This is a genomic window from Chryseobacterium sp. 2P (genome assembly GCF_059579425.1).
Window position 1 is genome coordinate 3,171,470 of the sequence record NZ_CM184194.1, and the last position, 57,671, is coordinate 3,229,140.

At 35.9% G+C, this 57,671-nt stretch carries 60 protein-coding genes and 1 riboswitch (2 of these 61 running past the window's edge); of the genes, 30 read left to right on the forward strand and 30 right to left on the reverse strand.

Annotated features, from left to right (window positions below):
* Both AC52CF_RS14340 and AC52CF_RS14345 read left to right on the forward strand, forming a co-directional pair.
* Positions 1–328: the 3' end of a cation:proton antiporter gene (locus AC52CF_RS14340; protein WP_214589086.1), read on the forward strand. The gene continues 1,949 nt to the left of window position 1, outside the view; only the last 328 of its 2,277 coding nucleotides appear in the window; the start codon falls outside the window, past its left edge; its stop codon occupies positions 326–328.
* Between the two features lie 304 nt (positions 329–632).
* Positions 633–1,478 carry a prephenate dehydrogenase gene (locus AC52CF_RS14345; RefSeq protein ID WP_214589085.1) on the forward strand — a complete coding sequence of 282 codons (846 nt, stop codon included), beginning with the start codon at positions 633–635 and terminating at the stop codon, positions 1,476–1,478.
* 59 nt (positions 1,479–1,537) lie between these two features.
* On the opposite strand, the gene AC52CF_RS14350 is transcribed toward AC52CF_RS14345, so the two are convergent.
* The 13 genes from AC52CF_RS14350 to AC52CF_RS14410 form a co-directional block, all read right to left on the reverse strand.
* Positions 1,538–2,593 (reverse strand): diphosphomevalonate decarboxylase, encoded by a 1,056-nt coding sequence (locus AC52CF_RS14350; RefSeq protein ID WP_214589084.1) that lies wholly within the window; start codon positions 2,591–2,593, stop codon positions 1,538–1,540.
* A gap of 73 nt (positions 2,594–2,666) precedes the next feature.
* Entirely contained in the window at positions 2,667–4,436 is a 1,770-nt protein-coding gene (locus tag AC52CF_RS14355; protein ID WP_214589083.1) for an AMP-dependent synthetase/ligase, read from the reverse strand.
* Positions 4,433–5,446: an NAD-dependent epimerase/dehydratase family protein gene (locus AC52CF_RS14360; RefSeq protein WP_214589082.1), complete on the reverse strand. Its 1,014-nt coding sequence runs from the start codon at positions 5,444–5,446 to the stop codon at positions 4,433–4,435. The genes AC52CF_RS14355 and AC52CF_RS14360 overlap by 4 nt, the downstream gene beginning before the upstream one ends.
* Positions 5,447–5,919: 473 nt before the next feature.
* Complete coding sequence (locus AC52CF_RS14365; RefSeq protein WP_214589081.1) at positions 5,920–6,924, reverse strand: MvdD family ATP-grasp ribosomal peptide maturase; 1,005 nt, start codon at positions 6,922–6,924, stop codon at positions 5,920–5,922.
* Positions 6,917–7,873: an MvdC/MvdD family ATP grasp protein gene (locus AC52CF_RS14370; protein ID WP_214589080.1), complete on the reverse strand. Its 957-nt coding sequence runs from the start codon at positions 7,871–7,873 to the stop codon at positions 6,917–6,919. Before AC52CF_RS14370 ends, AC52CF_RS14365 begins: the two co-directional genes overlap by 8 nt.
* 85 nt (positions 7,874–7,958) lie before the next feature.
* Positions 7,959–8,177, reverse strand: a complete 219-nt coding sequence (locus AC52CF_RS14375) for a microviridin/marinostatin family tricyclic proteinase inhibitor (protein WP_076392378.1) — start codon at positions 8,175–8,177, stop codon at positions 7,959–7,961.
* A gap of 28 nt (positions 8,178–8,205) precedes the next feature.
* A complete protein-coding gene (locus AC52CF_RS14380; RefSeq protein ID WP_250902114.1) occupies positions 8,206–8,478 on the reverse strand; it encodes a microviridin/marinostatin family tricyclic proteinase inhibitor in 273 nt (90 codons plus the stop codon).
* Between the two features lie 38 nt (positions 8,479–8,516).
* Positions 8,517–8,735: a microviridin/marinostatin family tricyclic proteinase inhibitor gene (locus tag AC52CF_RS14385; RefSeq protein WP_214589079.1), complete on the reverse strand. Its 219-nt coding sequence runs from the start codon at positions 8,733–8,735 to the stop codon at positions 8,517–8,519.
* A gap of 116 nt (positions 8,736–8,851) precedes the next feature.
* On the reverse strand, positions 8,852–9,631 hold the full coding sequence (locus tag AC52CF_RS14390; protein WP_214589078.1) for an alpha/beta fold hydrolase: 780 nt from the start codon (positions 9,629–9,631) through the stop codon (positions 8,852–8,854).
* A gap of 96 nt (positions 9,632–9,727) precedes the next feature.
* Entirely contained in the window at positions 9,728–10,447 is a 720-nt protein-coding gene (locus AC52CF_RS14395; protein WP_214589077.1) for a pyridoxine 5'-phosphate synthase, read from the reverse strand.
* A gap of 56 nt (positions 10,448–10,503) precedes the next feature.
* Positions 10,504–10,728, reverse strand: coding sequence for a hypothetical protein (locus AC52CF_RS14400; protein WP_214589076.1), 225 nt, complete (start codon positions 10,726–10,728; stop codon positions 10,504–10,506).
* Positions 10,729–10,731: 3 nt separating this feature from the next.
* Positions 10,732–11,067, reverse strand: a complete 336-nt coding sequence (locus AC52CF_RS14405) for a DUF2085 domain-containing protein (RefSeq protein WP_214589075.1) — start codon at positions 11,065–11,067, stop codon at positions 10,732–10,734.
* An 89-nt stretch (positions 11,068–11,156) separates the two neighbouring features.
* The gene (locus AC52CF_RS14410) at positions 11,157–12,425 is read right to left on the reverse strand and encodes a mechanosensitive ion channel family protein (protein WP_214589074.1); all 1,269 of its coding nucleotides are present in this window, start codon (positions 12,423–12,425) and stop codon (positions 11,157–11,159) included.
* Between the two features lie 164 nt (positions 12,426–12,589).
* Here AC52CF_RS14410 and AC52CF_RS14415 point away from each other — a divergent pair, with 164 nt between their 5' ends.
* The 3 genes from AC52CF_RS14415 (at position 12,590) to AC52CF_RS14425 (ending at position 14,838) form a co-directional block, all read left to right on the forward strand.
* The gene (locus tag AC52CF_RS14415) at positions 12,590–13,768 is read left to right on the forward strand and encodes a carboxypeptidase regulatory-like domain-containing protein (protein ID WP_214589073.1); all 1,179 of its coding nucleotides are present in this window, start codon (positions 12,590–12,592) and stop codon (positions 13,766–13,768) included.
* 75 nt (positions 13,769–13,843) lie between these two features.
* Positions 13,844–14,335, forward strand: coding sequence for a DUF456 domain-containing protein (locus tag AC52CF_RS14420; protein ID WP_214589072.1), 492 nt, complete (start codon positions 13,844–13,846; stop codon positions 14,333–14,335).
* Between the two features lie 11 nt (positions 14,336–14,346).
* Positions 14,347–14,838 carry a hypothetical protein gene (locus AC52CF_RS14425; RefSeq protein ID WP_214589071.1) on the forward strand — a complete coding sequence of 164 codons (492 nt, stop codon included), beginning with the start codon at positions 14,347–14,349 and terminating at the stop codon, positions 14,836–14,838.
* Here AC52CF_RS14425 and AC52CF_RS14430 read toward each other — a convergent pair.
* Positions 14,825–15,466 (reverse strand): uracil-DNA glycosylase, encoded by a 642-nt coding sequence (locus AC52CF_RS14430; RefSeq protein ID WP_214589070.1) that lies wholly within the window; start codon positions 15,464–15,466, stop codon positions 14,825–14,827. The genes AC52CF_RS14425 and AC52CF_RS14430 overlap by 14 nt on opposite strands.
* Before the next feature lie 156 nt (positions 15,467–15,622).
* Positions 15,623–16,126: a GNAT family N-acetyltransferase gene (locus AC52CF_RS14435; protein ID WP_214589069.1), complete on the reverse strand. Its 504-nt coding sequence runs from the start codon at positions 16,124–16,126 to the stop codon at positions 15,623–15,625.
* Positions 16,127–16,784: 658 nt separating this feature from the next.
* Here AC52CF_RS14435 and AC52CF_RS14440 point away from each other — a divergent pair.
* The 7 genes from AC52CF_RS14440 (at position 16,785) to AC52CF_RS14470 (ending at position 22,750) form a co-directional block, all read left to right on the forward strand.
* Positions 16,785–18,932, forward strand: coding sequence for an endonuclease MutS2 (locus AC52CF_RS14440; protein ID WP_375180985.1), 2,148 nt, complete (start codon positions 16,785–16,787; stop codon positions 18,930–18,932).
* Complete coding sequence (locus tag AC52CF_RS14445; RefSeq protein WP_375180986.1) at positions 18,933–19,424, forward strand: YcxB family protein; 492 nt, start codon at positions 18,933–18,935, stop codon at positions 19,422–19,424.
* An 85-nt stretch (positions 19,425–19,509) separates the two neighbouring features.
* The gene (locus AC52CF_RS14450) at positions 19,510–20,121 is read left to right on the forward strand and encodes a hypothetical protein (protein ID WP_375180987.1); all 612 of its coding nucleotides are present in this window, start codon (positions 19,510–19,512) and stop codon (positions 20,119–20,121) included.
* 130 nt (positions 20,122–20,251) lie between these two features.
* The gene (locus AC52CF_RS14455) at positions 20,252–20,530 is read left to right on the forward strand and encodes a hypothetical protein (RefSeq protein ID WP_375180988.1); all 279 of its coding nucleotides are present in this window, start codon (positions 20,252–20,254) and stop codon (positions 20,528–20,530) included.
* A complete protein-coding gene (locus AC52CF_RS14460; RefSeq protein WP_496517305.1) occupies positions 20,527–21,189 on the forward strand; it encodes an ATP-binding cassette domain-containing protein in 663 nt (220 codons plus the stop codon). Before AC52CF_RS14455 ends, AC52CF_RS14460 begins: the two co-directional genes overlap by 4 nt.
* Positions 21,190–21,223: 34 nt before the next feature.
* Positions 21,224–22,021 (forward strand): hypothetical protein, encoded by a 798-nt coding sequence (locus tag AC52CF_RS14465; RefSeq protein ID WP_496517306.1) that lies wholly within the window; start codon positions 21,224–21,226, stop codon positions 22,019–22,021.
* Between the two features lie 58 nt (positions 22,022–22,079).
* A riboswitch (cobalamin riboswitch) is annotated at positions 22,080–22,259 on the forward strand.
* Positions 22,260–22,366: 107 nt separating this feature from the next.
* Positions 22,367–22,750, forward strand: coding sequence for an acyl-CoA thioesterase (locus AC52CF_RS14470; protein ID WP_076392338.1), 384 nt, complete (start codon positions 22,367–22,369; stop codon positions 22,748–22,750).
* A gap of 90 nt (positions 22,751–22,840) precedes the next feature.
* Here AC52CF_RS14470 and AC52CF_RS14475 read toward each other — a convergent pair whose 3' ends face one another.
* Complete coding sequence (locus AC52CF_RS14475) at positions 22,841–23,431, reverse strand: HD domain-containing protein (RefSeq protein ID WP_214589062.1); 591 nt, start codon at positions 23,429–23,431, stop codon at positions 22,841–22,843.
* Positions 23,432–23,562: 131 nt separating this feature from the next.
* On the opposite strand from AC52CF_RS14475, the gene AC52CF_RS14480 reads away from it, so the two are divergent.
* The 8 genes from AC52CF_RS14480 to AC52CF_RS14515 all read left to right on the forward strand — a co-directional run bounded on the left by AC52CF_RS14480 (position 23,563) and on the right by AC52CF_RS14515 (position 32,078).
* Entirely contained in the window at positions 23,563–24,858 is a 1,296-nt protein-coding gene (locus AC52CF_RS14480; RefSeq protein ID WP_496517307.1) for a cytochrome P450, read from the forward strand.
* 257 nt (positions 24,859–25,115) lie between these two features.
* Entirely contained in the window at positions 25,116–25,445 is a 330-nt protein-coding gene (locus AC52CF_RS14485; RefSeq protein ID WP_072952756.1) for a PadR family transcriptional regulator, read from the forward strand.
* A 10-nt stretch (positions 25,446–25,455) separates the two neighbouring features.
* Positions 25,456–27,177, forward strand: coding sequence for a PspC domain-containing protein (locus AC52CF_RS14490; RefSeq protein WP_375180992.1), 1,722 nt, complete (start codon positions 25,456–25,458; stop codon positions 27,175–27,177).
* Between the two features lie 317 nt (positions 27,178–27,494).
* Positions 27,495–28,091: a 1-acyl-sn-glycerol-3-phosphate acyltransferase gene (locus AC52CF_RS14495; protein WP_214589059.1), complete on the forward strand. Its 597-nt coding sequence runs from the start codon at positions 27,495–27,497 to the stop codon at positions 28,089–28,091.
* 113 nt (positions 28,092–28,204) lie between these two features.
* Positions 28,205–28,639, forward strand: coding sequence for a PaaI family thioesterase (locus AC52CF_RS14500; protein ID WP_262911587.1), 435 nt, complete (start codon positions 28,205–28,207; stop codon positions 28,637–28,639).
* A 421-nt stretch (positions 28,640–29,060) separates the two neighbouring features.
* Positions 29,061–30,176 (forward strand): RNA polymerase sigma factor, encoded by a 1,116-nt coding sequence (locus AC52CF_RS14505; RefSeq protein WP_214589058.1) that lies wholly within the window; start codon positions 29,061–29,063, stop codon positions 30,174–30,176.
* A 15-nt stretch (positions 30,177–30,191) separates the two neighbouring features.
* The gene (locus AC52CF_RS14510; RefSeq protein ID WP_214589057.1) at positions 30,192–31,085 is read left to right on the forward strand and encodes an outer membrane beta-barrel protein; all 894 of its coding nucleotides are present in this window, start codon (positions 30,192–30,194) and stop codon (positions 31,083–31,085) included.
* Between the two features lie 21 nt (positions 31,086–31,106).
* A complete protein-coding gene (locus tag AC52CF_RS14515; RefSeq protein WP_214589056.1) occupies positions 31,107–32,078 on the forward strand; it encodes a chorismate-binding protein in 972 nt (323 codons plus the stop codon).
* Positions 32,079–32,425: 347 nt separating this feature from the next.
* Here AC52CF_RS14515 and AC52CF_RS14520 read toward each other — a convergent pair whose 3' ends face one another.
* The 10 genes from AC52CF_RS14520 to AC52CF_RS14565 form a co-directional block, all read right to left on the reverse strand.
* Positions 32,426–32,620, reverse strand: a complete 195-nt coding sequence (locus AC52CF_RS14520) for a hypothetical protein (RefSeq protein WP_076392320.1) — start codon at positions 32,618–32,620, stop codon at positions 32,426–32,428.
* 5 nt (positions 32,621–32,625) lie between these two features.
* On the reverse strand, positions 32,626–33,228 hold the full coding sequence (locus tag AC52CF_RS14525; protein WP_076392318.1) for a MarC family protein: 603 nt from the start codon (positions 33,226–33,228) through the stop codon (positions 32,626–32,628).
* A gap of 44 nt (positions 33,229–33,272) precedes the next feature.
* Positions 33,273–35,012, reverse strand: a complete 1,740-nt coding sequence (locus AC52CF_RS14530; RefSeq protein ID WP_496517308.1) for a BatD family protein — start codon at positions 35,010–35,012, stop codon at positions 33,273–33,275.
* Entirely contained in the window at positions 35,012–35,749 is a 738-nt protein-coding gene (locus AC52CF_RS14535) for a tetratricopeptide repeat protein (RefSeq protein WP_214589054.1), read from the reverse strand. The genes AC52CF_RS14530 and AC52CF_RS14535 overlap by 1 nt, the downstream gene beginning before the upstream one ends.
* A gap of 100 nt (positions 35,750–35,849) precedes the next feature.
* Positions 35,850–36,857, reverse strand: coding sequence for a vWA domain-containing protein (locus AC52CF_RS14540; protein WP_214589053.1), 1,008 nt, complete (start codon positions 36,855–36,857; stop codon positions 35,850–35,852).
* On the reverse strand, positions 36,857–37,849 hold the full coding sequence (locus tag AC52CF_RS14545; RefSeq protein ID WP_496517309.1) for a vWA domain-containing protein: 993 nt from the start codon (positions 37,847–37,849) through the stop codon (positions 36,857–36,859). Before AC52CF_RS14545 ends, AC52CF_RS14540 begins: the two co-directional genes overlap by 1 nt.
* On the reverse strand, positions 37,842–38,738 hold the full coding sequence (locus AC52CF_RS14550; RefSeq protein ID WP_375180995.1) for a BatD family protein: 897 nt from the start codon (positions 38,736–38,738) through the stop codon (positions 37,842–37,844). Before AC52CF_RS14550 ends, AC52CF_RS14545 begins: the two co-directional genes overlap by 8 nt.
* A gap of 125 nt (positions 38,739–38,863) precedes the next feature.
* Positions 38,864–39,727 carry a DUF58 domain-containing protein gene (locus AC52CF_RS14555; RefSeq protein WP_214589051.1) on the reverse strand — a complete coding sequence of 288 codons (864 nt, stop codon included), beginning with the start codon at positions 39,725–39,727 and terminating at the stop codon, positions 38,864–38,866.
* Between the two features lie 81 nt (positions 39,728–39,808).
* Entirely contained in the window at positions 39,809–40,264 is a 456-nt protein-coding gene (locus AC52CF_RS14560; RefSeq protein WP_214589050.1) for a GNAT family N-acetyltransferase, read from the reverse strand.
* Positions 40,264–41,268, reverse strand: coding sequence for an AAA family ATPase (locus AC52CF_RS14565; protein WP_076392594.1), 1,005 nt, complete (start codon positions 41,266–41,268; stop codon positions 40,264–40,266). The genes AC52CF_RS14560 and AC52CF_RS14565 overlap by 1 nt, the downstream gene beginning before the upstream one ends.
* 251 nt (positions 41,269–41,519) lie before the next feature.
* Between AC52CF_RS14565 and AC52CF_RS14570 the strand changes: the two genes are divergently transcribed.
* From AC52CF_RS14570 to AC52CF_RS14605, 8 genes are all read left to right on the forward strand, one after another.
* Entirely contained in the window at positions 41,520–41,993 is a 474-nt protein-coding gene (locus tag AC52CF_RS14570; RefSeq protein WP_214589049.1) for a DinB family protein, read from the forward strand.
* A 103-nt stretch (positions 41,994–42,096) separates the two neighbouring features.
* Positions 42,097–42,855: a 23S rRNA (guanosine(2251)-2'-O)-methyltransferase RlmB gene (gene rlmB / locus AC52CF_RS14575; RefSeq protein WP_214589048.1), complete on the forward strand. Its 759-nt coding sequence runs from the start codon at positions 42,097–42,099 to the stop codon at positions 42,853–42,855.
* 3 nt (positions 42,856–42,858) lie between these two features.
* A complete protein-coding gene (locus AC52CF_RS14580) occupies positions 42,859–43,980 on the forward strand; it encodes a serine hydrolase domain-containing protein (protein ID WP_496517310.1) in 1,122 nt (373 codons plus the stop codon).
* Positions 43,981–43,989: 9 nt separating this feature from the next.
* Complete coding sequence (locus tag AC52CF_RS14585; protein WP_336690680.1) at positions 43,990–45,042, forward strand: DUF6263 family protein; 1,053 nt, start codon at positions 43,990–43,992, stop codon at positions 45,040–45,042.
* A gap of 73 nt (positions 45,043–45,115) precedes the next feature.
* A complete protein-coding gene (locus tag AC52CF_RS14590) occupies positions 45,116–45,349 on the forward strand; it encodes a hypothetical protein (protein WP_496517311.1) in 234 nt (77 codons plus the stop codon).
* A 35-nt stretch (positions 45,350–45,384) separates the two neighbouring features.
* Positions 45,385–47,919 (forward strand): YfhO family protein, encoded by a 2,535-nt coding sequence (locus tag AC52CF_RS14595; protein WP_496517312.1) that lies wholly within the window; start codon positions 45,385–45,387, stop codon positions 47,917–47,919.
* A gap of 31 nt (positions 47,920–47,950) precedes the next feature.
* Positions 47,951–48,358, forward strand: a complete 408-nt coding sequence (locus AC52CF_RS14600; RefSeq protein ID WP_116097837.1) for a GxxExxY protein — start codon at positions 47,951–47,953, stop codon at positions 48,356–48,358.
* A gap of 85 nt (positions 48,359–48,443) precedes the next feature.
* A complete protein-coding gene (locus AC52CF_RS14605; RefSeq protein WP_214589044.1) occupies positions 48,444–49,736 on the forward strand; it encodes a glycosyltransferase family protein in 1,293 nt (430 codons plus the stop codon).
* Between the two features lie 284 nt (positions 49,737–50,020).
* Here the strand turns inward: AC52CF_RS14605 and AC52CF_RS14610 are convergent, their stop codons facing one another.
* Positions 50,021–50,659 carry a hypothetical protein gene (locus AC52CF_RS14610; RefSeq protein ID WP_214589043.1) on the reverse strand — a complete coding sequence of 213 codons (639 nt, stop codon included), beginning with the start codon at positions 50,657–50,659 and terminating at the stop codon, positions 50,021–50,023.
* Positions 50,660–50,815: 156 nt separating this feature from the next.
* Here AC52CF_RS14610 and AC52CF_RS14615 point away from each other — a divergent pair, with 156 nt between their 5' ends.
* A complete protein-coding gene (locus tag AC52CF_RS14615) occupies positions 50,816–51,778 on the forward strand; it encodes a YpdA family putative bacillithiol disulfide reductase (RefSeq protein ID WP_214589042.1) in 963 nt (320 codons plus the stop codon).
* A gap of 191 nt (positions 51,779–51,969) precedes the next feature.
* Positions 51,970–53,222, forward strand: a protein-coding gene (locus tag AC52CF_RS14620) for an IS3 family transposase (RefSeq protein ID WP_496517313.1) whose coding sequence is annotated in 2 segments (ribosomal slippage) — positions 51,970–52,297 and positions 52,297–53,222 — 1,254 coding nt in all. Because the reading frame shifts where the segments join, the coding sequence is not laid out codon by codon here.
* Positions 53,223–53,328: 106 nt separating this feature from the next.
* On the opposite strand, the gene AC52CF_RS14625 is transcribed toward AC52CF_RS14620, so the two are convergent.
* The 3 genes from AC52CF_RS14625 to AC52CF_RS14635 all read right to left on the reverse strand — a co-directional run.
* Complete coding sequence (locus tag AC52CF_RS14625) at positions 53,329–55,359, reverse strand: TonB-dependent receptor (RefSeq protein WP_496517314.1); 2,031 nt, start codon at positions 55,357–55,359, stop codon at positions 53,329–53,331.
* Between the two features lie 374 nt (positions 55,360–55,733).
* Positions 55,734–56,906, reverse strand: a complete 1,173-nt coding sequence (locus AC52CF_RS14630) for an MFS transporter (RefSeq protein WP_496518222.1) — start codon at positions 56,904–56,906, stop codon at positions 55,734–55,736.
* 215 nt (positions 56,907–57,121) lie between these two features.
* Positions 57,122–57,671: the 3' end of a glutamine--tRNA ligase/YqeY domain fusion protein gene (locus AC52CF_RS14635; protein ID WP_336690687.1), read on the reverse strand. Its footprint extends 1,124 nt past the window's final position; only the last 550 of its 1,674 coding nucleotides appear in the window; the start codon falls outside the window, past its right edge; it ends in the stop codon at positions 57,122–57,124.

The following is a 57,671-nucleotide window of genomic DNA, read 5'->3' on the forward strand; positions in this document are numbered from 1 at the left end:
CAAAGTTTTTGTCCCGATTTTTAATTTAAGTGATTTTTATCTGCTTGAATATGCCAAAAGACTCATCAATAACAACAATTCCCAGATTATTATCCTAGATGTTGCAGGACAGATCCGGAATAATATTGAAGTGAAGGAACTCATCCGAAGCATCGAACAGGTTGCGCCCAATCACATTACGCTATACAATGAGAAAAAAATTGAGAAAGAATTTCTGAATTCGCAGGATTTAATGCTCATCAGCAGCAAAAGCTGGAAAAACCTCATCGATACAAAAAGCATATGGTTATCGGATATTCCGTCAACATTGATTATCAGCAATCCTTAATGATTTGAATAATGAATTTTGCTACGCAAGCAATGGCTAATTCTTAAATTCACAATGAAATAAATTGACAGCAAAGCGAATTGGCAACGAAGTTAATTGACCTGTAAAAAATTTGACTCGCGAAGCAAAATTCACAATTCACTTTTTAATCCTGATTAAAAAAAATTATTTACCTTTGTCTCGTGATTACAAACAACGGAACATATTATTACGGAATTTTTAACTCAGATCTGGGATAAGGATTTCATATAGATAAAACAAAACCTCGTCCTTGGGCGGGGTTTTTTATTTTAAAATTTAAACGATGAAAATAAGTATTATTGGTGTAGGATTAATCGGGGGCTCAATAGCTTTAAAATTAAAACAAAAGGGAATTGCCGATTTCGTCTACGGTATTGATAACAGCAATGAGCATCTGAATGAAGCATTAGAACTCAAAATAATCGACGCAAAAGTAGATCTGGAGTACGGAATTAAAAACTCTGATCTGGTGATTCTTGCCATTCCTGTGGATGCCGCGAGAAAATTACTGCCGAATGTTTTAGACCTGATTTCGGAAAATCAGACGGTAATGGATGCAGGATCTACCAAAGCGGGAATTGTAAATGCGGTAAAAAACCATCCGAAAAGATCGAGATTTGTGGCTTTCCATCCGATGTGGGGAACGGAAAATAACGGCCCGAAATCGGCAGTTTCAGAAAGTTTTTCCGGAAAAGCCGGGGTTATCTGCGATAAAGAAGAATCTGCGAAAGATGCTTTAGAATTGGTTGAAAAAATTGTCGAAAGTCTTGATATGCATCTGATTTATATGAATGCAGAAGATCATGATGTTCACACCGCTTACATTTCGCATATTTCCCACATCACCTCTTACGCTTTGGCAAATACGGTTTTAGAAAAAGAGAAAGAAGAAGAAACTATTTTTCAACTGGCAAGTTCCGGTTTTTCCAGCACCGTTCGTCTGGCAAAGTCTCATCCTGAAATGTGGGTTCCGATTTTCAGACAAAATAAAGAAAATGTTCTGGATGTTCTTAATGAGCATATTGCTCAGCTAAGAAAGTTTAAAGCCGCTTTGGAAAAAGAGAATTTCGAATATCTGGAAGAACTGATTTCCAACGCGAATAAAATAAGAGGAATCTTAGATAAATAGATAAAAAATAGGGTTAAAGATTTTAAATATGTCTTTAACCCTGATATTTTGAATTACTTCTAAAACTTCATCACATCTTTCACCACTCCGTTATTCTGCGTATGCTGTAACAGTTCGGCTTCGATGAAAGATTTTATTTTTCCTTCTGAGCCGTCGTTCGGGAAGAGAAGGTGAACGTTGGCTCCTGCGTCTAACGTGAAGAACAGCGGCAAACTGGTTTCTTTTCTGAAATCCCAGATTTTGTTGATGACTTCCAAAGTTCCTGTTTTCATCAGAATAAATGCAGGATCGCTCATCATCATCATGGCATGAAGTGTTAATGCTTCGTGTTCTACCAGTTTAATAAAACGCTGCAAGTCTCCACTGGCTAACATTTCTTTCATGGGACCGAAATTTTCCCTTGCTTCCTGAAATCTTCTGTCTGCGTAAGGATTGGTATTCATCAAACCATGACCGACAGTGGAAGAAACGCTTTTCTGCCCTTCATGGATGAGTAAAACCCAGTCATTAAAATCTTTAAAAATTTCATGAATTTCATCGTTTGGGTATTGTACTGCAAAAAGATCTGAACTTCCTTTTACCTGAGATTCTCCCCACACAACCAATCCGTTGTAAAGACTTCGGCACGCGCTTCCGCTTCCTAATCTTGCTAAAAAAGAAGCTTTTCTCAACGATTCTTCATCTGATGTTTTTCCTGAAAACGTTTCGTCAAGATTCATCAGACATTTGGCAATGACTCCAAAACCTGAAGCCGAGCTTGCAATTCCTGAGCTGTGGGGAAAAGTATTTTCGGTTCTGATGATGTATTTTCCCTGTAAAATCCATGGAAGATACTGTTCAATATTTCGAAAATATTTTTCAATTTTTTCGGCAAATTTTACTTCCTCATTTCCGGCAAGAAAAGTCTGCACAGAAAAAGGTTCATTGGCAGAAAACTCCATCGAAGTATTCGTTCTGCAATGATTTAATGTAAAACTGATGCTGGGATTGGCGGGAATCTGATTGTCGTATTTCCCCCAGTATTTGATTAAGGCAATATTCGAAGGACAGCTTTCCGAAACTGTCTGATTATGTATTGTAAATTCGTTATTTCCTAAAAACTCCTGTGTTGTCATAATTTTAATTCTTGTAAGATGGAATGCAGCCTGATTTACCGTTATTGCTTAATCTTAAGCTCAGCCTTAAAATTTAATACATTTTCTCAATAAGATCTGCATATTTTTTAAGCACTACATTTCTTTTTACCTTTAGTGTCGGAGTAATTTCTCCCGTATTAATATCAAATTCCGAAGGCATCAATGTGAATTTTTTCACTTTTTCGTAATCGGATAAATGGCTTTGCAGTTCTTTAATTTTGTCTTTGTAAAAATCGTGTATCTTTTCGTTTTTTACAATTTCTTTCCAATTGGTGAAAGGAATATTATTTTTTTTGAGATATTCTTTTAAAAATTCAAAGTTCGGAACCACTAAAGCGGAAACAAACTGTCTTCCTTCCGCAATCAGCACAATCTGCTGAATGAAATTGTTGTTGGTTAAGATATTTTCAATCTGCTGCGGCGCGATGTATTTTCCGTTGGAAGTCTTCATGAGATCTTTCAATCGGTCTGTAATGGTAAGATTTCCTTTGCTGTCGATGGTTCCGGCATCTCCGGTTTTAAACCAGCCGTCATCGGTAAAAACTTTCTGCGTTTCTTCAGGCTTTTTATAATATCCCTTCATGATTCCGTTTCCTTTTGCCTGAATTTCGTCGTTCTCCCCGATTCGGATTTCCACGCCCGGAAGAGGTTTTCCGCAGCTTCCGTGTTCAAAATGCGTCAAAGGAAAAGCGGTTAAAGTTGCCGTAGTTTCCGTTAAACCGTAGCCAACCGTTACATGAATTCCAACCGACTCAAAAAACTTCGTCACTTCCGGAGATAATGAAGCTCCGCCACAAGGCAGAAACCACAATCTTCCGCCCATTTTTTCTTTAATTTTACTGAAAACCAAAGATTCGGCAATATTTTCTTTTATTTTTAATCCAAATGGAACCGGCTGTTCTCTTCTTCTTAATTCTGCGGTCTGCGAACCGGTTTCCAATGCCCAGTTAAATATTTTTTTCTTCAGCGAAGAACCTTCTTCTGCCTTTTCCAAAACTCCGGCGTAGACTTTCTGGAAAAATCTCGGCACCGCACACATCATGGTCGGTTTTACCTCTTCCAAAGCATTGGCGATATTCTTCGGATCTTCAAGGAAATAAACTCTTGCGCCTCCGTAAAGACACAAAAGGCTCCAGCTTCTTTCGAAAACGTGGGTTAAAGGTAAAAATGCCAGAGAAAGTTCTTCTTCGAAGTTTTTAAACTTAAAAAATTCAAAATGGGCATCAAATGCTTTTATGAAATTTCCATGGGTGAGAATGACTCCTTTCGGTGTTCCTGTTGTTCCGGAAGTGTAGATAAGCGTGGCAATATCTCCATATTCTTTCTTGCAGAATTCTAATTTGGGAGCGCTTTTGGCAATAAAATCTTCAAGATAAAAACTGCTGAATTCTTTTTTGATCCAGACAGCTTTTTTAGAAATGATAATCGTTTGCAGATTTGTACTTTCTTTTTTCAGAATTTCCAGACACGTATCGTACTGAGCCTGATCTCCCACCAAAATAGCCTTTGCTTCCGAATCGTTGATGATGTATTCTGCCTGTTCTGCATTATTGGTGGAATAGATCGGAACCGTAATGGCTCCGATTGCTAATACTGCGAGATCAAAAATCATCCATTCTGATGAATTATCCGAATAAATGGCTACTTTATCATTTTCCTGAATGCCTGCATTTTTAAGCGCATTGGCTGTTTTATACACAATTTCGCCGAATTTTTTCCAGCTCAGTTCTTTCCAGCCCGCATCTTTCTTTTTAAATCCGATGGCAGATTTTATGGGATGCTTTTCTGTATTTTTTAAGATAATTGCTTCTGCAAGATTCATTGCTTTATCTTTTTATCGTTGATGTAATTATTTAAATGAAAATCAATACTTTCCGTAAGAGGAATGAACTGATAATTCAATCTGCTTTTTATTTTTTCGTTGGAAACAATATTCATCTCAGAAATTGCTTTTACATTGGATCTTGTCGCCATTCTTAAAGCCGGAATCAGCCATCCGAATAATGCATTTGCCAAAACTCCGACATTCAGCTGAAATTGTGACAGGAGTTTCGCTTCCTTCAGCCCCAGTTTCTTTCGGATCTGCTTTCCTAATTCTGCATATCTTCTGTTCTCGGAAATGATGATGAACCGTTCTCCAAAAATATTTTTCTCCATCAGTTCAACAGAGATTGCGGCAACATCTCTCACGTCCGCATAGCTTGTTCCTCCTGAAAAAGTAAAACTGTTTTTTTCGAAAGTGGGAAAAATATCGCCACTGCTGTTTCCCCAGTTTCCGCTTCCGATAATCATTCCCGGATTTACAATAACGACGTTTAACCCTTCAGCAGAAGCTCTCCAGACTTCCATTTCAGAAATATGTTTTGAGATTGCATAAGCAGAATGGTCTTCTTTCGGGTTAAAATCGGATTCTTCATCCAGCTCACCTTTTTCATTAAAATTATCGAGAACAGCAATTGAACTTACATGAAGGAACTTCTTCACTTCAGTACCTTCACAGGCATAAAGTAAATTTTCTGTTCCTTTAATGTTCGTGTGGTAAATTTCTTTGCTGTCTTTGGGATTGAAACCCACTTTAGCAGCGCAGTGATACACCTCATCAATTCCTTTTAGGGCTTCCTGAAGAGAGAGAATATCATCAAAATCTACATCGATCCATTCAATTCGGTTGAAAAAATCATCGGGATTTTCCGTATAAAATGTATAGGAATGCCTTACTTCGTTTAAATTGCTCGTCGGTCTTTTTGCTGCACGAACGTTTTTTCCCTTTTTCAGAAGTTCTAAAACGATTACTCTGCCTAAAATTCCGGTTGCTCCCGTTACAAAAACCATCAATTTTTTTTACTTGATTGCTTACTAAATTATGATAATATTCTACGTTATGCAAATTTGCGATTTTTAAGGGAGATTTTGTGTTTTTTAAATGGATAAAAACAGCAAAAGTTTTGATGTTTCTGTTTTGAGCAATAGATAAGATGATCATTAAATTAACCTGAGTTCGGGATAAGTCTTCTTAAAAGCAAGGTAAAACAAAGAGATTCAATTATCAGGAATTCATTTTTTTAGATATACAAAGGTGTAAAACTTATCAAAGTAATACCATTTTTGTCTTTTTTAAATAAACGAAGTGTCTTTGCTTACCTTACAAACTTTCAATAAGTAAAAAATCTTTTGTTTTTCTTTGCGATAAATTAATATAATGCGATAAATCAATTTTTTTAAATTTATTTCTTATCCCGAACTGAGGATAAATTAAAAAAAACGGACTTTCGCCCGTTTTCTGTATTATCTTGTGTTAGAAAAATTTAGATCAAAACCATATTGTTTCTTCTTGGAGCTTTATCGCATAAGATATCGGCAATACTTTTAGAAATAAGGTTTCCTTCGGTAAGATTATCCAGCCAGAAGAATTCTCCGGCACAGTTGATCTCAATGAAATAATATTCGTCTTCGGGCGAAACGATCATATCAATAGCTCCGTAATCGATATTGTAAACGTCTAAAAGTTCCAGCAATTTTGCTTCGATGTCTGTCGGAAGTTCCGCAGGAATCCATTTATCAATGAGATTTACCCCGTCTTTTCTCCAGTCTATTTTTGCGGCTTCCGACTGTTGGGAATCGATTTCAAAAGCGTACACTTCTCTTCCTACAATGGTAATGCGGAGCTCTTTTTTCTTTTCAATTTTTTTCTGAAACTGCATCGGACAGTATAAAAGCGTATCCAGTTCTTCCAGTTTATCTTCCTTTACCACATTGGTGAATACCACACTTTCAACACCGTCTTCATAAATAGCAAATCCAGTCTGCATTTTGGCAACTACATTTTTATGTTTCACAATGAACTGTCTGGCTTCTTCCGGATTGTTTGTAAGGCAGGATTCCGGAATTCTAAGTCCAATTTTATGAGCTATTTTCAATTGCTCTTCCTTGCTGTCTACTCTTCTGTAAACACTTGGTTTCCCTAATGCATAAACATCAATAGACTCTAAAAACCCAAATAATGTCGTTCTGATCTCTCCCATCGCTGCACCGTAAAATTTAGAATCCAGCTCTTCTTTCAGACCAGATCCAATATTGTAGGCTCTTCTGTACCAGACTGCGGAAATATCGTCCAAACGATGTTTTTTTTCAGGAGTTTCTAAAATACTGATCCACTTTCCATCTTCAAAACGAGTAGATAATTTATTTTGCAAAGGGTATAAATCGACGTCGAAACGGATGACTTCACAATGGTTTTCAGCAATATATTCTGTTACTTTTTCTATGGAAAAATTATCTCCTGTATGGGTAATTATTAAAATTTTATTCATTGGTTTTCATTCTTTTTATAAGGTTATCGGCAATTCTTTCCGCAATTGGGAAATTGAGTTCTTTCTGGAGCATTCCCCATTCTCCCTGCGGATTTACTTCCAGGAAATAGTAGTTTCCGTCTTTGCTTTTTATCATATCGATTGCTCCGATGTACAGTCCCATTTCTTTCATCATTGAGGTGAGACCGATTTTAATATGTTCCGGTAAGTGATATTCTGACCAAAAATAATTCTCATTGGCTATTCTCCAGTCGGCATTTTCGCTGTTATTGATTTTTCCGGTAAAAAATTCTCCGTCAAGATACAGTATTCTCAGTTCATATTCTTTTTCAATGTAGGGCTGAAAAATCATGGGACAGTATTCTATATCGTCTATATTTTCGAGAGAATTTTCATCGATAATATGGGTAGAAAGGAAATTTTCCGCGTTCATCGACTTGGAAAGCGCACCATGAAGTTTTGCCACCATTTTTCCGTTACATTTCTGATGGAAAAATTCGGTTATTTGTTCTGAATCGTTTGAAAAAATAGTTTCGGGAATAGTAAGATTGTTTTTTTTGGCAATCTTTAGTTGATGCATTTTATTGCCGTCAATCTTATTTTCATTTTCAAACGGATTGATCCACGGAATGTCTTCCAGTAAAGTGAAAAGATTGTTTCGGAGGGCAGCATATTCTTTCAGGAAAATTTTTGTGAAGCTTTCATCCAGTTCTTCAGGAACAGTGATGCCCCACGATTTTCTGTGCCATACTGCTTTAATTTCGTTTGAATTTACGGTATTTCCGGATTCATCAGTTAATTCAAAATAGTTTTCGTTGATGCTGATTTTCTGGTAATGACTGATTTTGTCTGAATTCAGTCGGAAACATGGAATATTTTTAGATTTTAAATATTCAAAAAAGATTTCAATATTGTAAAAGTCGTGAGAATGCGTTATACAAAGAATCATCTGCCGTTTTTTATTAAAAAAGGAAACTTAGAGTGTAAGTTTCCTTTAATATGATTTTTTAATGCGATCTGAAAATAAAAATCCATTAAACAGATGGAGAATCATCATCTCCGTCGGAAGGATATTTCATTGTTTGCGCCATATCATAGATTGGCTTTGTAACTGTATCTACAGCGGGTTTTGTAATGCTGTCCTGCGATGCAATAGTTACATCTCCACCTCCTTTAATTTTTTCAGGATCCTGTAATTGTTTCTCTAAAAATGAAGCGAAGAAAGGCTTCTTTTTTGAATCTTTGTTTTTCATAGTTGTTTATTTTGGGTATTTTTTATGACTATTCAATTCCCGGAGGATTACCTGGATTAAATCCTCCCTCGTCACTGTCTGAAGGATATTTCAGTGTGACAGGAGTGTCTGTAACCGGTGTTGTGGTTACTGGTCCGTCCAGCGTTTTTAAGGTAAAAACAGAATCTTTTGCGGGTAACGTAACAGAATCATCCATTAATCCTGTTATTATTCCGCCACCGCCCTGAACTTCTTCAGGATTCTGAATCTGCTTCTCTAAAAACGAAGCAAAAAACGGTTTTTTCTTGTCGCTTCTTTTCATAATGTCTGTGATTAGAGTTTATACAGTTAAATCATTTTTTAGATTTCTGTACCCCCTTCATCACTGTCTGAAGGATACTTCATGGTAACATTATCATTGGAAGGTTTTGTAACGCTGTCCTGAAGTGCCGTTGTAACATTATCTCTTAATGGAGCTGTCGCAACAGTTTCAGATCCTCCTTTGATTTTTTCCGGTTCTGCGATCTGTTTTTCTAAAAATGATGCAAAAAACGGCTTTTTGTTTTTCTTATTTTCCATGAGATTAATATTTAGTGATTTAGCTTCGACTAAAATATTAAAAAATATCACACAAAGTAGAATAAATTTACACTTTAAGAAAATTTTAACAAATAACCCACAATAAATGCATTATGTTACACAATATTCAAAAATTCTTTTACAATTTTAGCAAAATCTACAGGATTTTCAGCCTGAACCCAATGCCCTGCATTTTTAACTGTTGAAAACTGAGCTTTGGGAAACTGCTGTTTAATAGCAAACTCATCCTGAGGAAGAATATAATTGGATTTTTCGCCTGCAATAAACAATGTCTCTCCTTCGAAAACACCGAATTTTATCGCATTGGAGACAAACTGATTGTATTTTTCAGAAAGGGTTTTCAGGTTAAATCTCCAGTTCAGTTTTTTATTATCATCCCAATACAGATTTTTTGTAAGGAATTGTATTGTTGATCTTTCAGGAATATACTGGCTTAAAACGGTTTCCACATCATTTCTGGAATTTACCGTATTAAAATTCACGGTTTCCAAAGCTTTTATAATCCCCTGATGATGTGGAGGATATGCTTTCGGAGAAATATCCACAACAATAAGCTTTTCCACTTTTTCAGGATATTTAATGGCAAACTGCATCACTGCTTTTCCTCCCAGAGAATGCCCCAGAATATGAGCTTTCTGTATGCCGTAATGCTCCATATAGCGAAGAATATCATCCGCTAAATCGTCATGAGACATTTCATCCGAATGAAAACTTCTTCCGTGGTTGCGGAGATCAATAAGATGCGTTGGCAAAAACTCTCCGAAATCTTTCCCGAAAGTTCCCCAGTTGTCCAGCATTCCAAATAAACCGTGAAATACCAAAAGCGGTGTCGACGAAAGATTCTCGCCAAATATTTTTGAATTTAAAATTTCCATACGTTTTGTTTTTAGGATAGAAGTGGGTTTTGGAAGCAGATAGTTCAGACAACACTTATCAAGCCTTTGGCTTTACATATCCAGCTTCCAGCCTATTTACCATTTTGCCAGTCTCTTCAGATAAGCCTGAACTGTATTTTCCATTCCCATGTATAATGCTTCTGAAACCAGAGCATGACCGATGGAAACTTCGAGCAAATTCGGGATGGTATCTGCAAAATATTTTAAATTTTCTAAACTTAAATCGTGTCCGGCATTAATTCCCAATCCAAAATCTGTAGCAACAACTGCCGTATCATAATAAGGTTTTATGGCAGATTCTTTATTTTGGGTATAATTTTTAGCGTAAGCTTCGGTGTAGAGTTCAATTCTGTCGGTTCCTGTTTTGGCAGCATATTCTACCAGTTCAGGAGTCGGATCTAAGAAAATTGAAGTACGGATTCCTGCATTTTTAAATTCTGCGATAATTTCCGTAAGAAAATCCAGATGTTTTTTCGTGTTCCAACCCGCATTTGAAGTAATGGCATCATCTGCATCGGGAACCAACGTTACCTGTTCCGGTTTTACCTCAAGAACCATATCGATAAAAGAACGGTGAGGATTTCCTTCGATATTGAATTCCGTGGTTACCAAAGGTTTCAGATCATAAACATCTTTTCTTGTGATGTGTCTTTCATCGGGTCTTGGATGGATGGTAATGCCCTGTCCTCCGAATTCCTGAATTTTTACGGCTGCTTCCGTTACACTGGGTGTTTCTCCTCCTCTTGCATTTCTCAGCGTCGCAATTTTATTAATGTTTACACTTAGTTTTGTCATACTGCAAAAATAAAAAAACCCAACTTAAAAGTGGGTTTATAGTCTTAAGATTTTTCCTATTTCTGTAAGGTAAGTCTTATAATGGTAAGAACTATATTTACAGCAAGTCCTATAAGTGCCATATTACACGCAGATTTCGCTGCCATAGGTTCTTTGTCTTTTTTAACGAAGTAAATGATTGCACCTGCCAAAGGAATACAGAATGATAAAATCTTTAATCCTATATGCAAGTCTTCATTAGACTGATTAGGCTTTTGGTAATTTTGATTAAAATCGCTCATAGTTTAAGTTATTAATGTTTCAATGAATTTATAAGTATGATAGGTAATTCTTTCACTAAGACCACTCATTCCTATTCCGGCGAGAATTCCGGTAAAACAACGGATAAAGTTGGTGCTCTCTCTGTTGAGATAAGCCTGAGTTAAGCCATCAACAAACGTAGGAAGAACAAGCACAACACTTAAAAGAATACTTATCTGATAAAACCATAATAAAGGAATCATGACAAAATATCCTAAGTAAATGCCGGTACATCTTGCACATACCGGAAATTGTTTATTCTTGTAAAAAAATGATCTTGAGGGCATTCTATGACAGTCTACCCATTGTATTTTAGTCATAAAGCTAAAATACAAAAAAATTCTTCTGAGAAATTATTTTTTTGATTTTTGAAAATGTAGTTGACAAAGTACTCTGAAAACAAACTTCATTACACCTTAACACTGATCTGCATCACCTGAAGATCAAATTCCTTTGAAGCTACGAGTAAATGATCGAAAATATCCGCCTGAATCTGCTCAAAATGTTCCCAGCGCGAATCGTTAGCGAAACAGTAGATTTCCAGAGGCAGACCTTGTGGAGTAATATCAAGCTGACGAACCATCATGGCTCCTTCCTGATTAACATCGGGATCGTTCTCAAGGTATTTTTCTGCATAATATCTGAAAACACCAATGTTCGTAAGCTGTCTTCCGTTCACTATTTTATCACTGTGCTTTAAAGTCTCTTTTTCTTTTTTCAGTTCAATGCTTTTTCCTTCAAGATATTCCGAGATCAGATTGATATCTTTCAGCCTTTCAATATCTTCTTCCGTTAAAAATTTAAAGGAATTGATATTAAAGTAGATTGATTTTTTAATTCTTCTGGTATTGGATTCAGACATCACCTGAAGATTTTTAATCTCAGTAGTTAAAAGATCATAGGTTGGAATTGAAGAGATTGTTTTATCGAAATTCATAATCTTCGTCGTCAAAAGACTGATGTCTGAGATATTTCCTTCAATACTGTATTTGGGAATACTGATCCAGTCTCCTACTTTTAAACTTTTAGAAGTGGAAACATGAATTCCGGTTACAAATCCAAGGATGGTATCACGGAAAACCAAGACCAACACTGCCGTAATCGCTCCTAAACTTCCGACAATGGTAGAACCTTTAATCCCGAAAATCACACAGATTCCTACAATGGAGAAAATGAAGATTCCTAAAATTTTCATTGTTTCAGAAATCGCATTCAATGCCATAATCTTGTAATAATCCTGTTTGATGGCAAAATAATTTCTAAAGGCCGTTAATCCTCTGTAAAGCATCCCCGCCAGAATTAAAACAAATCCCAGATTGATGGCGCGTATAATAAAGACGTTGGTTCTGGGAATCGCTTTTGGCGGAAATATAGAAGTCTGAATTCCTACAACAATAGCCAGAGCAAAAAGATGAGCCACAGAATTGGTAACTCTGGACTGGTAAACTGATTTTACAACCGGATATTTTTCTTCGTTATGAAAAAAACGGAAAATAAAATTAATCACAGGTTTTACAAGAAAATCAACCAGCAAAAATAAAACAACTAATATAGCAAGCTTTGTAAAAGCATGAAAAACCCAGTCCAGACCCGCCGGAGAAATTTTGGTGATGTATATATAAAGCTGTTCGCTTAAATCCTGTATAAAATTTTTAGTTTCCTGTAACTGATCATTCATTATAACAAATTTAATAAAATTTAAATCCTCCCAACACCGATTAAATAAGAATTTTTCACAAAACAATCAAAAATTATTTAACAATTATTTAAAATTATTTTAAAAATAAAACATATTTAATAATAAAATCATTAATTTAGTCTTTTAATTAAAAACTGTAATTTATGAAAAAATTTAACCTCTTCTTTATTTTTATCATTCTTTTTTCTCTGGGTTCCTGTCACTCAGATTCTTCTTCTCCCACAGAAGCAACGGCAGACAATACGGTAAAAACCGGAAAGGTAACCGGTAAAGTAATGTCTCAAAACGGCGCAAAAGCCATTGGTGGTGCCTCTGTTTTTACTTTCGATGATAAATATAAGATTTACTACACAACTTCCGATGCGGATGGTAATTTTACACTGGACGCTCCGGTCGGCAATCACACCATTCACATTCAGACAGGGAATGGAAGCAATTTCCGTACAGAAGTTGCTGCGACTGTAAAAAATAACGAAACTTTAACGCTTGATCTTTCCCAGACCAAACTGAATCAGGTGGCTAAAATTGCTTATGTAAAAGGCTCGTATGATAAAATTGAAGATATTATTCTTTCTTTAGGATACACCGCAACAGAAATTACGAATAATGATCTTACGAATTTAAATACCATTGCACAATATGATATCATTTTTCTGAACTGCGGTTCGAGAAAATATTCCACCAATCAGGCACTTTTCCCTGCAATCGACGCAAATCTTGCTATTTTCGTTGCTAATGGAGGAAGTATCTATGCTTCGGACTGGGATGTTTCTTATCTGGTAGGCGGAACAGATAATACTTCAGGCTGCGCTCCAGCGGGAGGATTTGTTCCCGATTCAAAACTATGTTCTGTGAATAACGGAAGTTCGGGAATTGTTCCGGCTGTGGTAAGCAATGCAGGATTGTCTTCTGCTCTTGGTTTCAGCAATCTTAATATTGATTTTGATTTGGGAGCATGGCAAAAAATTACCAGTTATGATTCTTCTTACTGGGAAGTCCTGGTAAAAGACGGAGCCAATCAGGCATTGATGCTGAGAACGAATCATTTTACAGCTACAGGAATTCCTGTAACTCCAATTGGAAATGCACCGAACACCACGTTTGTTCCGGTTTGCGTTACAATTCCGGGAACTAATATCCAGATCACGATTTCAGTTCCGCAGACTCTGGTTCCTTATCTTGTTGCATTAGGAGCAACTGTAGGTCCTTGCTCCGGATCATCCAACAGCGGCTTTATTTATTATACGAGTTTCCACAACCATGCTGCAGGAAACATCGGCAATGCAGGTGTTATTCTACAGTATGTAATCCTGAATCTTTAATCCATTTTTTTCATTATTATATAAAGTGGCTCTTTGGAGTCACTTTTGTTATATACTGTCAATAAATTTCAACTTATGGACACAACATTAATTAATATCCTTTGTCTTATTCTTTTGGTTTTAGGTATTTTAGGAACGTTTCTTCCTGTTTTGCCGGGGTTATTATTAAGCATTTGCGGACTTTTGATCTATAAATACGGTACAGATGCAGATCTGTCTATGATCTATGTATGGGTATTTGTAATTCTCACTGCGGCTTCTGTTATTTTAAATTACGTCATTCCGGCAAAAACCACCCAGAAATACGGCGGAACCCGCTGGGGAAGCATTGGTTCGGTTATCGGAACCATTGTAGGAATTTTCTTACCGATTCCTTTAGGATTTCTGGTAGGAATGTTTGCGGGAGTTTTTGTTGGAGAGCTTCTTCACGACAGTCAGGATATAAACAAAGCCCTGAAGTCCACAAAAGGAGCATTTATAGGATTTATTTACGGAACAGGATTTAGTTTCGTGGTAGGTGTGGCAATGTTTTTGGTGGTATTATTTAATATGCTTAATATTATCTAAAATAAAAAATTATGTTTCATAAAATCCTTATCCTGAGTTTAAGTTCGTTATTTTTAATGAACTGCAATGCTCAAAAGAAAAATAAATTAAAAGTGAACACGGATAAAACAGGCGTTACAAAAGTAACCAATAAAGATGGCGAAATCATTTATTTCAATGAAGGAGAAAATAAATTTCTGAAAGAATATGAAATGAATGTAACCTTTAAAGGAATATCGGAAGACAGCCGCTGTCCAAAAGGAGTAAACTGCATTTGGGCGGGAGTTGCCGTAGCGCAGGTTGAAGTAATGGGAACTGCAACCCGACCAATGGTTCTTAATTTAGCTACTATGGATAATGAAGGCAGAAACTATCATCAGTCGGCTGCATTTAACGGATATACTATTTCTTTAACGGATGTTCAGCCTTATCCGGCTTCTGCAGACGGAGCAAAGGCTTTGAACGGAAAGTATAAAATAGGAATTACCATTAAAAAAGGAGGAGAAAATCCTACCATGAAATAGGTTTCTTCCCTTTTGAAACAAGATATTCATTAATTTTTGAAAAAGGTCTGCTTCCGAAGAATCCTCTATACACGGAAAACGGAGAGGGATGAGCAGATTTTAAAATAAAATGTTTAGCCGGATCGATGAGTTCGGCTTTTTTTTGTGCAAAAGCGCCCCAAAGAACAAAAACAACGTTTTCTTTTTTATCTGAAATTTCTTTGATGATGAAATCTGTAAATTTTTCCCATCCCAAATCTTTGTGTGAATTAGGAGAATGCGCACGAACGGTTAAAGTTGCATTCAACAGTAAAACTCCTTGTTTTCCCCAATCGTCCAATTCTTTTGAAGTTCTTTCAACACCTAAATCATCTTTTAATTCAATAAAAATATTTTTCAGAGAAGGCGGCGCGGCAACCTGTTCAGAAACAGAAAAACATAAACCATTCGCCTGATAATCATTATGATAAGGATCCTGTCCGATGATCACTACTTCAATATCTTCAAAAGGCGTAATTTCCAACGCTCTGAAAATCTGATTTTTTGGTGGAAAAACTTTAGTGGCTGCATATTCCTGCTTTACTTTTTCCCAAAGGTTGGTAAAGTATGGGGTGTTTTTTATGGGGGCTAATATTTCTGTCCAGGTCATTTTTTTAATTTGAAAATTTGAGAATGAATTAATTTGAAAATTCAATTTTTACGCCAACCTGTCATTCTGAATGAAGCAAAGCGTAATGAAGAATCTATGCAAATTTAATGATTAAAATAAAAAGAGATTTCTCCTCCGTCGAAATGACAAAGAAATTTATTTCTTCAAGCTAAAAACCAGATTCTCCAGAAAATCTTCATCCTTCCTATCTTCCTGCAATACAAAATCATGTTTTAAAAGAAGTCCTTTTGAATTTTCATTGAGTTTATGCGTCATCGCAACAATTTCCTGCAAATGTAAATTTTTAAATGCAAAATCCACGACTGCAGCCAAAGCTTCCGACATGATTCCTTTTCTGTGATACTCCGGTAATAATTCATAACCGACTTCTGCTTCTTTTCGGTCTTCGGAAAAATTCCATAGACAAATGGTTCCAATCAGATTTGGTTGGTCTTTTAAAGAAATTCCCCAGTAAAAAGATTTCTGATTTCGGGTATTTTCTTTAATGGTTAAAATAAACTGAAGCGCATCATAATTATTTTTAGGAGGATTTCGGTGTACGAACTGGTTAATGGTTTCATTGCTTCTGATCTTTAGAATGTCTTCTGTATAACTCTCGTCGATGGGTTTGAGAATTAATCTTTCGGTTTCTAGCTTCATAGTTCAAACTTACATAAATTTAGTAAATTAAACTTATTAATTTCGACCAAAAAACACGAAAATTTTATTAAAAGAAGTCAGCCTAAAGTTCAAAAATTAAATCTAATTGTTAAATAGTGGTAAACAAACCTCACAGGTTTTTGAAACCTGTGAGGTTTTAAAAGAAATTTAGTAATTAAACTCATTAATTTCTGACTCAAAAATCACAAAAAATTTTATTAAAAGAAATCGACCTAAAGTTCAAAAATTAAATCTAATTGTTAAATAGTGGTAAACCTCACAGGTTTTCGAAAACCTGTGAGGTTTTAAAATAAACTTAGTAATCAAACTCATTAATTTCTGACTCAAAAATCACAAAAAATTTTATTCGAAAAGTCAGCCTAAAGTTCAAAAATTAAATCTAATTGTTAAATAGTGGTAAACCTCACAGGTTTTCGAAACCTGTGAGGTTTTAAAAATAAAATCAAACATTTATCTAATTATACAGCACATTAATGATTTCAGAAAAACTTTACAAAATGGTAACATTTCAAATACAATCGAAGCGTTAAAAGCATAGACTGAACTGCCGAAGCTTAAATTAATAAAAGAGATCAAATCAATAAATCATTTTCAAATTCTCAAATTATTTCATTTTCAAATTAATTATCTTTGCAGTGTGTATATAAATAAAGAAGATTTAAACGAATTAGAGTTTCCGCAATTGCTCGCGGAAATTTCTCCCTTTGCGTATTCTCCGAAAACAAGAGAAAAAATTCTTCAACTTCGTCCGATGGAAATAGACGAGGCAGAGCTTTCATTGAAAAAAACTTCCGAATATCTTTCGAGTTTTGAAAGTTCAAATGCAATTCCGTTTGATGAATATGAAGATATCGAAAGTGAGCTGAAGCTAATGCTGATCGAAAATTACCGACTGGAAAACAGCGCTTTCATCAAAATCAAAACCATCACGGAGCAAATCGGGAAACTGCAGAAGTTCTTCCCGACCATGCCTGAAACCTTCCCTACTCTCATGGAAGATGTTTCTGTTCTGGAATTCAGAAAAGAGATTATTGATAAAGTTGATAAAGTATTCAACCGTTTTGGTGAGGTTAAAAGCGAAGCTTCCCCAGCTTTAAAAGGATTAAGAAGTGAAATTCAACACGCCAAAAAAGCGATTCAGGAAAATTTCAACCGTGCGTTAACAACTTACGGACAGAGTGATTTCCTGGATGATATCCGCGAAACGATTATTGATGACCAAAGAGTTTTAGCGGTAAAATCGGGTTTTAAGAGAAGAGTTCCGGGAAGAGTTTTGGGACTTTCAAAAACCGGTTCCATCACTTATATTCAGCCGGATTCCGTAGTAAAGCATTATTTCAAGCTTCGTGAAAGTGAGGAGGAAGAGAAAAAGGAAATTGATAAGATTTTAAGACAGCTTACCGCAGAATTGGCGGAATTTCAACCTCAGCTCTGGAGATATCAGAAGTATATTTTCGACCTTGATTTAACGAGAGCGAAGGCTAAATTTGCAGAACTCATCAATGGTGTTTTACCAAAAATCAACCGCCATAAAACGTTAAGATTAAGAGAAGCGTTCCATCCTTTGCTGTTTTTAAGGAATAAAGCGGAAAATAAAACCATCTATCCTCAGACGCTGAGTTTAACGGAACACAACAGAATCATCTGTATTTCCGGACCGAATGCGGGAGGAAAATCCATTACGCTGAAAACGGTTGGTCTGCTTCAACTGATGATCCAGAGCGGAATTCTGGTTCCGACCCATCCAAAATCGGAAATGTTTTTCTTTGATAAGATCATGACCGATATTGGAGATAATCAGTCGATTGAAAATCACCTTTCAACGTATTCATCCAGACTGAAGAAAATGTCGGGAATCATTCGTGAAGCTGAAGCCAATACGCTTTTACTGATCGATGAATTCGGTACAGGTTCCGATCCTGAACTGGGAGGTGCTTTAGCAGAAAGTTTCCTTGAGTTTTTCTATGACAAAAAAAGTTTTGCAATCATTACAACGCACTACACCAACATTAAACTTGTTGTGGAACAGCTTCCGAATGCTCAGAATGCAGCAATGTTATTCAATGAAGAAACTTTGGAACCGATGTACAAACTGGAAGTGGGACAAGCGGGAAGTTCATTTACTTTTGAAGTGGCAGAAAAGAATAAAATTCCAAGATTTATAATTCATTCTGCCAAGAAAAAGGTGGAACATGATATTGTAAATCTGGATAAAACGATTGTAAAGCTTCAACAGGAGAAATATGAAGTGGAAAAGCTTAAAACCGATCTTGCCGAAAGAAAGGAATCTGTAGAAGATAAGCGCGATAACCTTCAGAAACTGAATGAGCAGCTTCAGCAGAAGCTATTCAATTTCCAGAAATTATATGAAGAAGAGCATCGTAAACTGCAGTTCGGGAACAAAATTGAGGCTTTTATCGACAGCTATGTAAAAGGAAAGTCCAGAAAAGATGTGGTAAAAGATTTTGTAAAAATTCTTGAACAGGAAAAATTCAGAAAACTGGGCGCAGATAAAGATGAATCCAAACGTCTGCAGGTTGTAAAAAGGAAAATTACCCAACAGCTTAAAAAGGAGGAAGTGATTGAAAAAATTACGGAAACCAATGAAAAACTGGAGGAAAAACGCAAAACCGACCGCGCTCTCTGGATGAAAGTCGGGCAGCGCGTCCGTATTTCCGGCAGCACAAGTGTGGGAACGATTGAAAAAATTTCGCGGAATAAAGTGATCGTAAATTACGGAACTTTCAAAACAACGATTGACGCAGACGAACTGGAAAGAATTTAAATGATAACGGTAAAAACTCATATCAGTTTTAAGGATTTTCTGATGTTTCATCTCAAAAGTTCTTTAATAAGGCTTATTGCTTTTCCTTTGCTGATTCTGCTTTTCTTTATTGTGAAACTGTTTGCGGACGGCAATTCTGAACAGGAAATTTTGCTTTCGGCTTCAATGTGGCTTGGAATTATGTTTCTGTTTATCGTGATCCGGTCTTTTTTGCGGCTGAGATTTGCTTTCAGTTCCAATAAAAAGATTCAGGAGCCTATTACGTACATTTTTACGGAAGAGAAAATCCGTACGGAAGGAGAAACTTTTGATGCAGAATTTGCATGGAATACAGTTTATAAAGTGAAGGAAAATAAAGAATGGTTTCTGATCTACCAAAGTGCACAGACGATGAATATGGTCCCGAAAAAGTATTTTACAAAGGAGCAGATTACCGGATTGCGAAGAATGATTACAGAAAATAATGTAAAAGCAAAGCTCAGAAAAGAGTAATGTGCTTACAAAATATCTCATGAGAGCGTCTGTTCAGGACGCTCTTTTATTTTAAATTTTATATTTTTACCCCAAACAATAATTTATGAAGACCTTAAAAATGCTGTCCGACTTTCTGCCGATACCGAGCTATACTGTAATTATCCTTTGTTTTTTATTTCCCTTTTTCCTTGTGAAATGCGGTAATGTTACTTTAATGTCTGTAAAGGGAACTGATCTGATAACGGGAGTTTCTAAGCAAAAAATGGACGAAAGAATGAGAGAAAGCATTAAAAAAAGTTCTCCTTACGCATCTTCCGTAAGCAATCAGGAGGATCGTCCGTATTCATCCGATGATTCTCGGGAAGAAAGTGACAAAGCAGATATTTCGCCAAATCCGTTTGTTATTCTTTCTTTTCTAATGGCAGTAGCAGGAATTGTTGTGCAATTGATGAAAACCATACGAAACAAATATCTTTATCATCTTGGATTTTCTGTAGCCGGACTTCTTGGGTTTTTAGGATTTTATCTGAGTTTTAAAGCTAAAATGGAAGATATGGAACATACTACAGGAATAGGAATGGATGGAAAAATAAATATTGCGTACAGTTTCGGAGAAGCTTTTTACATTGCTGCCGCTTTATTTTCAGTTGTTTTTCTTTTCTTTGGAATCTATTCTTATCTGTTTTTGTCAAAAAAAGATCCGGGGAAAATTTAACGATATTTGGTTATCAGTTTCTAAAAAATTTCAGATTTTTATTCTTTTGAGAGCTTAAGATATTTTAGTAGAAGCTTTATGATCAATTGATGTAACTTTGGTTGAATTCAAAATTAATTTAAACAGATATATGGTTAAAAATATAAGGATTCTCTGGATTTTCTATGTAAAACTACTGATTCCTGCTGTTCTCTTTTCTTTGCTGATGAATATCCTGCTTGGTTTTACTGCTGCCAATTTCGGATTATGCTTCTTATTATTTTTTCCTGTTTTTCATTACCTCATCTATGAATTGAGGCTAAAAGAAGAATATTCTTTCTTTGCCAATTTCGGGTTTTCAAGATTATTTCTCTGGATCTTTACTTTTTCATTAAGTGTAATCATTAATATAGTTTCAAAACTAATATGAGCAGATTACATATTGACAGCCTCACAAAATCTTTTAATGAAAAGAAAATCCTAAGAGATATCTACATCAGTTGTGAAACGGGAAAGGTAATCGGTCTGTTGGGAAGAAACGGTACGGGAAAATCTACTCTTTTAAAAATTATTTTCGGGATCGAGAAGGGAGATTCTCAGTTCATCAGAGTGGATGATAAAGTTTTGCAAAATCAGATGGACAGGAAAGGAAGAATTGCTTATTTACCTCAATACTCATTTCTTCCGAAAGGTATTAAAATAAAAAACCTGATCTCCCTTTTCTGTACTAAAGAAAACGCGGATCAGCTTTTTAAATCAGATCTGCTAAAACCTTTTTTGAATACAACTCCACGAAACCTTTCAGGCGGCGAGAAAAAAATTGTTGAGGTTATTTTAATGATCTATTCCGATTCGAAATTTGTTCTTCTGGATGAACCTTTTAACGCTTTATCACCGAAAATGATTTCTGAAATTCAAAAAATGATCAAAGAACAGTCTCAGCAGAAGGGATTTATTATTTCAGATCACCGTTATCAGGAGGTTTTGGATATTTCAGATGAAATTTATCTGCTTTCTGATACGTATCTGAAGCAAATTAAAGATTTTAAAGAATTGCAGCAGTATAATTATCTTCCGAAGAATATTTAATTTATATATTTGAACTTTCAAAAAAATTTTCATAATGGTTTCCGGAAAAAAAGCTTTTTATCTTTCAGTGTTCAGTATTTTTTCTTTTGCTTTTGCGAAGGGACAGAATAAAGTGCCTTTCGGCGTGGTAAAAGCTGAGGAAGGTTATGCCATGGTGCGTGTCCATAAAGACGATTACCGAAAAATAATTGACAAGATCCGTATGAAAACCGGAGATGTTTTTATTTACGAAAAGCCTGCGCCGGGAGAAACAGAATGGATCTGGATAAAATATCCTGAAAAAGAAGACACCGAAAAACCTTTCGTACGATACGACAGCATCACCAAGGAAGGGATGGTGAATAAAAACCGTATTGTTTTCGTTGATAATTTACCAAAATTTACGCCTTCTAAATCGAAAAACGGAAAGTCTCTGATCTTTACAGATGATACCAATCCTAAAATTCCCGGAAACCAGAGAACAAAAGTTATCATTGATGTTTATCCTTCTTATGCACAAATCAAAAAGCAGGAAAAAGATTCTAACGGAAACATCGTTAAAATAGACAAGGTAAAAGCCTGGGGCGTAGGAAAAGAATTGCCGGAAGGTTTAATGGAAATAAAATCTGTACGCGTTCAGCAGCCCGGAAGAGGTTCTGTTTTTGTAAGAGATGCCATTAAAAATATGTTTCAGCCTGCCATGGATTTTGAAAACGTGGGCGTAACCGCCATCGATAACGATCATATTTTTCTTTATATGATTAACGGTTCAGGCGAAAACCGCTATACAACGATATGGACAATCAAGCAGGGAAAAGCTGAAAGCCAGATCATTTATAAAACTCCTGAATAATTCGTCAATAATCATTATTTTTGTCATCGAAAAGTGTGACTTTAGATTTTATAAGCTTATCACTTTTCAGGAAACTGGTTTTGCTTAACTGCAGATTAAAAGGGAATCGTGTGAAAATCACGAACTGTCGCGCAACTGTAAGTAACGGAATTCTTTATTAAAAATCCACTGTGCAAGGTCATGGGAAGGAAATAAAGAGGTTACAAGTCAGGAGACCTGCCTTTTTCTTAACAACAAAAAACTTTCGCGATTTGAAGTTTATTGATCTAATGGATACTCAGAGATTTCTGTCTCTGCTTTTTCTGTTGTTCCGATATTTTCATTTCGCTTTAATAATAATGATATATGACTACAGAAGAAAGAATTGAAGCATCCGAAACCCGAATTTTTAAAGCGGTTTTCCCGAACACAACCAATCATTACGATACTCTTTTCGGAGGTACGGCGATGCAGCTAATGGATGAAGTGGCTTTTATTGCAGCAACAAGATTTGCAAGAAAACGCGTGGTAACCGTAAGCAGCGATAAAATTGATTTTAAAAGATCGATCCCCGCAGGAACGATTGTGGAGTTAATCGGAAAAGTTGTTCATGTAGGAAAAACAAGCATGAAAGTAAATGTAGAAATTTTTACGGAACAGATGTATTCTTATGAAAGGGAAAGAGCGATCGTAGGAGATTTTACTTTTGTAGCGATTGATGAATTTAAGAAGCCAATTCAAATATTATAAAAAGGGTTCCGGCGACCTTCGGTCGCCGGAACCCAATATTTTCAAAATGTTCTTTAAAGCGGTTTCGGCGGGCTTTGCCCGCCGAAACCTTTATTTCAATACCTTTTCGGTCTCAAGATTTTTAATTAACAACATCTGAAAAGCTTCTCCCAGTTCATCGGAAGCCCTTACAATGGCATTTTCCAGCATATTTCTGATTTGTTTTTCCGTGACGCCGGCTTCTGTCCAGCTCTTTCCTGAAGTGTGGGAATTTAAGATAAAAGGCATAATACGGTCAATTGCACAGGCAAAAACAGCATCGGGAGTCTGCTCTTCTTCAAATTCCAGCCAAAGGTTAAAAAATTCAGAGCGCAGCGGTTCATCCAAAATTCCGAAGATCTTCTGAGCCGAAACTTTCTCTCTTTCAAATTTCCCGACCATGGCAGCTTCATCAAATATAAAGGTGTCCCCTGCTTCAATTTCAACCAAATCGTGAATTGACAGCATTCTGATCACTCTCAAAAGATCAATATCCGCTCTGTTTTTCGCATAAGGAAACAGAATCTGCGCCAGAATAATAATCTGCCACGAATGTTCTGCCGTATTTTCCCTTCTGGAATCATCTGCATTATAATTTCTTCGCTGTACATTTTTCAGGGCATCAACAGCCAGAATAAAATCGATTTCCTTTTGTATCTTCATATTTATTTTGTTTAAAATTTCATCATCCATTTTACGGGATTGATGATAAAAAAGCTGTACAAAAATAAGACTTTTGACTGTAAACCTATTTTAATTCACAGATTAGTATTACATTTATTTAAATATTATGTATGACGCCAAATTACAATTATCCTGCAGAAATCAAAGGAAAAAGAAAACTGTATTCTCTTTTTTACGGAGTAAATAATCCCTTGGAAGTAATCAGTGGAAATCATGTCCTTGCAGGAGATACTTATTACCTTAAAGCTACTTTAACGAATAAGAATTTTATCTTTTCTCAGGATAAGGAATTCATCGAATATATTTTAAAACAAAACCAGAAAAATTATTTTAAATCTGATATCCAGTCCGTTACTTTAAGAAAATATCTCGGGAAAGGACTGCTTACCAACAATGGAAAAGACTGGCTGAAACAAAGGAGACTTATACAGCCCGGTTTTAGTAAAGCTAAAATTGCTGAACTTATCTCTATCATGAACGAAGAAATAAATAAAGCTTTTACGCCTTTTCCTGATGAGCCTGAAATTGATCTGCATGATTTTTTCCACACCCTTACTTTTAATATTGTTGCAAAAACACTTTTCAGTTCGGATATTGATGAAGAAAGCGTAAAAGAACTTGGGAAAATTATTACAGAAGTTCAGGAAGTTTTTGCCAAAGAAGTAAGAATACCTTTCTATTCACAGTTTTTGAAAAGTATCGGTGTCATCGATAAAATGATAAAGAAAAGTACTGAAGCCAAAAATATTATTCAGAGTGTTCTGGATAAACGCAGAAATTCGAAGGAAGAAAAAAATGATTTGCTGGATATGCTTATTCAGGCGAGATATGAAGACACTCAGCTTCCGATGTCTGATGAACAGCTTATTGATGAAATGCTCATTCTTTTCATTGCAGGACACGAAACAACAGCCAATGCATTAAGCTTTATCTTTTTTGAGATCAGTCAAAATCCTGAATCTGAACAAAAGCTAAAGGCTGAAATTGTCGCAGAAGGAGTAAACGCTTTCGGGACAGAAAGCTTAATGAAAAAATCTTATACCACGAATATTATCAAAGAAGCAATGCGGCTGCATTCTCCGGCATGGGCAATCGACAGACAGGCTTTAGAAGATGACAATTTTAAAAATTATTCATGGCAAAAAGGGACTTTCATTATTCTTTACATCAGCGGACTTCACAGGAATCCAGAATATTGGAACAGCCCGAATTCCTTTATTCCGGAACGTTTTGATGATGAAAATGCTAAAAATTTCGCTTATTATCCTTTCGGAGCGGGACCGAGACTCTGCATCGGAGAACACTTTTCCATGATGGAAATGGCACTTATCGTTCGTAGATTCTATAAAGCTACACTTTTAGATCATATCATAAAGAATTACAGAAAAAAGCTTTGGTTACGTTAAGAACAGTGAGCTTAAAAGGTAAAATTATTAAAAATTTAACCTGAATTTCCTAAAATTCATATTTCTAAAATTTTCCAGTAAAAAATAATTAAACTGATTATCAATTATTTAAATATTTAATTTAAATTTTTTCACTACTTTGTATTGCATAATACCATTTTATTTACATATCTTTGTAATGTAAAATCGAAACAGGTACAACTAGCTAGGTTCCGGGTTTCGAAAATTATACAACTAATTAACAAAACTTATTAAAGATGAATACTGAAAATACCAAAGCGCAAATGCGAAAAGGAATTCTGGAATTCTGTATTTTAAGTCTCATCAATCATCGTGAAATGTACGTTTCCGACTTAATAGATGAACTGAAAAAAGGAAAACTGGATGTCGTAGAAGGAACACTCTACCCTCTTTTAACAAGATTAAAAAACGGTGAGTTCCTTTCATACAGATGGGAAGAATCTACGGGAGGACCACCCAGAAAATATTACCAGATTACAGAAAAAGGTAAATTATTTTTAGATGAACTTCAAAATACCTGGAACGAATTAACCAATTCAGTCAACCAAATCACTCAAAAAAATTAAAAACAAAGCTATGAACAAGACACTCTCAATAGGACTCGCAGGTTTTTCTTTTACCATAGAAGAACACGCATACATAAAACTTAGCGATTACCTGAATGCTCTGAGAAGCTCTCTGGACGCTTCGGAAGCAGATGAGGTAATGCATGACATAGAAATCAGAATGGTAGAAATCTTCAAAGATTCTATGGCAAAACGTGAAGTAATTAACGACTCGGATGTAGAAAGAGTAATTGCACAGATCGGAAGCCCTGAAAAAATCGAAGAGCAGGAAGAAGCATATTATTCTGAGAAAAACACAAAGAAAACAGGAACTTCCGGAACCGGACATTCTGATAAAAAGCAGTTGTTCCGCGATCCTGAAAGACAAAAAATCGCCGGTGTTTGCGCAGGTTTAGCACATTACGTAGGAATGGACATTACTGCGATGAGAGCAATCTGGCTTGGTGTTTTCATCTTGGGAATCTTCACGGCAGCCGTTTCTTCAACCTTGGTTTTCTTACTTTACGTTATTCTTTGGGCAGTTTTGCCAAAAGCAGAAACCGCAGCAGATTTCCTGAAAATGAAGGGAAAGCCTATGAACTTCGACAATCTTAAGAATGAGTCTAATAAATTGGTACAGTTTGCCAATGAATCTACTCAGAGGGTCGGAGAAATCTATATCGAAAACAAACCCTACATCAATAACGCCGGAAGCGGACTTTGGAATGTATTACGATATATTTTAGGAGGTATTTTCGGGTTTATGTCTTTGTCTTGTCTCATCGGAGTATTTGTAGTATTCGGTTTTATGGGAGCAGACAGCGATTTCCCTCCGGTAAGCCAGATGAACTTCTATTTTGATAACGATAATATGAAATACATTCTTATGGCACTGATTACTTTAGGAAGTTTATTGCCTGCGATGTTATTCGGATTATTAAGCATCAAATTAATTTCTCCTAAAACAAAACTGAGAAATACAGGCTGGGTAATCGGAGCTTTGTTCCTTGCACTGATCACTTTAGGAACTTACTTTGGATTCAGCATGGCAAAAAGAGAAATGTTCCTGAAAGGTCATAAAGAAGATACGGAAGAAATTGCGATCAATACACAATCAGACAGTATTTATGTAGATTTCAAACAGGTTTCTATTCCTCAAAACTTTAAAGGATATGATGATGATCTTTATTCAGACAAAGTTTCTGTATACGAAAGAGACTGGATGCATGTGGATGTAACGAGAAAAGCAGACATCAAAACACCTTATTTAATCATTAAAAAAGAAGCTAAAGGATACAATCTTCCATTAAATGTAAGCGTTCCTGTAGAAGTGGTGAATAACAGAATTGTTCTTCCGAACTACATCAAATACCCTTACGAACACCGTTTCAGAGATTACAGCATAGATTATGAACTGGTACTTCCTTTAAAAACCGTAGTGATCCCTGTGAAAAAAGACGGAATCAGCTTCGATGGAGATCTTAACGCAGACGGAATTAATGATGACGATCAGGAAAGAGACGAAGACGGAAAAATTAAAATCGAAAAAAATAAAATTACCGTAAATGGTTCTACGATTGAATACAACTCTGATGATGAAGACAGCATTATCGTTAACGGAAAAAAAGTTCCGAGCAATAAGGCAGATCAGGTAATCGACTCCATGAAAAGCAGCATCAAAAAGATGAAAGGAGCCAACATCGACTTCAAAGTGGATAAAGATAAAAACGAAATTTCCATACAAACCAAATAACTAAACTGCAGAGAGTGGCAGAAGGTGTGAATGAATAACCCAACCGTTTGAAATTCACACTCTTCTTCTCTCACTGAAAACGAAAAAATATAAAGATTTTGTTCGCTGTTTCAATAAAAATCTTTACATTTGTGTAGTAAAAAATTAAAACCAAAACACTCAATAAAAATTCAATAATCATGGTACAACTGGCACTAGAAATTGTAATGAAAATTGTTGATTTAATCAGCAGTCTGTTTTAAGAGCGATAATATTTCAATATATTTGTAAAGTATAACCACTTTGGTTATACTTTTTTGTTTTTAATCTAAAACTATATGAGAAAGCTGATCGGCAAACTGCTGCTAAAATTAATGGGCTGGAAAGTCGTTCTTCAGGGCGACGAAAACGTTCTGAACAGATGTATTCTTGTAGTTGCGCCTCACACGCACAACATGGAATATATTTTAGGAAACCTATCCTACTGGTCTCTGAAAAAACCATTAAAAATCATCATCAAAGATGCACACACCAAAGCATGGTACGGAAGCGTTGTAAAAGGTCTCGGCGGAATCGGGATCGACAGAAGCCAGAAAAATGATCTGGTGAATTTCGTAGCCAAACAGTTTGAAAAAGACGATTTCAGTCTGGTCATCACTCCGGAAGGAACAAGAAGCTGGGTTCCGAAATGGAGAAAAGGTTTTTACCACATGGCTTTAGCGGCAAAAGTTCCTATCGTTCTCGCGGCAGGAGATTTTAAAAGAAAAATCATTTATCTTGGGTATACCATTCCCTACGAAAGAATTGCAACGGCACCATTTACCGAAATTATGCAGGAAATTCAGGATTACTACATAAAAAATGATATAGTTCCTAAAATCCCTGAAAACTGGAACCCGAATATCATGGGAAATGATACTGAGGCTAAAGGTTAGGAGATAGAGGCAGGAAGATAGAAGCTAGATGCTGGAAGATGGAAGTTAGAAACTAGATGTTAGATGTTATCAAAATTACTCATTACCAATTACTTATTACTGATTATTAAAATATGTATATAAAAGATAAAAGCAAGGAAGAAATATTAGAATTCATCAACAACTGGGGCGGAGAAACATTTGCAAAAACTCTGGATATTAAGTTCACAGATATTGATGTTGAAAATGAAACACTGACTGCAACAATGCCTGTTTCACCAAAAATTCATCAGCCTTTCGGAATTATGCACGGTGGCGCAAGCTGTGTTTTGGCAGAAACCATGGGTTCAAGCCTGTCTAATATTTTTATTGATGGTTCAAAATATTTCGGAGTGGGAACCAACATCAATTCCAACCATTTAAGAAGCAAAAAAGACGGAATCGTAACAGCCGTTGCAAGATTCATCCGAAAAGGAAAAACAATGCACGTTTCGGAAATAGAGATCCGTGATGAAAAAGGTCAGCTCATCAATCATACCACGATGACGAACAATATCATCAACCGATAAGATTTAATTTTCACTGAAAAATATCAAGCTCAAAAAAATTTGAGCTTTTTTTATTTTCTTACTGCAACCTTTTATTTTTTCTGCATCTTATAAGAAAAATAATAACCATGAAAACTTTAAATTTATTTTTTATTGACCCTGTTCATTTGTATAAAGATTTAACTTTATCTTGAAAAGGTCTAAATTTTATGTGATGATCCGTAATTGGTCATAATTGAAAATCTTTGAGTTCTTTGCTGAGTGAATAGTTTATGCTGAGCTTGTCGAAGTACCTTTGCGAACTTAAAAACGGTTGGTATATAAAAGAATCTTAGCGATCCTTTGCGTAAAAATTAAGCAATTATGATTAATAACAGAAAATCAAAAAATTTTAATAAAACTTCCGGTAAATAATAACTTACTATTTGTCGCGAATTAAATTATGAAGCAAAACAGCAACTTCAACTGGCAGAAAATCTATCTCGATTATTCCCCGAAACTTCTGGGAATATGCCGAAGATATGTCGATGATATTTATACGGCGGAAGACATCGTGCAGGACAGTTTCATTACCGCAATCCAGAAAAACGATCAGCTGAATGATGAAAAAGCTCTGTTTGCATGGCTGAAAAAAATTGTGGTAAACAATGCACTGCAACACATCCGCAAACACAGCAAAGATACTTTTGTAACTACAGAACCTTTGGAAATCCCAGATACCTATTCAGAAATGGACCATCATTTATTAGAAGAGAAAAATGTATTCGTTTACGACTTTACCAGTGAAGAACTGCTGTCTTCCATCGACAGTCTTCCACCGCATCACAAATCTGTTTTCAATCTGTATTTTATTGAAAATCATTCTCATGCAGAAATTTCCGGTTTATTGGGAATTACCGTAAATACCTCAAAATCTCACCTTTTGAGAGCGAAAAAATCGATTCAGAATTATCTGATGAAGAATTTCGTCAATCAAAATACTCCGAAGAAAAAAATGGCGCAACTGCTTGTTGTTTTCGGACTTGGAGGATTGCTTTGGGCGCAGACTTTTAAAAGTAAATTTGCAGATTTTACCATTCAGCCATCAAAAAAATTGCAGATTCCTTCCGATCTTAAAATTAATAACACTGCATTTTCATCATCCAATACGAGTCTGAAAAAGAAAACAGTTATTGGAGGAACATTTTTGGTCATCATCATTCTGTCTGTTTTTTTCTTAAATCCGAAGAATTCTTTTTTCTCAACGAATCAGAATTCAGCTTTACCAATTCTTACAGATAATAATGAAACAGTAGGTAAAAAGACAAAAAACCACTTCGTAAATACCAATTCTGATTCAAAAGAAAAATCAGACAATAATGCTGTAAATCAGTCAGCAACAAATATAATTGAAGAAAAAAACACTGCTAAAAGAGAAATAAGAGGAGATGAAACAGGATTGAAAAGCAGATCGGTTTTAAAAAAAACGGCTGCAAACGACACCATTGAAGAAGCTCCAAAGAAAGTAATTGTCGTTAAAAAAATCATTAAAAGAGACACCGTATTTATTGAAAAATAAATTGAAACGCAGAATATGTTCTTCCAAAAAATAATACTTCTTTTTCTCATCGCCTGTGTCAACTTTTCGTTTGCACAGAAAATCAGGAAAAAGAAAATAGATACGGTTTACGTCTACGAAAAAGTAGTCGTTTATGATACCGTATATCTCATGAAACCTTTAAAATTCAGGCTGAATGATGTTGTGATGAAAACACCAACCGTTCAGGAAACGAAATTTGTTACGGATGTATACAAACAGGAAATCGACAAACAGAGGGCTTCAAGAAGAGCAAGATTGCGAAAACCGGTGAGCTTTCAGTACGGAATTGAAGGAGGATTTGGCATAAAAAGTACAAACTGGGCTTTAGAAAATAAACCGCAGTTCGGAGAAAATATCGGAATCTGGGCTTCCAAAAGTTTCTCCGATTCTCAGTTTTTAGTCTGGCTGTCTGCCAATGTGTACCACTGGAATTCATCCTTCGATCTCGATGCCAACAAAGAAGACACTTTTCTGAACGGATATTATTTTACCGAAGATAATCAGCCGCTTCTATTTCAGAAGTTTAATAATGAACATTTTGAGTTTGCACTTCAGCTTAAACTGATGTATAACTGGAAAAACTTCCGTCCGTTTGCAGGAATTCTGCTAAATAATCAGACTTATAAAATGCAGTTTCTGACTCCTGAAAATGATGTTTTAACCAAACTGGAGGATTTTAAAAGCACACAGACCAATCTCGGATTTTCTGCGGGTCTTCAGTATAGATTTTTGCGACGCTTCATCATTTCTGCGGAATATCAGCATTACAGCATCAAGAATATTTCCTTAAAAAATCCTGACTTTGATTTTGAGATTTTTAAGACTAATAATACCTTTGCAGAAAGAAAAATCAACGTTGGAATTTCTTATATTATTTCCCGACTCTGATTTTCTAAAAAGCTTCAAACAATGATTTATTTCAAATTTCCATTCGACGAAAAACTGTATTCCACAGATGAAAATTCCGGAGAAAATCCTATCAGTTTTTATTCTTTTGATGGATTGAAACGATCGGATTTTGGAGGAAAAATTATTGAATTAAGCCCCGAAAATTTTAATCAGATAGCTATTTCAAGTAAGATTTTATCTGAAGATAAAAATGAATTTGCTGCCGAAACCAAGGAAGAATATTTAAAAAATCTTGAAAAAGTAATTGAGATTATCCAAGAACATCAGCTTCCGAAACTGGTCTATTCAAGAAGAAAAATTTTTACCGATTTTGAAGAAATTAATCTGAAAGAAAGCTTTAATCATCTTTGTCAATCCTATCCGAATGCATTCAGATATATTTTTATCAATAACGAAAATTCATGGATGGGCGCTTTTTCAGAAGTTTTAGGAAAATTCAGTAAAAAAACGTACGAATTTGAAACGATGAGTCTCGCAGGAACGCTTCCTGTTTCTGAAAACTGGTCGAAAAAGGAAATAGAGGAACAAAAACCTGTAACGTCATACATCAGAAATATTTTAAACCAGTATTCTGAAAACGTAACGGAATCTGAAACCTACGATCATATTTCGGGAAACATCAAGCATCTACGAACCGATTTTAAAGCCCAAATTAAGCCTGAAAACTTAGATCAGATTATTCAGGAATTACACCCCACTCCTGCTGTTTGCGGAATTCCGAAAGATTTCTGTAGAGAAGAAATTCAGAAGATTGAAAAATTTCCGCGCGAACTGTACGCAGGATATATTAAAATTGAGACTGATGAAACGGTACAGTATTTTGTTAATCTTCGCTGTTCAAAACTGTATAAAAATGCAGTTCATTTATTTGTAGGCGGCGGAATTACCGCACAAAGTAGTCCCGAAAAAGAATGGACAGAAACGGAGCTGAAATCGGAAGCAGTTCTGAAAAATCTGGTGATTTTGAAATAATAAATTTCTTTAAATTTTATTTGACCGAAAAAAGGCAAAAGATTCAACATTTTGTTTAAAGTAAAATGCCAGAAAACTCTATAGAGTTTTATCTGTGTAGAAATCATATTAGGAGGACGTTTGGCGTTCCGTAGGAACGCTATCTTTAGAAAATGTATCGTATCATAGATATCAATCTTATGGATTGATTGATAGACTTATTCTTATTTCTACACAGATTCTGCTCCTAAAGGAGCAAAACTCTTTAGTTTAGATTTTTATTATTTGAGAGCTAAAATTCAACAAGAAACAGAAATAAAAAAGCCTCCTTCAAACTGAAAGAGGCTTTATATAAAATTGTAATTCAATTATTTTCTTACTCCGATCTTGCTCCATGTATTCATTACAAAAAGCAAAATAAGACCTATCGCTGCTGAAGCTATTGAGAAAACAAACTTCAGGTTATCTTCAGACAAAATATCCGATTGCCAGTCTAAAGCATAAAGATTAATTGCGATAAACACGATGAACAGTACCAAAAATACTTTATAAAACTTCTGCATAACTCTTAAAAATTAATGTAATTCTGCACCAGTTGCGCAAAATTCGCGGTGAATAATTTAATTGAAATCGCCAACAGGATAATTCCGAAAACTTTCTGTAAAATGGCAAGTGTTGCATCGCCCATTTTCTTCTCCAGCCACGTTGCAGATTTCAGCACCAAATATACGAAAATTGTGTTGAGAATAATTCCAAAAATAATGTTAATGTCATGAAACTCCGCTTTCAGAGAAAGCGTTGTCGTTAAGGTTCCTGCTCCTGCAACCAGCGGAAACGCGATGGGAACGATGGATGCAGCCTTTGCTTCAGAAGTTTTATTGATCTCAATCCCCAGAATCATTTCCAGTGCTATGATAAAAATCACAAAAGCTCCCGCAATTGCGAATGAATTAACATCCACACCAATAAATTTCAGAATTTTGTTTCCCACGAAAAGAAAAACAAGCATAATGGCTCCTGCTGTAATAGATGCTTTTTCAGCTTCAATCTGCCCGAATTTCTGCTGTAAACTTACCACAATCGGGATAGAACCAATGATATCAATCACTGCAAAAAGAACCATAAAACAGGTAATAATCTCTTTTATCGAAAAATCATTAAATATTTCCATTTCCTTGCAATTAATAATTTCGCAAAAATATGAAAATAAATTGATTATTTGCTAATCTTAGAATACAAATTAACGATGGAGGATAAAAGTTCGTCCATTCCTTCCGAAGATTTTATCGGAGCATATTTTTCAACCTGTACTCTCTGAATAAGATTCCTGTATTCTTCGGCTATTGACGAGCCTTTTTCTTTTTCCAGCAAATCGGTTAAATGATCAGCAGGATTTCCAGAATATTGATTTTTCACTTCCTGATCAAGTTCATCAAAGGTTTGAAAAAACTTCTGATAATCTTCATTATCTTTAAGATTTTCCAAATAGCCAAAATAATCGTTGATGTCAGTTTTAAACTTTTCACGGATTTCATTTTCCGTTTCAGCAACAGAACCTAATGGCATCGGAGCCTGAATTTCTTTAGATAATCTGTTTTTCTTCTGCCATGTTTTAAACAGAAGATACATTCCGAATAAGGAAAGCAAAATAGCAATATTGATAAAAAGAACATTCCAGTGAAATTTCTTTTTTTCTTTTACTTTAAATGAAGTTGTTTTTAAAACAGGCGTATTTACCGTTTCTAAAAAAGTATTGGTATACTCATTCACTTTTTCAACCGCTGTACGGGACTCAAGAATCTGATCATGAGAAAAAGCATTTACCGCTAAAGACTGCTGTCCAAGATCTACATACTCTTTGCTGGAAGGATCGAAAAAGGCAAACTGTTCTGTTTTAATATTAATTTCTCCCGCTTTTTTAGGAATTACAAGATAATTGGCTAACACCTCTCCTTTCATTCCTTCCGTTCCAACCGTTACGCGTGAAATGATCTTAGGAGCGAAAACTTCATAATCCGGAGATTGCGCAATTTTAGGAAGCTCCATGCTTTTAAGATTCCCTTCTCCGCTTACTTTTACCAGAACATTCATCGGTTTTTTAACCTCAATTTTTTCTTTTGAAGTATTAACAACGGTTACATTAAAATTCCCGACTGCATTCTTAAAACATTCCGGAGAACCTTCAGGAAGTTTTTTAACATTAATCTTTACTTTATTGGAAACGAGCTTGTTTTTGTTAGCATAAGAATTCAGCGAAGCCGAAACCCCCGGAATGTCCACATAACCGGCTTCATTCGGGAAAACCATAAACACGGCAAGAATCTGCGATGCCATATTTCCTGCATCGGAAGGATCAATTTCAGATTTGGTAAAACTTACCGGAAAAACATCCAGATTGTCCTGCTCAGGAAGATGTATATTTCTTACTCTTCTGAAGTTATCCATGTTTTTTGAATACACCTTCAGAACAGCAATGGTAGGCTGATCCTGATACACTTCACGGTCATCAATCTCCATATTGAGATAAACGTCTTTTGAAGCATTGTTGACAGTAACCGGTTTCTTTTCTACATCTTTAATAAAAATGTCAAAAGGTTCGGTTTTATAAATTTTATTATTGATGGTAATCAGGAAAGATCCGATCTTTACTTTTCCTTTCTGTTTGGGTTCAAGAGCTAATCTTGTAATAGATTGGGAAATTACGGTATTGGTTTCAGGATCCACATAACCGTTACTGGCAGAACCGCTTCCTATGATATTAAATTTTGACAAGTCCGGTGAACGTAATGGCGTTTGCTGATTATACTCACTACCATTCATTTCAAGAACAATATTCAGATTTACTATTTCCTTACCATTATACGTTGTTTTGTCAGGAGTTACAGAAAGATTTACCTGTCCGTAAGAAATTACGGAAGACATTAAGAGTAATATGTAGATAATTCTGTTCTGCATCACCAATCTTTCTCGTTGCTCTCGGGCATCGAATAAGAATTTTTATTCAAAATTCTTCTGGCGGTTTCTTTTTCCTTATCGCTTACTTTGTTGAGTATTTGATTTTCGAGACCTTTAGGGATTTTGCCTTCATTATTCTGGTTACGGTTGGGATCATTTCCCTGTCCGTCTCCTTTATTCTGCTGACCTTGTCCCTGATCCTGCTTTTGATCTTTTCCTTTTTGATCATCATTTTGCTGTTGGTCTTTACCACCGCCTCCTTTACCGGAGTTATTTTGCTGTTGTTTTTTCTGCTGGTTTTCCTTATCCTTCAGCTTGGCAATCTCGTAATTTTTTCTTGTTACTTCGCTGTACGGATTTTGTTTCAGGGACTGTCTGTAGAATTCTGCTGCCTTTTCAGGCTTATTCATCTGCATATAGGTATTCCCCAAATTATGAAGAGCAGCCGCTTTATCAGGAATTGTCTGAGAAAGTTTCTGAGCCGTCTCGAATTCTGCTTTTGCTTCTTCGTATTTTTTGCTTTTATATAATGCGTTTCCTAAATTGTAGTGCGCTATAAAATCTTTACTGTTGGTTCTTATCGCTTCCAGATACTTTACAGACGCCCCATCATAATCTTTACCGTTGAATTTTTCATTGCCTTCATAGACTAAAGTCCTGTAATTTTTCTGCCCGAAAAGATTTCCCGAGAAGATGAAAGCAATTATAAACGATAAAAAAATGATTTTAGTATTCATTATGTGCAAAATTATTCCTTTAAATGTTAATAAACAGTGTCTTATTTGTTAAAATTGGGTTAAAGTAATGGTCTGATTCTGAGACAATGTATCCGGATTATCAAACATTAAAATCTCTTTTAGGATTAAATAAATAAATCAGAAAGAAGAAAAATAGAGAAACTTCCAGAAAATACTGGTAATAATGATTCGCATTTTGTGATTTCACCATCGTTTCAGATGATCCTGTTTTCTTTTTCAGAGCATCTAAAATTCTGTCCGGAGCTTCATTGATGTTATTTCCGTCAATATAGCTTCCTCCGGTTGCATCAGCCATTTTTTTCAGCGCTTCCGTCTGTCTTTTGGAGATAACAGTCTGTCCGTTGATATCACTTTTATATCCCATTAACTGTCCGAAAACATATTCCGGAACCGGAGCGCCTTCTTCGGTACCGATTCCGACGGAAGTAATCATAATTCCCTCTTTTTTAGCCAGTCGTATCGCTGCATCATCATTTCCTTCATTATCTTCACCGTCACTAAGCAAAACAACTTTTCGTCCGTCTTTGCTTACGTTTTTAAATTTTTCAGCCGCAATCTTCATTCCGTTAAGGAAATCTGTTCCCTGAATCTGCATGGAGTTTGTTTCGATTCCGCTGATATAGGTTTCTGCTGAATTATAATCTGTGGTTAAAGGCATAATGGAAGTTGCCTGTCCTGCAAAAATCACCATTCCCACTTTATCGCTTTTCATTTTCTGCATCGTCTGAAGCATCAGATTTTTTGCTTCCGTTAAACGGCTCGGACTGATATCTTCCGCATTCATTGAATTGGAAACATCCAGCATGAAAATGACATTGTTTAATTTCTGACTGGATTTCACTTCTTCTGAACCACTTAATAAATCGATAATTGAAAATATTAAAAACAGGGTTCCCAAAAGATAGAGTGCGGGAAAAAACTTCGTAAAACCTGATTTTTTCTCAAATAGCTGCTCATGAAACTGGCTGTCTGCAAAAATTTCTCTTTTCTTTTTTTTCCATTTCAGAAAACGGATTAAAAAGGAAGCTAACAGCGGCAGAAGCAATAGCAATAATAAAAACCAATAATTCCCTAAATACCAATCCATTAACTTAAAATTTTATAAAAAACCCATCTCAGTAAAGCGTCTAAAAACAGCATTCCCAAAGCAATCCACAGGAAAATTTTAAAATATTCCTGATAATTGAAAAGCTTCGCCACCTTTACATCAGATTTTTCCAGTTGGTTAATTTCGTCATACACTTCTTCAAGACTTGTATTTGATGTGGCTCTGAAATATTTTCCACCCGTCATTTGTGCGACTTCTTTTAAAACAGGCTCATCAATTTTCACTTCGGTTTCCGTAAAGACAAGATCTCCGAAAATATCGGTCTGTGTAGGCATTAAAGCGTATCCGTTCGTTCCGATTCCGATGGAATATACTTTAATTCCGTTATTTTTAGCCAGTTCCGCAGCAATTGCAGGAGGCATTGCATTTTCAATGGTATTCACACCATCCGTCATGAGAATGATGATTTTACTCTTTGCCTTGCTGTTTTTCAAATGGTTAACCGCAACAGAAAGTCCTTCTCCGATGGCTGTTCCCGGCTGTAATTCCAGAGGATTCAGATTGTTCAGTTCATCCACAACAACCTGATGATCGGAAGTTACCGGAACTTTCGTAAATGCTTCTCCTGAATAGGCAACGAGACCAATTCTGTCATTCGGTCTTTTATTAACGAATTTAATTGCAATATCCTTCAATGCCGTTAAACGGTCGGGTGTTAAATCCTTTGCCAGCATACTCAGGGAAACATCCACAGAAAGCATAATATCAATTCCTTTGGTGTCGTCTCTGTCCTGAGAGACCGTAAAAGTTCTCGGTCTTGCCATTGCAATAATCAGCGAAGAAAGAATAATATACTTCGAAATTCTCAGGATAAAGATAATAAAATGAATCCCGCCGCTTTCGCCCATATTTTTTACCGTAGGAACTTTTATCCCTTTTCTTTTCTGTCGGCTTGCATCCCTGAATAACAAAGGGATAAACAGTGCGAAAAGCAACAGAAACCACGGACTGTAAAATTCAAAATCAGGCATCTTTTCTCAAGTTTTCAAATTCAAGATCTTTGGATGATCTTTTTACAAAATCTCTGATGTCGGCAAAATCTTTTTCCATGGTTGCCTGATCCGGAAATGTTTTCGCAAATTTCACCAGATCTCCTCTTAAAAATACGTCTTCCACTATTTTTTCATTTTCCTGAGAAATGGTATTGTTTTTCTTCATCACATCGATAAGGTCATCCGTTAACAAAACATCTGCCGGAACGCGGTATTGCTTTGCGATGAATTTTCGGGAAATATCAATCAGTTCAACATAAAATGAACGGTAATCTCCTTTTTCCACATATTTTTTCTTTTTAAGGGAATCCAGTTCCTTCAGGGTCTGATTTGTGGCGACAACCGGCGAATCTTTTGGTTTTCGTCCGTATTTTATGAACATGATAATCGCAATGATGAGGCAAATCACCGCAATGGCGGCTAATATGTAAAATTTATACAGTTCCCAATAATCTGTGACTTCAAGTTTTACTTCTTTGTTGTTCATAATATCATTAATCTGGTCGGTCTTCTGAGCCGTATTAATAACATCAATTTCGTAAGGAATTGTTTTCAGAACTTTTCCGTTGACTTTGAATTCCAGTTCGGGAATGGTAAATTTTCCTTCATCAAAAACAGCAAATTCAATTCTTCTGTAATAAACATCCTGAGTCTGCGCAATACTGTCTTTAATTTCTTCAAAATGAAAAGGCAGCAACTCATTTTCGCGAGCTGCAGAAACTTTTTCATTGTTCAGGTTATTAATGGTGATCACAATATGGTTCACTTCTCCCAAAGCAATGGTTTTCTTCTCAACACTGGAAGAAAGGATCTGCGAAAAGGCATTTGCACAGATTAAAAAACAAAATATAAATAAAAGTTTTTTCAATTTTATTATTAAATTTTAATGATGAAGCAAGATTGTCATTCCGACGTAGGAGGAATCTAATAATTTCAAATAGATTCTTCACTCCGCATCCGTTACGTTCAGAATGACAAACTTACCTCACAATTTTATTTTTTCTGAAAATAGTTATACAGCAATCTCGAATAATCCGAACCTGTATTAATATTCATAAAACTCGCCGAACTGTTGGCAAAATCTTCTTCTAAAGATTTCATTTTCTGCTTTTTGGCTTCTGCAAAATTGTATCTCCATCTTGCACTTGAAGTATTTACCCAAACCTGCTTTCCGGTTTCCGCATCATATAATAAGGTATATCCCACATCCGGAATTTCATTGTCTTTTTCATCATAAATTCTCATTCCAAGCAACTGATGTTTTTTGGAAGCTACTCTCAGCATTTTAGAGTCATATTCGTCTTCAAAATCCGAAAACAGGAAGACCAAAGATTTTCGTTTGAAAATTCCCATCATATATTCCATTGCTTTATCAATTTTTGAAATGGCAGGAACATAATCTGCGGTTAAAATGGTACTGATAATGGATAAAATATGTTTTCTTCCTTTCTGTGGCGGAATTACTTTGTACACTTTATCCGCAAACAGAATTAAACCTACTTTATCATTATTTCCCGCTGCTGAAAAACCTAAACTTGCTGCAATTTCTGCAACGTATTCTCTTTTCAACTGATTTTTAGTTCCGTAATCCATCGAAGCGGAAATATCCACAACCAACATCATCGTCAGTTCACGTTCCTCCTCCATTACTTTTACGAAAGGTTCCCGAAAACGAGCTGTTTTGTTCCAGTCGATCCTGCGGATCTCATCTCCAAACTGATAGGGACGAACTTCCGAAAACGTCATTCCCTGTCCTTTAAAAGCACTGTGATATTGCCCCATTAAAGTAGCTTCCGTCTTCTTTCGGGTCCGGATTTCTATCTGCTTAACTTTTTTTACAATATCTTTTATCTGCATTTCCTTTGTTTGAGTGTTTTAGTGTATGAGCGTTTTTTTGAGATTTTGTAAACTTCCATCATCATGCTTCCAACTTCCCTACTATTTAAATTCAATAGATACATTCAACCATTCGTCATCAAATTTCGGGCTGTATTTTTTGTAGAAATTAATTGCAGGCTCGTTCCAGTTGAGCACCTGAAAAACCATTCCGCTGTATTGGTTAGATTTTCCGTAGTCTATGGTAGCTTCAAATAATTTCTTGCCGATCTGTTTTCCTCTCAGGTTTTCCGTCACCACCAAATCTTCTAAGTACAATCTTCTTCCCTTCCAGGTCGAATATCTGTCGTAATACAAAGATATCCCGACAATTTCACCATTAAATTCTGCTACAAAAGCTCCCCAAACAGGAGATTTTCCGAATCCGTCTTCAATAAACTGATCCAAAGTTAAGGTAACTTCATGCAAAGCCTTTTCATAATCCGCCAGTTCTTTAATCAGTTCCAGCATTGGTGCGCAATCTCCCTGAACTGCCTTTCTAATAATTACCTCACTCATTACGGAGCCTGAATTTTTGCCAGAATTCTGTTGATGATCTCTTCTGAAGAAATTTCCTCCGCTTCAGCCTCGAAAGTTAATCCGATTCTGTGTCTCAGAACATCTTTTGCAAGTGATTTTACATCTTCCGGAATTACAAATGCTCTTCCCTTTAAGAAAGCATACGCTCTGGAAGCAATGGCAAGATTAATTGATGCTCTCGGAGAAGCCCCGAAACTGATATAATTTTTAAGTTCCGAAAGTCCGTAATCTTCAGGGAAACGGGTGGCAAAAACCATATCCAGAATATATTTTTCAATCTTCTCATCAAGATAGATCTGATTGATTAATTCTTTCGCCGCAACAATATGTTCAAGTGAAATCACAGGTTTTACAGTTGGCTGATGCGAAGTGGAAACCATTCTCATTACGGTTCTTTCATCTTCCAGTTTTGGATAATCGATCGTACATTTCAGCATGAAACGGTCGCTCTGCGCTTCCGGTAAAAGATAAGTACCTTCCTGATCGATCGGGTTTTGCGTTGCCAATACCAAAAACGGTTTTGGAAGCTTCATGGTTTCGTCTCCGATGGTTACCTGCTTTTCCTGCATCACCTCCAAAAGAGCCGACTGCACTTTCGCAGGCGCTCGGTTGATCTCATCCGCCAAAACGAAATTCGCGAAAACAGGACCTTTTTTTATGGAGAAATCATTGTCTTTTACATTGTAGATCATTGTTCCCACAACATCCGCAGGAAGAAGATCCGGCGTAAACTGAATTCTGGAAAACTCTCCGTGAACCGCTTCAGCCAGAGTTTTTATCGCAAGAGTTTTTGCCAGTCCCGGAACACCTTCCAAAAGAACGTGACCATTGCCCAAAAGACCGATCAGAAGACGGTCTATCATATATTCCTGTCCAATAATAACCTTGTTGATTTCCTGTCTCAAAAGAGAAAAAAAGTAGTTTGCTTCTTTTACCTGCTCCGTCAATTGACGAATATCTTCAGCTTGATTGATCTCTGACATATCTTGATTTAAAATAATGGGTAAATTTCCAATAAATACTTGCATTAATCAACACAAAAAATGCCATTTTTGAGTTAAAGTTTGTTAAATATTCCGGCATTGATGCAGGATTCTAAATAGATGAAGGCTTAAAACTCAATACAATCAATATTATTTTTCTTAAAAATATATAAATTTTACTTTAATCCACCGTTCAAAAATTGTCATTTCCAGTTTATTAAACTATTTTTGGAGATTAAAATTTTTGTAAAATGAATTATCATTTTCAAGCACACAGACAAGTAAGAAAAAACCTTCTGGATATTCTGCAAAACACTTCTCACGAAGATCTTTTACTGATTCCGGACGGTTTTAACAATAATCTTTACTGGAACATTGCTCATACGGTTGCTACACAGCAGTTGCTGCATTATTATCTAAGCGGAAATCCTTTCAGAATTGATAAATACTGGATCGAAACTTATAAAAAAGGAACGCTTCCGAATCTGGATGTGCAGAAATCCGAAGTGGAAGATCTGGAGTTTTTATTAACCGAAACTTCAAAAATCCTGATGAAAGATTATGACAGCGATTTCTTTTCAGATTATACGCCTTACACCACAAGTTTTGGGCTGGATCTGAAAAGTATTCAGGATGCCATTATTTTTAACAATATGCACGAAGGTCTGCATTATGGCTATGCTTTGGCGCAGAAGAGAGCTATTTTAGGGGAAAAAGGAAGATAGTACAACTGAATTTTGCTTCGCAAGTTAATCGTGAAAAGTGATTTTCAATAGAATTGAACTGACTTACGAAGTAAATGGGCAATTTATAATTTAAAATATCAAAATGACAGATAAAAAAGATGACTTCATTTTCGGGCTGCGTCCCGTAATTGAAGCTATAGAAGCGGGAAAAACAATTGACAAGGTTTTTGTGCAGAATGCATTGCAGGGACCTATTTATGCTGAACTTAAAGCCATTCTGGCGAAAAATAAAATCCGTCCCAATTACGTTCCGGTAGAAAAGCTGAATCGTTTTACGAGAAAAAATCATCAGGGAGTAGTTGCTTTTATTTCGGATGTTCCTTTTCATAAAGTGGAAGATGTGGTTCCTCAATTGTTTGAGGACGGAAAAACTCCTTTTTTATTGATTCTGGACAGATTAACAGATGTAAGAAACTTCGGAGCCATCTGCCGAACCGCAGAATGTGTGGGAGTGGATGCAGTGATTATTCCCGAAAAAGGAGCAGCGCCGATTAATTCCGATGCGATAAAAACCTCAGCTGGAGCTCTTTATAATGTGAAAATCTGTAAAGCTCCGAATCTGGCTCATGTGGTAGATTTTCTTCAGCAAAGCGGAATTTCTGTTTTTGCAGCAAGCGAAAAGGCTGAAAAATTAATTTATGATATTGATTTTACAGAACCCTGTGCAATCGTGATGGGAAATGAAGAAACAGGAATTTCCAAAGAGGTTCTTCACCATTCTGACGAAAAAATAAAACTTCCGATCGATGGGAAAACACAGTCTTTAAATGTTTCTGTTGCGTGTGGAGCGATTTTATATGAAGCAGTGAGACAGAAAATGATTACCGCTTCGAAAGCGTAAAATATGAAAATTAAAATTCTTTTACCTTTTTGTTTTGCAATAGCTTGTAATGCTCAAAACAAAAATATCCCTACAGATAATCCTTTGACAACCAATCTCGATAAGCTGGTTCAAAGGAAAGTATCTGTTTATATGGAAGATCCGGCTCGTGTTGGGATTTCCATAGGGATTTTTAAAGATGGTAAAAGCTATTTTTATAATTATGGGACAACAGAATTAGGAAAGTCAAAACTTCCGACTTCAAAAAGTGTTTATGAAATTGCATCAATAACCAAAACATTTACAGGAACACTTCTCGCGCACGCACTGATAGATAGAAAAATTAAACTGAATGATGATATCCGCAAATATTTAAATGGCAACTACACAAATCTTGAGTTTGATAAGCAACCCATAACGATTGCACATCTTACCAATCATTCTTCAGGATTACCGCAGTTTTTGCCCGATCAGTCGGAAACATTTAAAAAACCAATGGATTCTGTAGCTTTTGCTTTGTCAAAGTTTTATAAAAATTATTCTAAAAAGAAATTTTATGAAGATCTTTACGAAGCAAAAGTGGCATTTAAGCCCGGAACAGATTATAAATATTCCAACGTAGGAACACAGATCGCAGGCGATATTCTGGAAAAAGTATATCATAAAAGCTATGAAAAATTACTTTCGGAATATATAACCAAACCTCTGAAAATGAATCATACAATAATTAGTATAGATTCAGTAAAACTCATGACCTGTTATAATGAAAAGGGTAAAGTAATGCCCAGAAATATTACAACAATCATGGCTCCGACAGGAGGGATTCTTTCTACCACAGAAGATTTGGTAAAATATATGCAGTATCACCTCAGTCAAAATGATAAATATGTAGCCTTGTCACATACTCCTGTTGTAAAAACTGAAGGCGATCAGACAGGATTATTTTGGAGAATCCATACCTATGAAGACGGAACAAAAACAATTTATCATACAGGAGGAACATTTGGTTTTTCCGGTGTTCTTCAGATTTATCCTTCAGAAAACATGGGAGTTGTTATATTATCCAATGAATCCGACGGAGAATCTCAGGGAAAGCTACAGGATATTGTAGAAAGTATATTAAAAAACAGCAGTAAAATAAATTAAAAAAATCGAATGAAAAACATAGCAGCTTTAGCGCTTATCTCAACCATAGCCATTGTTTCGTGCAACAAAAAAGAAACGGCAAAAATTACAAAAGTAGATCCTAAAACCGGAAAAACAATTACAGTGGAAGTTCCGGCAGATTCTGTAGCGAAAGTGGAGGAAAATCCGGCGATTAAAGATTCAGCGGGAGTGTATACGCAGACTTTTAAACTGGAAAAAGGAAAAACCTATCCTTTAACAACGTATCAGAGAGATACGAAAACAATGACTGACCCTCAAGGAAAAACTCTGAACGGAACAAGCGAATCTACGGACGAAATGTCTTTTACAGTGAATGATATTAAAGGAAATGTTTACGATATTACCTTAAATTTAATCGCTAAAAGAAGCTCTCAGACAGCACAGGGAAAAACAATCGTAGTAGATACCAAACTGCCGATCCCGAAAGAGGATGATCTGAAGATGATCTGGAATATCAACAGAGCATTGACAGGAAATAAACTGAACATGAAGATGGACACCAAAGGAAATGTAATTTCAATTACAGGTTTTGATGCTGTTTACACTAAAGTTGCCAATTCTGTAGGATCACTGATTAAAGATAAAAACCAGAAAGAAAGCGTAGTTGCAAGTCTTAAGGAATCTTTTAACGAAAAAGTTCTCAGAGATCAGTTCAACAAAAATTTAACGATTATTCCTAAAAAAGGTGCAAAAATCGGAGAAAAATGGACGAACAGCGAAAATGCTGATGCACAGGGAAATATTAAAGTGACCTCTCACTACATTCTGAAAAGCGTAGGAAACGGTGTAGCAGAAATTTCTGTAACCGGAGGAATTCCAAAGAAAGTTAATAAACAGAATCAGGGAGAAGTTACCCACAGCTTAAGCACGGAACTTACGCAGAACGGAACGATTACGTTTGACCAGAATACAGGATGGATCAAAAACCAGAATATTTCTGTGAAAACGACACAGATTGAAAGTATTTCAAACGGAAAGGAAACCCAGTCTATGACGAGCGTTTCCAATTCTTCCGTAATGGTAAATCCTTCTGCTAAATAAAGCAGAACTTTTTAAAGTTGAAATGTCAGAGCGTAACAACGGCTTTGAACATTAAACCTTAAATATTTTTATTATGATGAAACATATTTTTGAGTTTGTACTCGCAACCATTATTATCTATTTTGTGTGGAATATTCTGAAGAGAATCTTTTTCAGAAAATTTCACAGCTATCTGTTTAACCAGAACAGAAATGAAAACAGAGGGGAGCAGAACATCAAAAACTCAGACAATACGAAGAAAAAAATCAACTGGGACGCAGAAACCGTTGATTATGAAGAGGTAAAAGAAAACAACAATAAAAGGTAACAATTCCGAAAAATATTTAGATAATAACCATCAACATGGCGAAAAATAAAAACCTGATTTATATTGCAATTTCATTAGTTGTATTTATCGTTTTAGCATTTTTATACTCCACTCCTGTTTTCACGGGAAAGCAGCTTTTCCAGCATGATATCGTGCAGTATCGGGGCGGTGCAAAAGAGCTTCTCGATTACAGAGCCGATACCGGAAAGGAAACCTACTGGAGCGATTCCATGTTTGGAGGAATGCCGACGTATCAGATGGGAAGTCAGTTTAACGGAGACATCATCAAAAAAATCGATTCCAAACTGAATTTTCTGCCAAGACCGGTTAATTATCTTTTTCTTCTTTCCGCAGGATTTTTCCTTTTGGGAATGGTCGTGGTAAGAAACTGGAAATATGCTCTTTTAGGAGCTACTTTTTTCGGACTTTCCACCTATTTTTATATTGCCATCGCAGCGGGACACAACGGAAAAATCAATACCATTGAATATTTCGCACCGCTCTTAGCCGGAATTTTACTCGTTTACATCCGGAAACAATACGTTTGGGGATTCATCGTCACGACTTTGTTTATGGGGCTTCAGATCGCTGCAAATCACCCACAGATGACGTATTATCTTTTCTTAGCGTTAGGATTTTTATTCCTTTCTGAACTGATAAGAGGTATTCTGAAAAAAACGCCTATGAAACACTTCCTGATCTCTTCGGGAATTGTTGCCGCTTCATGTTTAATCGGAGTCGGAATGAATTCTCAGAGAATTATGGCGAATTCGGAGTACATCAAAGAAACCGTTCGTGGAAAGCAGATTCTTACAAACAGCAGCAATACAGGCGGAGATTCTGGAATGGATAAAGAAAGTATGCTGATGTGGAGCTACGGAAAGCTGGAAACTTTAAACCTTTTCATCCCGAGATTGATGGGAGGCGGAAGTCAGGAACCGGAAGGAAAAGAAATGATGGCTAAAATTCAGGAATTGGTTCAGGAAAATGTAAGTTCACAAGCTGAATATGACAGAATTTCCAAAGGTTTCGGGAATCTAACCTATTGGGGAGATCAGCCGGGAACTTCGGGACCTGCTTATCAGGGAGCTATTGTTTGTTTTCTTGCGCTTTTAGGGTTCTTCATCACATGGAAAAAATACCGCTACTGGATTTTAGGAGCTTCTATTCTTACCATATTTTTAGCTTGGGGAAGTAATTTCATGGCACTTTCCGACTTTTTCATCGATTTCGTGCCGTTTTATAATAAATTCAGAGCACCTTCTTCCATTTTGGTGGTTGTAGAATTATTATTTCCTTTAATTGCCATCATCGGATTATACAGATTCTTCACAGATAAAACACTCACACAGGAATACAAACAAAAAACACTTCTTTACGTAGGCGGCGGAACTTTAGGTTTTGTATTGATTTTACTGGTTTTCGGAAAATCTCTGTTAGGGTTTCATACCGAGAACGAAAAAACTTATCTTCCTCCTTTCCTGTTGGATTACCTTATAGATGAAAGATTTAAATTATTCAGAATTGATGCTATTAAAGCATTTATTTATGTTGCGATTGCAGTGGGCGCTTTATTCCTGGTTTTAAAGCAAAAGCTGAATCAGAACATTGCTCTGGTAATTATCGGAGTAGTCAGTTTATTCGATCTTTGGACAGTTAACAAACGTTACCTGAACGATGATAATTATGTGGATAAAATCTTTGCTGAAAATCCTTTCCAGACGGAAAGCTCAGATCTGATGGCTGAAAAAGTTCAGGGAAATCCAAATCTGGAACCTATTTTAGCGAATGTAAATGTGAACAAAACATTAGAAAGCATCGCCGAAAAAGATAAAACGCATTACAGAATTTTCAACAATATTTTAGGAACATTCAACGAGACAAACACTTCTTATTTCAAATCTTCTATCGGAGGTTATCATGCAGTAAAGCTGAGAAGGTACGATGATGTAATCAACGAATATTTCCAGATTATGGATTCTGTAAAAGTTCCGAACATTCTGAATCTTCTGAATGCAAAATATTTGGTTTTAGGCGGTCCGGAACAGCCTCAGGCAATGCCGAATCCAAAAGCCAACGGAAACGCATGGTTTGTAAGCGATCTTAAATTCGTAGAATCTCCGAATCAGGAAATCAAAGCAATCGGAACCATCAACAGCAAAAGAACCGCCGTTATTTCCGCAGATGACAAAAAATATTTTGACGGAAAACCTGTTCAGGCAGACTCAACAGCGTTTATCAATCTAACGAAATATCAACCTAACGAACTGGAATTTAAATCGCAGTCTAAGACTCCGCAATTGGCAGTTTTTTCTGAAATTTACTATCCTCACGGCTGGAAATTCTTCATCGACGAAAAAGAAGTTCCTTACATTAAGGCAGATTATATTCTTCGTGCCGTTCACGTTCCTGCGGGAAATCATAGTGTGAGAATGATCTTCGAACCGGAAGTTATCGAAAAAGGAAAATGGATTTCATTAATCTGCTTCGGTTTATTTATTCTGTTAAGTGGTTTTGGAATTTATTTTCTTTACCGCAAAAGAGACAAAAGACAAATGGAAAAGATTTAGAAATTCAAAAGTTTGAAAAAGCATTGTGCTTATGATTACTCAAAAATACATTACAGATCTTACCTATAGAATTAATGGAGCTTGTATAGAAGTTCACAAGATTTTAGGCGCAGGTTTGGCAGAAATTGTATATCATAAAGCTTTAGAAAAAGAGTTTAAATTAAGGAATATCGAATATAAATCTGAGTTTCAAATTCCTGTAATTTATAAAGATGAGTATTTAAATTGTGATTTCAAATGCGATTTCCTAATTGAAGATTTAATTGTTTTGGAAATAAAAGCTGTATCTTCTCTTTTGGAAATTCACAAATCTCAAATTCTAAATTATATGAATCTACTAAAAGTACCAAAAGGTGTTTTAGTAAATTTTAATGTAAAAAATATTTATCACTTTGGTCAAGAGACATTTATTAATAAATATTTTGATCAATACGATTAAAATAGTGAATTACATTTTGTCACCTTTTGAATAGCTAAAAAATCATCATCATCTTTTGCCTCTTTTGCGGTTAAAACAATTATTAATGGAACCAAAAAAAATACTCATCATCACCTATTACTGGCCTCCGGCGGGAGGTCCAGGTGTGCAGAGATGGCTGAAATTTGCAAAATATTTACCTGAATTCGGATGGAAACCTGTGATCTATACACCGGAAAATCCGAGTTATCCTTTGCTGGATGAAAGTTTATTGAAAGATGTTCCGAAAGATCTGGAAATTGTAAAAACAAAAATCTGGGAACCTTATCAACTGGCTGAAAAGCTGAACAAAAGCAACAAAAAATTTAAAGCGGGGCAGTTTGATGTCGGGAAAAATCAAAGCTGGAAATCTAAGCTTTCGATTTGGGTGAGAGGCAACTTTTTTATTCCCGATGCGAGAGTTTTCTGGGTAAAACCTTCCATAAAATTTTTGGAACAATATTTAAAAGAGAATCAGATTGAGGTTGTGGTAACTTCGGGACCACCCCATTCTTTACATTTAATAGGTTTACATTTAAAAAAGAAACTTCCTAAATTGAAATGGATTGCCGATTTCCGTGATCCGTGGACAGAAATCTCTTATTACAAACACTTAAAACTGACCAAAAGTTCGGATCGAAAGCACCGTCAACTGGAAAGCGAAGTGTTCAGAAACGCAGATATTACGTTAGCAACAAGCTACACCGATGCTGAAAATTTCTGTAAAAACGGAGCGAATGCACTTTGTATTACGAACGGTTTTGACGAGTCAGACTCAAACACTCAAACACTTAAATTTTCCAACACTCAAACAAAATTCACATTAAGTTACATCGGAGTTCTGGAACAGTTGAGAAACCCTGAAAATCTCTGGAAAGCTCTAAATGATCTGGTGACAGAAAATGAAGAATTCGCTGAAAAGTTTACCTTGAAATTTGCCGGAAGAATTGATGATAAAATTCTGAATTCTATAGAACATTCAGACCTGAAAAATCATATTCTGAATTTAGGATATCTTTCTCACGATAAAGCGATTGAAGAAATGCAGACTTCGGAAATACTGCTCATCACCAACTTTCCTAATGATTCTTCCAAAGGGATCATTCCCGGAAAAATATTTGAATATCTGGCAACAGGAAAACAAATCATTTCTTTTGGACCTAAAGATGCAGATGTTTCTAAAATTTTAAGTGAAACACAGGCAGGAAAACATTTCAGTTATGATGATTCCGGGAAAATTAAAGAATTTATTTTAGAAAAATTTGAACTTTGGAAAAACGGAAATCTCTCGGAAAACACACAAAATATTGAACAGTTTTCAAGAAAAAATTTAACTAAAAAATTAGCGGAAATTTTATAATCACGAAAATTTTACATATTAACGCTACTGTGTAGACATCACATTATGTTAGTATTAGAGATGTCATCCTAAGCTTGTTGAAGGGTCTCTGCCGAAATATAGTTATTAACAATTCAGTTGCTTATAAAAACAGCTATTTATGAGATTCTTCCTTCGTCAGAATGACATAGGATCGTTGAACCTCTTTCTCAATGAAAATCATATTTCACAATAATACATTGTTTAAATATTGCACTGAGTATTTGCAAAATCGCACTAAATCTGTCGAATTTTTTTAATTTATTCTAAATCGTCCACTGATCGTTAACAACACCAATAAGATAATATTTTCCCTGAAATTCTTCAAAAACCAAACGAAGGCATTTCCAGTCCATTTCGGAGTTGACTTCTGAGCCTTTGATGAAATTTTCCGTAAAATCTGCATTTGGATAAATTTCCTTTACATTATTCAGAGAATTGCCTTTTCCCTGAAACGCATTTAAAGAAACCTGCGCTGTCGCAAAGTCTTTGGAATACACCCAGTCTGTTAAATAATCATGAATAGTCGCTCTGTACAGATCTCCGGAACCATCCATTCTTCCCCAAGTGAAAAGGGTTTTGGTAGGTTGATATCTGATAAAATCCGCTTTTGAAAGTAACTTGTCTTCTTTTGGATTTACGAAAGCGTACATCGAAAAGCGAACTCCTTTTTCAGGGTGAATAAATTCCGCAAACTTCTTAAAATCTTGATCTTTTAAGGTTTGTATAATATCCTCATTGACCTTTTTTAAAGCCTGATCTTTGGTAATTTTCGTTTTACTGATAACTGAATCATCTGAAACCGTTTTGCCTTTTGCATTCACCTCATCATTAACAAATTTTTCAGGATTTTTCTCACATGCAACTGCCGAAAAAATAAGCAGGGAAAAGATAATTTTCTTCATTTTTCTTAATGTCTGATCATAATTCACCAAAATAAATGCCATGTTTTGAATTGAAGAAATTTCATATTTATCGAATAGATGGTCATTATTACAGCAATAGTTTTTTGCTTTTATCGAAAAAAGCCTTTGTTGATGGGTTTTCCTTACATTTGTTGTATGGAAATTTTAGATATTCTTATCATCGGAGGCGGACCGATCGGGCTGAACTGTGCACTGGAAGCGCAGAAAAATAATCTTTCTTATCGGGTTATCGAAAAAGGAACCATCGTTAATTCTCTGTACAATTATCCTTTGTATATGCGGTTTTTCTCAACTGCTGAAAAACTGGAAATTGATGGAATTCCCTTTATTTCAACGGCTCCAAAACCGGGAAGACAGGAAGCGCTGGAATATTATCAAGGAATTGCAAGACAGCGGAATATCAACATCAATTTATATGAAAAGGTAGAAAAAGTTTCCAGAGAGAATGACATTTTCACCATTGAAACTTCGAAAGGAAAATATTTAGCGAAAAACGTCATTATTTCAACGGGATTCTATGATATTCCGAATCTGATGAATATTCCCGGAGAAGATTTACCCAAAGTAAGACATTATTATACAGAACCTTATCCGTACGCAAAACAGAAAATTGTTGTGGTCGGTTCGAGCAATTCGGCGGTCGATGCTGCTTTGGAAACTTACAGAAAAGGCGCGGAAGTCACCATGATTATCCGACATTCCGAGATTTCAAAAAGTGTAAAATACTGGGTGAAACCGGATATTGAAAACAGAATTGCGGAAGGAAGTATTGCAGCGCATTTCAATGCCAAATTGATTGAAATTAAACAGCATTCCGTTGTTTTTAAAGATGAAAAAGGTGAAGTGCAGGAAATTGAAAATGATTTTGTTCTTGCAATGACCGGCTATCTTCCTGATTTTGATTTTTTAAAAAATTCCGGAATTGAATTGCAGGGCGATTGTCTGAACCCGCTTTATCATCCTGAAACCATGGAAACCAATGTTCCGAATTTATATTTGGCGGGTGTAGTTTGCGGAGGAAAAGATACACATCTCTGGTTTATTGAAAATTCCAGAATTCATGCGGAAATGATTGTGAAAAACATTCTTTCGAAATAATGTCATTGCGAGGAACAACGTGACGAAGCAATCTTTATCTATTTTTATTGTTTAGTTTTAATTAAGCATCTGTTTAGTTTTAGACAAACTCAGTATAAACTTTTCACCCAGCAAAGAATCCAAAGTTTTTTTAATGATTGTCTTGTCCTGAAAAAGGTTGACTACTAAATACCAAAAAACCAGTCATCCTAATGAGATTAAAAAAAGTATCCGCCCCTGTTCAAGAATACAGTGAAGCATTTAAAAGACAAGTTGTCTCCGAATATGAGCGGGGATTATATACAAAATCACAATTACAAACCCGCTATAATATCAGGGGTAATTCCTGCATTCCCAGATGGTTAATGAAATATGGTAACTTTACTTATGAAAAACAATTAAGTAAAGGCAGACCCATGAAAGATCCACAGAAACAGAAGATTAAAGAGCTTGAAGCAGCATTGGCCAAAAAGGAAGAAGAAATCAAAGTGTTCAGGAAATTTATAGAAATTGCAGAGCGTGAGCTTAAGGTTGAGATTGTAAAAAAGTCTGGTTCCAATCAATCCAGGAAATAAAGGTAAATACGACTCTTTCAACAGAGAATATCTGCCGATTGTTTGGCTACAGTAAGCAAGCTTATTACAAGAGACAAAAACAGCCTGTTTCTACAGATCATGAAACAAGAGTTATAGAATTGGTTGTATCAATTCGTAAAAAGATGCCTAAAATAGGTACTAGAAAACTTTATGTTTTACTTAAGAATGATTTTGAAAAGGAAGAAATTCATGTAGGAAGGGATCAGTTGTTTAGCATTTTGAGATCAAATTATCTTTTAATTCCCAGAAGGCACAGCTATTTTAAAACAACCAATTCCAGACATTGGATGAAAAAATATCCCAATATTATCAAAGGAAAAGAATTGAAATGTTCGGAGAAAGTTTGGGTTGCAGATATTACTTATCTCAAGACCAAAGAGAAGAATTATTATCTTCATCTGATTACCGATGCCTATTCTAAGAAAATTGTAGGATACGAATTGAGTGATAATTTACAGACCAGCTCTACGTTGAAAGCATTAAAGCAAGCCATACAGAATCGACTGTACAAGCATTCACTCATTCATCATTCAGACAGAGGGTTGCAGTATTGCAGTAAAGAATATACTGAAACACTCAAGAAAAGTGATATGCTTATCAGTATGACCGAAAATTCGGATCCTTATGAAAATGCTATAGCAGAGAGAGTGAATGGTATTCTGAAACATGAATTTGGATTGATTGATACTTTTGAAAATTTTAAAAATCTTTCCCAACAGCTTGAACAAGCAATTTATTGCTATAACAATTTAAGACCGCATTTTTCTTTACATTATAATATTCCAAACCAAGTACACATGAAAAATAATGTGAAATTAAAAACCTATAAAAAACAAAATCAGAATAGGAAAATTCCTACTCTGATTTAAGTATATTTGTGATATAAAACTAGTTAACCTTTTTCAGGACTAGTCAGATTACAAATTGCGGACAACAAGATGAGATTGCTTCGTCGCTTCGCTTCTCGCAATGACATTAAAAATCAACCTTTATTCCCAATACAAAATTTCTTTTGGCAGCCGGATTATAATAACGGTTTCCGAAAGCATTGATATCAAAACCTAAAACATATTCTGTATTATAAAGATTCTGAATCTGAAGATACAAACTGACTCTCGTTTTTTCAAAATGTACAGGAAATCTGAACTGGATATTTCCAATTAAATTTGATTCAGACCAAACAGAATTGGCATCATTCAAAGGGGTTTTTGAGGTGTAAAAATGGGAATAATCTACCGAAAGTTTTCTGAAAAACGTAAAATTCAACAAACTGTTGATTGTTGTTTTGGGAACTCCGGTGATTTCATTTCCTGAAAAATCATTTCTGTTTTGCTGATAATTTTTAAATATAAAATCGTAAAAACTTCCCGAAAATCTGAATTTAAAATGGCTTAAAAAGTTGTTTTTCAGATTAAAATTCTTCGATTCCATTAAAATTTCAACCCCTTTTTGAACGGTTTCTCCGGAATTGACAAAATATTCCTGTCCTGCTTCGTTCTGTCTTCTCACAATTGCATCTTTCATCCGGAAATCAAAATAATTTCCTTCCACAAAAACGGAGTTGCCGAATTGTTTCCTGATCCCGATTTCCTTGTTCCAGCCGAATTCGGGTTTTAAATTTGTATTAAACTGCTGATTCGAAGAGCGGATTTCTTCATTCGTCGGTGCAGAATTCCCCTTCCCTATTTTTCCGCGTACCGAAAAACCTTTTCCCAAAAGATAGGTGAAACCAAAATTAGGCAACCATTGATTTTTAAAATGAACTTTTCCTTCTTCATTTCGGGGATATATCCGATTCCAGTCGTAAGAATTTGAATTTAAACTGATGGAAAGATCGGTGAATAATTTTTCGCTGACATTCAGTTTTTGAGAAAGAAAGAAAAACCCCGAAGTATTTTTAATCTGATCAAAATTCTGCGGATTTCCTTCTGTTCCTCTGTTATTATCATAATTTCTAACCAAAATATCATTGATTCCGCCTTCAAATCCCAATCGGTAAGCTAATGAAAGAGCATTCCAGTTTCTTTCATAATTGAAGTGTGTTCTTAATGCAAAATTCTTTTCAAAACGGTTTTCATAATTCGTGATAAACGGATTTTCAAAATCTACGTAAGAACCCTGAATTAAAATAAAATGGGAGAAATCCGGACTGAAGTTATAATCATTTGAAACTCCTGCCAAAACCATTTTATTGCGGATTCCTGCATCCTGTTCTTTTGCACCCGGAACTGTTTTGGTTGCCGGTCTTGCCTGTTTCCGGTTGATCTGCATCTGCTCTAAAGTAAGTCCTCCCGGAGTCTGATAATCGAGATCAGCGTACAAAATCATGGCTTTCAGAATTCCTTTTTCTGAATATTGAAAATTGTCTTTTACAAAAATCTGCTTTCGCTGAACCTTCGACTGTTCCCGATAAGAATCGGTCTGATAATAGTTCTGAAAAACCTGAAAAAAGTGTTTCCCGATGTGTTTGGAAAGATCAAAACTCTGGTTAAAGGTTCCATAACTTCCGACCGCCAGTTTTGCAGAAATCTGATCTGATTTTCTGGTCTGAAGCAAAACAGTTCCGCCTGTTACAGCGCCGTAATCTCCGCTTTCAGGGCCTTTATATATTTCCATCCGGTTGATGAGTTCAGGAGAAATAACATTAAAATAGGTGTTTCCCGAAGCATCGGACAGGATAAAATCATCGAGATAAACTTTCACATTCCGAACGCCAAAAGGGGATCGCAAAGTGCTTCCGCGAAGAGAAATCCTGTAGCTTCCGGGAGAACGTTCTTCCATTCTGGCTCCTGCAATCTGATTCATGGATTCGAGCATTCTTTCAGGTGTATTCTGGTTAAGCAGATTTTCTGAAACTACAGCAACCGATTTTGTAGATGAAATAAAAGCGGTTGGTTTTTTGTAAGCATCGATCCTGATTTCTGAAATCAGTGCTGCGGAATCTCTTTCTTGAGAAAACAGCAGGGAAACGGAACACAATGAAAATAGAAAGCAAAGTTTTGTCATCGAATGAAGGGAAGCAAAAACTGTACTTTTCTGTGCGAAAATATAAATTCGCAGAAGATTTGTTTAAAATAATGTGAGTTGGGCTCAGACGAAATTGATGATGCGTTTTGGCTAAAGCCAAATTTGTTTCTTACTCCGTTACAATAAAAAGTCCGTCAACATTTTATGTGACGGACTGAATTTCTTAGGATGTGTTTTCCTTCGCGTGAGGGATGCAGCGGGCGGCGACGAAGGCGCCGGTGCGAGTGAGAGACGAACGAGTACGGAAGCGAAGCGGACCCCAAAGCAGCCCGACCCGAATTGTAGGGGGAAACCTCATAGGTTTTTAAAACCTATGAGGTTTAGCTCCGGAATGAAGGACACGCCCAAAATATTTAAGATTCTGCGTGTTTTCTGTCACCAATCATCCAGGGAACAATGTAATAAAACGCAATGGCAATGATTGTGGCTAAAACTCCTGTCCCGATCCATAATATGGTAAATCCGAATCTTTCGGCGATGAACGTTCCCAAAGTAGGGGTTACAATAAAGGCGATGGAGAATGAAATTCCGTTCAAGCCCATGTAGGCTCCTTTGTTGTTTTTTCCGGAGCGTAATGCTGTGATGGTTGACATAAACGGCAAAGCCCAGATTTCTCCTACGCAGAGAAGACTCATGGATATCACTAAAGTCACGATACTGTAATCAAAACCAAGCATTGCATAAGCAAATCCGCAGATGAAGGTTCCCAATAACATGGTTACAGCAAGGCTGAAATATTTTTCGGCAACCTGTACCATTCCCATTTCGAGTAAAACGACTAAAAATCCGCTGTACCCCAAAATATATCCTATACTTTGCTGACTTAAATGCGCCGTGTCTTTATAAAAAATAGTCAGCGTACTGAATAACTGGAAGAAACAGATTGAAAACAGCATACAGAAAAAGCAGTAAACCAGAAATTTACCATCGCGGTAAGGCGAATTTTCTTTTTTAATTTCTATGGCTTCCTGTACTTTTCGGGCTTTTAGCTTTGCCAGAATGTTTCGTTTTCTGAAAAAGACGATGTATAAAATCCCTGCTGCCAAAGCGGTAAAAGCATTGCTGAAAAATAAAAATTCGTAAGAAATTGCCGATAAAATACCGCCCAAAGCGGGACCGATGGAAAATCCTAAATTGACTGCCATCCGGTTTAACGAAAATGCTCTGGTTATATTTTCGGGTTTCGCATATTTTGTAATGGCAACCGAGTTTGCAGGACGAAATGAATCGCTTACAATGCTTTGCAGCAAAATAATAGTCGCCACTCCTATTTCTGTTTTGAATAAAGGGATCATACAAAATAAAGGCACACTGAGCAATAAGCTGAGATACTGAACTCTGTACTCCCCGATTCTGTCTGTAATAAATCCGCCCAGCCAAGAACCGATTACCGAACCGATTCCGAAAAAGCTGAGTACAATTCCTGTATTTTCGATACTGAATTTCAGATGATCGGTCATGTAAACTCCCAGAAAAGGAAGTACCATGGAACCTGCCCGATTGATGAGCATGACCAAAGCAAGCATCCAGCTTTCTTTGGAAAGCCCTTTGAATGAGTTGGTATATAAGTGTATAAGTTTCACAATTTTTAATTTTAATTACTGTTTTTAAACACGAATGACACAAATGCTTTTCACGGATAACCTTATTTTTTGGTTATCGTTTTTGTTTCGTTAGGGTTAAAAACAAAAAACAGGGCTTAAAAATTAAGCCCTGTTTTATTTATATGTATAATAAATTTTTACTCCGGCTTATAAGAGTCTTTTAACGTCACAGTTCTGTTGAATACAAAGTTTGTATCCGTAGAATCCTGATCTTTCGTGAAATAGCCAATTCTCTGGAATTGAAGAGGTTCTCCAACTGCCACATCTTTTAAGCTTGGTTCAGCAAATCCCTGAATGGTAGTTACAGAATCCGGATTGATAAAGTTTAGGAAATCGACATCTTTCTCTGCATCTGGCTGTTCAACAGTGAATAATTTGTCGTAATTTCTTACTTCCACAGGAATTGCGTGTTTCGCAGACACCCAATGAATGGTTCCTTTTACTTTTCTTAAGCTTTCCTCCGTTCCGCTTCCAGACTTGGATTTTTCGTCATAAGTAGCGTAAATGGTGGTAATGTTTCCGTTTTCATCCTTCTCTACTCTTTCACCTTTAATGATGTAAGCAGATTTCAAACGAACTTCTCCGCCTAACTTTAACCTAAAGAATTTGTTGTTTGCTTCTTCCTTAAAGTCTTCACGCTCAATATATAATTCTCTGGAGAACGGAATTTCTCTTGTTCCTGCATTT

Coding starts and splice junctions, on each gene's coding strand:
- AC52CF_RS14605 (WP_214589044.1), top strand. CDS start 48,444: ATGGAACCAAAAAAAATACTCATCATCACCTATTACTGGCCTCCGGCG.
- AC52CF_RS14530 (WP_496517308.1), bottom strand. CDS start 35,012: ATGCAGAACAGAATTATCTACATATTACTCTTAATGTCTTCCGTAATT.
- AC52CF_RS14500 (WP_262911587.1), top strand. CDS start 28,205: ATGTATATAAAAGATAAAAGCAAGGAAGAAATATTAGAATTCATCAAC.
- AC52CF_RS14350 (WP_214589084.1), bottom strand. CDS start 2,593: ATGACAACACAGGAGTTTTTAGGAAATAACGAATTTACAATACATAAT.
- AC52CF_RS14535 (WP_214589054.1), bottom strand. CDS start 35,749: ATGAATACTAAAATCATTTTTTTATCGTTTATAATTGCTTTCATCTTC.
- AC52CF_RS14465 (WP_496517306.1), top strand. CDS start 21,224: ATGGTTTCCGGAAAAAAAGCTTTTTATCTTTCAGTGTTCAGTATTTTT.
- AC52CF_RS14410 (WP_214589074.1), bottom strand. CDS start 12,425: ATGAATGATCAGTTACAGGAAACTAAAAATTTTATACAGGATTTAAGC.
- AC52CF_RS14610 (WP_214589043.1), bottom strand. CDS start 50,659: ATGAAGAAAATTATCTTTTCCCTGCTTATTTTTTCGGCAGTTGCATGT.
- AC52CF_RS14450 (WP_375180987.1), top strand. CDS start 19,510: ATGAAGACCTTAAAAATGCTGTCCGACTTTCTGCCGATACCGAGCTAT.
- AC52CF_RS14540 (WP_214589053.1), bottom strand. CDS start 36,857: ATGGATTGGTATTTAGGGAATTATTGGTTTTTATTATTGCTATTGCTT.
- AC52CF_RS14515 (WP_214589056.1), top strand. CDS start 31,107: ATGATTTATTTCAAATTTCCATTCGACGAAAAACTGTATTCCACAGAT.
- AC52CF_RS14460 (WP_496517305.1), top strand. CDS start 20,527: ATGAGCAGATTACATATTGACAGCCTCACAAAATCTTTTAATGAAAAG.
- AC52CF_RS14485 (WP_072952756.1), top strand. CDS start 25,116: ATGAATACTGAAAATACCAAAGCGCAAATGCGAAAAGGAATTCTGGAA.
- AC52CF_RS14595 (WP_496517312.1), top strand. CDS start 45,385: ATGGCGAAAAATAAAAACCTGATTTATATTGCAATTTCATTAGTTGTA.
- AC52CF_RS14570 (WP_214589049.1), top strand. CDS start 41,520: ATGAATTATCATTTTCAAGCACACAGACAAGTAAGAAAAAACCTTCTG.
- AC52CF_RS14545 (WP_496517309.1), bottom strand. CDS start 37,849: ATGCCTGATTTTGAATTTTACAGTCCGTGGTTTCTGTTGCTTTTCGCA.
- AC52CF_RS14415 (WP_214589073.1), top strand. CDS start 12,590: ATGAAAAAATTTAACCTCTTCTTTATTTTTATCATTCTTTTTTCTCTG.
- AC52CF_RS14580 (WP_496517310.1), top strand. CDS start 42,859: ATGAAAATTAAAATTCTTTTACCTTTTTGTTTTGCAATAGCTTGTAAT.
- AC52CF_RS14475 (WP_214589062.1), bottom strand. CDS start 23,431: ATGAAGATACAAAAGGAAATCGATTTTATTCTGGCTGTTGATGCCCTG.
- AC52CF_RS14395 (WP_214589077.1), bottom strand. CDS start 10,447: ATGACAAAACTAAGTGTAAACATTAATAAAATTGCGACGCTGAGAAAT.
- AC52CF_RS14360 (WP_214589082.1), bottom strand. CDS start 5,446: ATGGTTTTTGTAACGGGAGCAACCGGAATTTTAGGCAGAGTAATCGTT.
- AC52CF_RS14510 (WP_214589057.1), top strand. CDS start 30,192: ATGTTCTTCCAAAAAATAATACTTCTTTTTCTCATCGCCTGTGTCAAC.
- AC52CF_RS14560 (WP_214589050.1), bottom strand. CDS start 40,264: ATGAGTGAGGTAATTATTAGAAAGGCAGTTCAGGGAGATTGCGCACCA.
- AC52CF_RS14495 (WP_214589059.1), top strand. CDS start 27,495: ATGAGAAAGCTGATCGGCAAACTGCTGCTAAAATTAATGGGCTGGAAA.
- AC52CF_RS14435 (WP_214589069.1), bottom strand. CDS start 16,126: ATGAAGCTAGAAACCGAAAGATTAATTCTCAAACCCATCGACGAGAGT.
- AC52CF_RS14480 (WP_496517307.1), top strand. CDS start 23,563: ATGACGCCAAATTACAATTATCCTGCAGAAATCAAAGGAAAAAGAAAA.
- AC52CF_RS14520 (WP_076392320.1), bottom strand. CDS start 32,620: ATGCAGAAGTTTTATAAAGTATTTTTGGTACTGTTCATCGTGTTTATC.
- AC52CF_RS14400 (WP_214589076.1), bottom strand. CDS start 10,728: ATGAGCGATTTTAATCAAAATTACCAAAAGCCTAATCAGTCTAATGAA.
- AC52CF_RS14370 (WP_214589080.1), bottom strand. CDS start 7,873: ATGATTCTTTGTATAACGCATTCTCACGACTTTTACAATATTGAAATC.
- AC52CF_RS14375 (WP_076392378.1), bottom strand. CDS start 8,177: ATGAAAAACAAAGATTCAAAAAAGAAGCCTTTCTTCGCTTCATTTTTA.
- AC52CF_RS14525 (WP_076392318.1), bottom strand. CDS start 33,228: ATGGAAATATTTAATGATTTTTCGATAAAAGAGATTATTACCTGTTTT.
- AC52CF_RS14470 (WP_076392338.1), top strand. CDS start 22,367: ATGACTACAGAAGAAAGAATTGAAGCATCCGAAACCCGAATTTTTAAA.
- rlmB (WP_214589048.1), top strand. CDS start 42,097: ATGACAGATAAAAAAGATGACTTCATTTTCGGGCTGCGTCCCGTAATT.
- AC52CF_RS14380 (WP_250902114.1), bottom strand. CDS start 8,478: ATGAAAAGAAGCGACAAGAAAAAACCGTTTTTTGCTTCGTTTTTAGAG.
- AC52CF_RS14490 (WP_375180992.1), top strand. CDS start 25,456: ATGAACAAGACACTCTCAATAGGACTCGCAGGTTTTTCTTTTACCATA.
- AC52CF_RS14355 (WP_214589083.1), bottom strand. CDS start 4,436: ATGAATCTTGCAGAAGCAATTATCTTAAAAAATACAGAAAAGCATCCC.
- AC52CF_RS14385 (WP_214589079.1), bottom strand. CDS start 8,735: ATGGAAAATAAGAAAAACAAAAAGCCGTTTTTTGCATCATTTTTAGAA.
- AC52CF_RS14345 (WP_214589085.1), top strand. CDS start 633: ATGAAAATAAGTATTATTGGTGTAGGATTAATCGGGGGCTCAATAGCT.
- AC52CF_RS14585 (WP_336690680.1), top strand. CDS start 43,990: ATGAAAAACATAGCAGCTTTAGCGCTTATCTCAACCATAGCCATTGTT.
- AC52CF_RS14625 (WP_496517314.1), bottom strand. CDS start 55,359: ATGACAAAACTTTGCTTTCTATTTTCATTGTGTTCCGTTTCCCTGCTG.
- AC52CF_RS14615 (WP_214589042.1), top strand. CDS start 50,816: ATGGAAATTTTAGATATTCTTATCATCGGAGGCGGACCGATCGGGCTG.
- AC52CF_RS14365 (WP_214589081.1), bottom strand. CDS start 6,924: ATGAATAAAATTTTAATAATTACCCATACAGGAGATAATTTTTCCATA.
- AC52CF_RS14430 (WP_214589070.1), bottom strand. CDS start 15,466: ATGACCTGGACAGAAATATTAGCCCCCATAAAAAACACCCCATACTTT.
- AC52CF_RS14600 (WP_116097837.1), top strand. CDS start 47,951: ATGATTACTCAAAAATACATTACAGATCTTACCTATAGAATTAATGGA.
- AC52CF_RS14590 (WP_496517311.1), top strand. CDS start 45,116: ATGATGAAACATATTTTTGAGTTTGTACTCGCAACCATTATTATCTAT.
- AC52CF_RS14420 (WP_214589072.1), top strand. CDS start 13,844: ATGGACACAACATTAATTAATATCCTTTGTCTTATTCTTTTGGTTTTA.
- AC52CF_RS14445 (WP_375180986.1), top strand. CDS start 18,933: ATGATAACGGTAAAAACTCATATCAGTTTTAAGGATTTTCTGATGTTT.
- AC52CF_RS14565 (WP_076392594.1), bottom strand. CDS start 41,268: ATGTCAGAGATCAATCAAGCTGAAGATATTCGTCAATTGACGGAGCAG.
- AC52CF_RS14425 (WP_214589071.1), top strand. CDS start 14,347: ATGTTTCATAAAATCCTTATCCTGAGTTTAAGTTCGTTATTTTTAATG.
- AC52CF_RS14405 (WP_214589075.1), bottom strand. CDS start 11,067: ATGACTAAAATACAATGGGTAGACTGTCATAGAATGCCCTCAAGATCA.
- AC52CF_RS14630 (WP_496518222.1), bottom strand. CDS start 56,906: ATGCTTGCTTTGGTCATGCTCATCAATCGGGCAGGTTCCATGGTACTT.
- AC52CF_RS14455 (WP_375180988.1), top strand. CDS start 20,252: ATGGTTAAAAATATAAGGATTCTCTGGATTTTCTATGTAAAACTACTG.
- AC52CF_RS14390 (WP_214589078.1), bottom strand. CDS start 9,631: ATGGAAATTTTAAATTCAAAAATATTTGGCGAGAATCTTTCGTCGACA.
- AC52CF_RS14555 (WP_214589051.1), bottom strand. CDS start 39,727: ATGCAGATAAAAGATATTGTAAAAAAAGTTAAGCAGATAGAAATCCGG.
- AC52CF_RS14505 (WP_214589058.1), top strand. CDS start 29,061: ATGAAGCAAAACAGCAACTTCAACTGGCAGAAAATCTATCTCGATTAT.